This is a genomic window from Streptomyces maremycinicus (assembly GCF_001184025.1).
Taxonomy (GTDB): Bacteria; Actinomycetota; Actinomycetes; order Streptomycetales; family Streptomycetaceae; genus Streptomyces; species Streptomyces maremycinicus.
The window spans coordinates 1-57,535 of record NZ_BBYG01000028.1 but is presented as its reverse complement, the minus strand read 5'-3'; the positions used below and the strand labels follow the sequence as shown (position 1 = coordinate 57,535).

Annotated in this window: 47 protein-coding genes, 1 tRNA gene and 1 pseudogene (1 of these 49 cut by a window edge); 31 read left to right on the top strand and 18 right to left on the bottom strand. The window is 71.4% G+C overall.

The genetic code is table 11. The features are described 5' to 3' along the window. The 3 genes in view from AOQ37_RS37170 to AOQ37_RS37160 are tightly spaced (each overlapping or abutting the next) and all read left to right on the top strand, a layout consistent with a single transcriptional unit that may run on beyond the window. Window positions 1–186, top strand: the end of a protein-coding gene (locus AOQ37_RS37170; protein ID WP_062651461.1) for a SigE family RNA polymerase sigma factor. It extends 330 nt beyond the left edge of the window; only the last 186 of its 516 coding nucleotides appear in the window; the start codon falls outside the window, past its left edge; its stop codon occupies window positions 184–186. After that, entirely contained in the window at window positions 176–904 is a 729-nt protein-coding gene (locus tag AOQ37_RS37165; RefSeq protein WP_062651459.1) for a hypothetical protein, read from the top strand. Before AOQ37_RS37170 ends, AOQ37_RS37165 begins: the two co-directional genes overlap by 11 nt. Beyond that, a complete protein-coding gene (locus AOQ37_RS37160; RefSeq protein WP_159401433.1) occupies window positions 901–1,347 on the top strand; it encodes a hypothetical protein in 447 nt (148 codons plus the stop codon). Before AOQ37_RS37165 ends, AOQ37_RS37160 begins: the two co-directional genes overlap by 4 nt. Before the next feature lie 34 nt (window positions 1,348–1,381). Here the strand turns inward: AOQ37_RS37160 and kilB are convergent, their stop codons facing one another. Next, a complete protein-coding gene (gene kilB, locus AOQ37_RS37155) occupies window positions 1,382–1,846 on the bottom strand; it encodes a plasmid transfer protein KilB (protein ID WP_062651455.1) in 465 nt (154 codons plus the stop codon). Between the two features lie 362 nt (window positions 1,847–2,208). On the opposite strand from kilB, the gene AOQ37_RS37150 reads away from it, so the two are divergent. Beyond that, complete coding sequence (locus AOQ37_RS37150; RefSeq protein WP_062651453.1) at window positions 2,209–2,712, top strand: hypothetical protein; 504 nt, start codon at window positions 2,209–2,211, stop codon at window positions 2,710–2,712. A 113-nt stretch (window positions 2,713–2,825) separates the two neighbouring features. On the opposite strand, the gene AOQ37_RS37145 is transcribed toward AOQ37_RS37150, so the two are convergent. The 3 genes from AOQ37_RS37145 to AOQ37_RS37135 form a co-directional block, all read right to left on the bottom strand. Then, a tRNA-Pro gene (locus tag AOQ37_RS37145) sits at window positions 2,826–2,899 on the bottom strand. Between the two features lie 42 nt (window positions 2,900–2,941). Next, window positions 2,942–3,727 carry a Pr6Pr family membrane protein gene (locus tag AOQ37_RS37140; RefSeq protein WP_062651451.1) on the bottom strand — a complete coding sequence of 262 codons (786 nt, stop codon included), beginning with the start codon at window positions 3,725–3,727 and terminating at the stop codon, window positions 2,942–2,944. A 445-nt stretch (window positions 3,728–4,172) separates the two neighbouring features. Continuing rightward, window positions 4,173–5,099: a metallophosphoesterase gene (locus AOQ37_RS37135; protein ID WP_062651449.1), complete on the bottom strand. Its 927-nt coding sequence runs from the start codon at window positions 5,097–5,099 to the stop codon at window positions 4,173–4,175. Between the two features lie 94 nt (window positions 5,100–5,193). Between AOQ37_RS37135 and AOQ37_RS37130 the strand changes: the two genes are divergently transcribed. Then, entirely contained in the window at window positions 5,194–5,658 is a 465-nt protein-coding gene (locus tag AOQ37_RS37130; protein ID WP_062651447.1) for a GatB/YqeY domain-containing protein, read from the top strand. A gap of 530 nt (window positions 5,659–6,188) precedes the next feature. Here AOQ37_RS37130 and AOQ37_RS37125 read toward each other — a convergent pair. Continuing rightward, a complete protein-coding gene (locus AOQ37_RS37125; RefSeq protein ID WP_062651444.1) occupies window positions 6,189–8,468 on the bottom strand; it encodes a transglycosylase domain-containing protein in 2,280 nt (759 codons plus the stop codon). A gap of 406 nt (window positions 8,469–8,874) precedes the next feature. Between AOQ37_RS37125 and wblA the strand changes: the two genes are divergently transcribed. After that, window positions 8,875–9,213: a transcriptional regulator WblA gene (gene wblA, locus AOQ37_RS37120; protein WP_062651442.1), complete on the top strand. Its 339-nt coding sequence runs from the start codon at window positions 8,875–8,877 to the stop codon at window positions 9,211–9,213. Between the two features lie 14 nt (window positions 9,214–9,227). Here the strand turns inward: wblA and bagB are convergent, their stop codons facing one another. Beyond that, complete coding sequence (gene bagB, locus AOQ37_RS37115) at window positions 9,228–10,670, bottom strand: ATPase BagB (RefSeq protein WP_062651440.1); 1,443 nt, start codon at window positions 10,668–10,670, stop codon at window positions 9,228–9,230. Next, window positions 10,667–11,644, bottom strand: a complete 978-nt coding sequence (gene bagA, locus AOQ37_RS37110; protein ID WP_062651438.1) for an ATPase BagA — start codon at window positions 11,642–11,644, stop codon at window positions 10,667–10,669. Before bagA ends, bagB begins: the two co-directional genes overlap by 4 nt. A 120-nt stretch (window positions 11,645–11,764) precedes the next feature. Here bagA and sp36 point away from each other — a divergent pair, with 120 nt between their 5' ends. The 4 genes from sp36 (at window position 11,765) to AOQ37_RS37095 (ending at window position 14,581) form a co-directional block, all read left to right on the top strand. Next, window positions 11,765–11,923 (top strand): Sp36 family protein, encoded by a 159-nt coding sequence (sp36, locus tag AOQ37_RS40205; protein ID WP_020129281.1) that lies wholly within the window; start codon window positions 11,765–11,767, stop codon window positions 11,921–11,923. Next, entirely contained in the window at window positions 11,920–12,384 is a 465-nt protein-coding gene (locus tag AOQ37_RS37105; RefSeq protein ID WP_062651436.1) for a RidA family protein, read from the top strand. The genes sp36 and AOQ37_RS37105 overlap by 4 nt, the downstream gene beginning before the upstream one ends. Window positions 12,385–12,588: 204 nt before the next feature. Beyond that, window positions 12,589–13,536: an NUDIX hydrolase gene (locus AOQ37_RS37100; protein WP_062651434.1), complete on the top strand. Its 948-nt coding sequence runs from the start codon at window positions 12,589–12,591 to the stop codon at window positions 13,534–13,536. 193 nt (window positions 13,537–13,729) lie between these two features. Further along, window positions 13,730–14,581: an MBL fold metallo-hydrolase gene (locus tag AOQ37_RS37095; RefSeq protein WP_062651432.1), complete on the top strand. Its 852-nt coding sequence runs from the start codon at window positions 13,730–13,732 to the stop codon at window positions 14,579–14,581. Here the strand turns inward: AOQ37_RS37095 and AOQ37_RS37090 are convergent. Together AOQ37_RS37090 and AOQ37_RS37085 are read right to left on the bottom strand one after the other, a co-directional pair. After that, the gene (locus tag AOQ37_RS37090; protein ID WP_062651429.1) at window positions 14,578–15,435 is read right to left on the bottom strand and encodes a nucleotidyltransferase domain-containing protein; all 858 of its coding nucleotides are present in this window, start codon (window positions 15,433–15,435) and stop codon (window positions 14,578–14,580) included. The genes AOQ37_RS37095 and AOQ37_RS37090 overlap by 4 nt on opposite strands. A gap of 199 nt (window positions 15,436–15,634) precedes the next feature. Continuing rightward, the gene (locus AOQ37_RS37085) at window positions 15,635–16,309 is read right to left on the bottom strand and encodes a Crp/Fnr family transcriptional regulator (RefSeq protein ID WP_020129286.1); all 675 of its coding nucleotides are present in this window, start codon (window positions 16,307–16,309) and stop codon (window positions 15,635–15,637) included. Window positions 16,310–16,515: 206 nt separating this feature from the next. Here AOQ37_RS37085 and nth point away from each other — a divergent pair, with 206 nt between their 5' ends. The 3 genes from nth (at window position 16,516) to AOQ37_RS37070 (ending at window position 19,834) form a co-directional block, all read left to right on the top strand. Beyond that, window positions 16,516–17,547, top strand: coding sequence for an endonuclease III (nth, locus tag AOQ37_RS37080; protein ID WP_374701575.1), 1,032 nt, complete (start codon window positions 16,516–16,518; stop codon window positions 17,545–17,547). Between the two features lie 271 nt (window positions 17,548–17,818). After that, entirely contained in the window at window positions 17,819–18,514 is a 696-nt protein-coding gene (locus tag AOQ37_RS37075) for an NUDIX hydrolase (RefSeq protein WP_062651427.1), read from the top strand. Between the two features lie 120 nt (window positions 18,515–18,634). Then, window positions 18,635–19,834, top strand: coding sequence for a MarP family serine protease (locus AOQ37_RS37070; RefSeq protein ID WP_062651424.1), 1,200 nt, complete (start codon window positions 18,635–18,637; stop codon window positions 19,832–19,834). A gap of 127 nt (window positions 19,835–19,961) precedes the next feature. Here the strand turns inward: AOQ37_RS37070 and AOQ37_RS41645 are convergent, their stop codons facing one another. The 6 genes from AOQ37_RS41645 to AOQ37_RS37045 form a co-directional block, all read right to left on the bottom strand. Then, window positions 19,962–20,144: a hypothetical protein gene (locus tag AOQ37_RS41645; RefSeq protein ID WP_078890568.1), complete on the bottom strand. Its 183-nt coding sequence runs from the start codon at window positions 20,142–20,144 to the stop codon at window positions 19,962–19,964. A 137-nt stretch (window positions 20,145–20,281) separates the two neighbouring features. Next, window positions 20,282–21,232, bottom strand: a complete 951-nt coding sequence (locus tag AOQ37_RS37065) for an alpha/beta fold hydrolase (RefSeq protein ID WP_062651423.1) — start codon at window positions 21,230–21,232, stop codon at window positions 20,282–20,284. Further along, the gene (locus AOQ37_RS37060; protein WP_062651422.1) at window positions 21,229–21,717 is read right to left on the bottom strand and encodes a phage holin family protein; all 489 of its coding nucleotides are present in this window, start codon (window positions 21,715–21,717) and stop codon (window positions 21,229–21,231) included. The genes AOQ37_RS37065 and AOQ37_RS37060 overlap by 4 nt, the downstream gene beginning before the upstream one ends. A gap of 98 nt (window positions 21,718–21,815) precedes the next feature. Beyond that, complete coding sequence (gene nhaA, locus AOQ37_RS37055; protein WP_234437138.1) at window positions 21,816–23,312, bottom strand: Na+/H+ antiporter NhaA; 1,497 nt, start codon at window positions 23,310–23,312, stop codon at window positions 21,816–21,818. Between the two features lie 146 nt (window positions 23,313–23,458). Then, window positions 23,459–25,417, bottom strand: coding sequence for an acetate--CoA ligase (acs, locus tag AOQ37_RS37050; protein ID WP_062651420.1), 1,959 nt, complete (start codon window positions 25,415–25,417; stop codon window positions 23,459–23,461). Between the two features lie 379 nt (window positions 25,418–25,796). Next, on the bottom strand, window positions 25,797–28,574 hold the full coding sequence (locus tag AOQ37_RS37045; protein ID WP_062651418.1) for a bifunctional SulP family inorganic anion transporter/carbonic anhydrase: 2,778 nt from the start codon (window positions 28,572–28,574) through the stop codon (window positions 25,797–25,799). A 337-nt stretch (window positions 28,575–28,911) separates the two neighbouring features. Here AOQ37_RS37045 and AOQ37_RS37040 point away from each other — a divergent pair, with 337 nt between their 5' ends. Further along, the gene (locus AOQ37_RS37040; RefSeq protein ID WP_062651416.1) at window positions 28,912–30,189 is read left to right on the top strand and encodes a polysaccharide deacetylase family protein; all 1,278 of its coding nucleotides are present in this window, start codon (window positions 28,912–28,914) and stop codon (window positions 30,187–30,189) included. Between the two features lie 19 nt (window positions 30,190–30,208). Here the strand turns inward: AOQ37_RS37040 and AOQ37_RS37035 are convergent, their stop codons facing one another. After that, window positions 30,209–31,189, bottom strand: coding sequence for an ATP-binding protein (locus tag AOQ37_RS37035; RefSeq protein ID WP_062651414.1), 981 nt, complete (start codon window positions 31,187–31,189; stop codon window positions 30,209–30,211). Window positions 31,190–31,290: 101 nt separating this feature from the next. On the opposite strand from AOQ37_RS37035, the gene AOQ37_RS37030 reads away from it, so the two are divergent. Next, window positions 31,291–32,115, top strand: coding sequence for a Fic family protein (locus tag AOQ37_RS37030; RefSeq protein ID WP_062651412.1), 825 nt, complete (start codon window positions 31,291–31,293; stop codon window positions 32,113–32,115). Between the two features lie 496 nt (window positions 32,116–32,611). On the opposite strand, the gene AOQ37_RS37025 is transcribed toward AOQ37_RS37030, so the two are convergent. Then, on the bottom strand, window positions 32,612–33,445 hold the full coding sequence (locus AOQ37_RS37025; RefSeq protein WP_062651410.1) for an HAD family hydrolase: 834 nt from the start codon (window positions 33,443–33,445) through the stop codon (window positions 32,612–32,614). A 570-nt stretch (window positions 33,446–34,015) separates the two neighbouring features. Between AOQ37_RS37025 and ssd the strand changes: the two genes are divergently transcribed. From ssd to AOQ37_RS36990, 7 genes and pseudogenes are all read left to right on the top strand, one after another. Next, entirely contained in the window at window positions 34,016–35,128 is a 1,113-nt protein-coding gene (gene ssd, locus AOQ37_RS37020) for a septum site-determining protein Ssd (protein WP_199825148.1), read from the top strand. Then, window positions 35,125–36,333, top strand: a complete 1,209-nt coding sequence (locus AOQ37_RS37015; protein WP_062651409.1) for a TadA family conjugal transfer-associated ATPase — start codon at window positions 35,125–35,127, stop codon at window positions 36,331–36,333. Before ssd ends, AOQ37_RS37015 begins: the two co-directional genes overlap by 4 nt. After that, the gene (locus AOQ37_RS37010) at window positions 36,326–37,186 is read left to right on the top strand and encodes a type II secretion system F family protein (protein ID WP_062651407.1); all 861 of its coding nucleotides are present in this window, start codon (window positions 36,326–36,328) and stop codon (window positions 37,184–37,186) included. Before AOQ37_RS37015 ends, AOQ37_RS37010 begins: the two co-directional genes overlap by 8 nt. Window positions 37,187–37,225: 39 nt before the next feature. Next, entirely contained in the window at window positions 37,226–38,011 is a 786-nt protein-coding gene (locus tag AOQ37_RS37005) for a type II secretion system F family protein (protein ID WP_062651405.1), read from the top strand. Window positions 38,012–38,094: 83 nt separating this feature from the next. Beyond that, complete coding sequence (locus AOQ37_RS37000) at window positions 38,095–38,304, top strand: DUF4244 domain-containing protein (RefSeq protein WP_062651402.1); 210 nt, start codon at window positions 38,095–38,097, stop codon at window positions 38,302–38,304. A gap of 76 nt (window positions 38,305–38,380) precedes the next feature. Next, a pseudogene (locus AOQ37_RS36995) lies at window positions 38,381–38,701 on the top strand (TadE family type IV pilus minor pilin); the annotation flags it as partial. Window positions 38,702–39,084: 383 nt separating this feature from the next. Further along, on the top strand, window positions 39,085–39,444 hold the full coding sequence (locus AOQ37_RS36990) for an Rv3654c family TadE-like protein (RefSeq protein WP_062651470.1): 360 nt from the start codon (window positions 39,085–39,087) through the stop codon (window positions 39,442–39,444). 305 nt (window positions 39,445–39,749) lie between these two features. Here the strand turns inward: AOQ37_RS36990 and sftH are convergent, their stop codons facing one another. Next, on the bottom strand, window positions 39,750–42,347 hold the full coding sequence (gene sftH / locus AOQ37_RS36985) for a DNA 3'-5' helicase SftH (RefSeq protein WP_234437137.1): 2,598 nt from the start codon (window positions 42,345–42,347) through the stop codon (window positions 39,750–39,752). Window positions 42,348–42,428: 81 nt separating this feature from the next. On the opposite strand from sftH, the gene bldG reads away from it, so the two are divergent. The 9 genes from bldG to AOQ37_RS36940 form a co-directional block, all read left to right on the top strand. After that, on the top strand, window positions 42,429–42,770 hold the full coding sequence (gene bldG, locus AOQ37_RS36980; RefSeq protein ID WP_009189842.1) for an anti-sigma factor antagonist BldG: 342 nt from the start codon (window positions 42,429–42,431) through the stop codon (window positions 42,768–42,770). Window positions 42,771–42,880: 110 nt separating this feature from the next. Beyond that, on the top strand, window positions 42,881–43,315 hold the full coding sequence (locus tag AOQ37_RS36975) for an ATP-binding protein (protein WP_062651400.1): 435 nt from the start codon (window positions 42,881–42,883) through the stop codon (window positions 43,313–43,315). A 350-nt stretch (window positions 43,316–43,665) separates the two neighbouring features. Beyond that, on the top strand, window positions 43,666–46,071 hold the full coding sequence (locus tag AOQ37_RS36970; protein WP_062651398.1) for a sodium-translocating pyrophosphatase: 2,406 nt from the start codon (window positions 43,666–43,668) through the stop codon (window positions 46,069–46,071). 194 nt (window positions 46,072–46,265) lie between these two features. Next, window positions 46,266–46,868: a hypothetical protein gene (locus AOQ37_RS36965; RefSeq protein WP_062651396.1), complete on the top strand. Its 603-nt coding sequence runs from the start codon at window positions 46,266–46,268 to the stop codon at window positions 46,866–46,868. 56 nt (window positions 46,869–46,924) lie between these two features. Beyond that, window positions 46,925–48,466, top strand: coding sequence for a DUF7059 domain-containing protein (locus AOQ37_RS36960; protein ID WP_374701574.1), 1,542 nt, complete (start codon window positions 46,925–46,927; stop codon window positions 48,464–48,466). Window positions 48,467–49,000: 534 nt separating this feature from the next. Beyond that, the gene (locus AOQ37_RS36955; protein ID WP_062651393.1) at window positions 49,001–49,198 is read left to right on the top strand and encodes a hypothetical protein; all 198 of its coding nucleotides are present in this window, start codon (window positions 49,001–49,003) and stop codon (window positions 49,196–49,198) included. A gap of 328 nt (window positions 49,199–49,526) precedes the next feature. Then, window positions 49,527–52,358: a type I DNA topoisomerase gene (gene topA, locus AOQ37_RS36950; RefSeq protein ID WP_062651391.1), complete on the top strand. Its 2,832-nt coding sequence runs from the start codon at window positions 49,527–49,529 to the stop codon at window positions 52,356–52,358. Window positions 52,359–52,569: 211 nt separating this feature from the next. Beyond that, window positions 52,570–55,869, top strand: a complete 3,300-nt coding sequence (gene tmk, locus AOQ37_RS36945) for a dTMP kinase (protein ID WP_062651389.1) — start codon at window positions 52,570–52,572, stop codon at window positions 55,867–55,869. A 472-nt stretch (window positions 55,870–56,341) separates the two neighbouring features. Then, a partial coding sequence (locus AOQ37_RS36940) for a DNA polymerase III subunit delta' (protein WP_062651386.1) occupies window positions 56,342–57,535 on the top strand: 1,194 nt, incomplete at its 3' end.

Below are 57,535 nucleotides of genomic sequence, written 5' to 3'. Positions count from 1 at the left end.
CAGCGGATGGCGATCGTCCTGCACCATTTGTGCGACCTGAGTGTGGAGCAGGTAGCCTCCGAGACCGGCGCGCCGGTGGGGACGGTCAAGGCGCGGCTCTCCCGGGGCCGGGCGGAGCTGGCGAAGCGACTTGCGGGGGACGAGGCCGACGGGCCGGTCCGGAAGGAGAGCCGCCGTGTCCGATGAACTGTCCGCCGCGCTGCGGGAGTTGGCCGCCGGCCGGGCGACCGCTCCGATCGTCGGAGGCCCCGCCACCCGTGCCCGGGCGGTACGCCGCAGGCGCCGTCGCCGGGCCGCCGCGACCCTGGGCGCGGGCACCGCGGCCCTCGCGCTGCTGGGCGCCGCCCTGACCCTGCGCCTCGGCGAGGACCCGGCACCGTCGTCCGGGCGCCGCACCCCCGCCGCCGCGGCGCCCTCGGCCTCCGCCCCGGCACCGGTGGCCACCGCCACCCCCACCCCGATGGCCCTCTCCGGCACGCTCGACCTGCCCGCGCGTGCCCTCACGTTCGCCGGCCGGGTGATGCCGATCCTGTCGACCTTCGACCTCTCGGCCCCAGACCTGGCGTCCGGGTCCACGGGCGCGACCCTGATGACGGTGGTCGCGAAGCCGGTCCGGCTGGAACTGGCCGCCGACGTGCCCCCCAAGGGCCGCACCGTGGTCAACGTCGCCCACGCGGTCGAGCTGCGCGACGGGAAGGGCAGCCGGCTCTACGTCGGCACCTTCGCCACGAGCATCAAGGCCCGCGGGTACTACGACGCCAGAGGCGGCGTGATCGCCCTCGGCACCGCGGAGGCCCGGTGGTTCCACAACCGGGTCCACCCCGGCGACAGCATCGCGGTGACGACCGGCATACAACCCGCGGCCCCCGAGGCCTCGCAGACGCGCGGGGACCAGAGCCGATGAGCCGGTACGGCATGCGCTCGTCGCCCTGGCCCGCCGAACTGCTCCGCGGACTGCGGCCGTTGCACCGGGCGCTGTTGCTGTTGTCCCTGTGCGTCCTGGCAGTTCCCCTGTGGTTCGCCGCGCGGAACACCTACCGCTTCGTCGACGGACACCGGGCGACGACGGAAGGCTACGTGCACTGCGAGTGGGCCGGCCCGTGCCACGGCGCCTGGCGCCTGCCCGACGGCCGACGCGGCAGCGGCGAGATCAGCGGCCTCGGCTTCGCCGCCGACGAGGAACTCCTGACGGGAATCCCCCTGTTCGCAGGCCGCACCTGGGCCGTGGCCGACCGCTCCGACCTGCTCATCAGCGCATCCTGGCAATACACCATCACCGCCCTCGGCACCCCCCTCACCCTGAGAACCGCCCGGAACAACTCCCGCAACAACGCCTCACGCCAGTGATCGAGGGGTCCTGAGCGACCTCTCCGCCAGCACGTCAGAGGTGCTGTTTCGCCGAGCCGACGAGTCGGCTGATGTCGTCACGGGTCCGTGCTCTCAGCTCGTCCAGTTCGGCCCTGCTGTCCACCTTGGGCAGCGCCGTGACCGCCGTGAGCACGTCTTCCGCGGTCTGGCTCAGACCCCCGTCATCGGTCAGCATCTGCACCCGGAACAGGGCCTCCTGGGCGCTGGAGCGCAGGTCGTAGGCGCGGATACGCACCGCGTCGGGGTCCTCCGGTGGCGACTGCTCATGCTCGCAGAACCACAGATGCACCAGACAGCGCCGGTAGTTGATCAACGCGCCGGCGTAGCTGGAGTAGGCGTCGAGCCGCTCCTGCCGAAGCTTCTCGCGACGCGTGAGCTGATGACTCCTGTCGACGGTGCGCTGCTGGAACGCCAGGGTGATCCCCGCCCCGAGCAGCGTCCCGAGAACGGCTATGGCGCTGGCGATGATGGACTCCACCCCCCAAGCTGATCACGCCTCCCGGCCACGGGTGCGCCACTGCCACAACTCCGCATGCCAGGGCGGGGTTCGGAGGGACGTAGATCAACGCCATCATGAGCCGGTCAGGCTTGACCCTCTGGTCGGGGTGCCGCTGCTGGGCGAGGCCGAGCTGACATATTCGTTGGCGGAACGGGAACAGAGGACCCAGTCGCGACGTGCCCCGTTCATCGGGGTCGGCGGCTGACGGTGCGTCCGGTCGGTAGACGTTCGCCGTGACGGGGTTCACCTGATGTCGTGTGTCTCGGCCCACCGCAAATGCCCGGCAGGCAGAACGATCACCCTGGCAGGATGCCGCCATGGGGAACACACATGCTTGGCCCGTGCTGCGGACCACGGACCTCACCGAGGCGCTGACGCTCGCGGAGAGGTTGCTGTCGGTCGCGTCCTGGTACGACCCGGACGGCTGCTACCTGGATGCCTGGGCGCATGATGACGATCAACTGCGGCGTCTGACGGAGGCCGCGCCGGAAGCGGCAGTCGATTGGTACGGGGAAGCCGGTGATGACGGGCGCGCGAGTGTGAGCCGGCCCGCCACGACCCTTTCGCAGGCACGAGAGGCTTTGCGATCCTGGACGGTCGTCACCAGGTGCTACATCCTGTGGCACAACATGACGTGGCCGGCAGTGCCGGAGCTGGGGCTGGACGAGGAGTACAAGTACGCCGAGTTGCAGGTCGCGTCCAACAGCCACACGATTCACTGCGAGGAATGGGCGCCCGAGCACACCGTCTTCATCCATGCACGACCCGGGCATGACGAGCGTGCCGCATGGCTGGCGGCCCAGGTCGACGCCGAAGTCGTCGGCCCCCCTGAGTTCGGCTGGTAGCCCACCGGGCACCTGCGACCACCGCGACAACCGGCCCAGGAGGGCGAAGCACGCAGCAACGCCAGAGGGCCCCTACCGATTCGGTAAGGGCCCTCTGATCTGCTATTCAGCTGTCGGGGTGGCGGGATTTGAACCCACGACCTCTTCGTCCCGAACGAAGCGCGCTGCCAAGCTGCGCTACACCCCGATGTCGCTGCTTGTCCTGCTTGTCGCGGCGACGTCGTTTACTTTAGCCCACCGGTGGCCCGAGACGAAATCCGGTTTTGGCGCGGTGGCTGATCGGGTTCGGGCGGGCGTGGTCGAGGGCCACGAGGAGGACCGCGAGGGCGTAGAAGGCGAGGCCGAGGAGGAGGGCGTTGGCGAGGGCGTGCTTGTAGCCGTGGGCCTCCACGTCGAAGAAGGGGTAGAGGTAGCGGCCCGGGGTGCCGGCGGGGATCAGCTGGGCGCGGGCGAGGCAGAAGGCCAGGTAGGACACGGGGTAGATCATCCAGGTGGCGGCCCGGCGCAGGCGCATGCGGCCCGGGGGTGTGAGCAGCAGCCAGTCCAGGACGGCGGCTGCCGGCGTCACCGTGTGGATGAGGGTTCCGGCGACCATGTGCCAGCCCGTGGGGGCGGTCGTCGTGCTGGTCACCGAGAAGGGGACGGCCGTGTCCGTCAGGAGCAGGTGGTAGACCAGGCCGGTGATCGTGACGTAGAGGAGCGCGGCGCCCGTCAGGGCGGCGGGGAGGGGGCGGCGGGCCGTCCACGCGCGGCGGGCGGACAGCAGCGTGACCAGGGCCAACAGGATGTTGCTCTGGATCGCGAAGTGACTCAGGACCCGCAAGGGGCTGCCGAGCAGGAAGGCGAGCGTCACGCCCGCGATCGCCGTGCCGGCCAGGAGCAGGCGAAGGACGGCGGCCAATGGACGGCGTGCGGGGGTCACCACCGCGGAGGCGGGGACGGAGGAGAGCAGGAGCGCGTGGGTCCGCGGGATCGCGGGCAGATCCGGGATGTCCCTGGGTATCGGCGCGGTCATACCCTCAAGCTAGGCAAACGTGATGGAAGGGGCGATATGGGTGGGCCGTTCGAGGGAACCGTCACCGCCCGGCGGCCCCCTCCGTCAGTGTCCCGGCTTCCGTGACGGTCACCATCCCGTCACCTTCACGGCCGACGAGACCGCCGCCCCTCCGTCACCGGTGTGCCTCCGTGACAGTCGCCCCTCCGTCACCGGTGTGCCTCCGTGACAGCCATCCCTCCGACACCGGTGTGCCTCCGTGACAGCCGCCCCTCCGTCACCGGTGTGCCTCCGTGACAGCCGCCCCTCCGTCACCAGTGTGCCTCCGTGACAGCCGCCCCTCCGACACTGTCGGGGCATCCGTCACGGCTGCCTCTCCTTCACCGGCGCCGCGCCTCCGTCATCATTGGCGCCCCTCCGCCACCGCCACCGCCACCGGCGCCCGCGCCCCGCCTCGCTCCTCGTCCTACTCCTTCTCGACCAGCGTCAGCAAAGTGACCTCCGGCGGGCACGCGAACCGCACCGGTGTGTAGCGGCTCGTTCCGCATCCCGCGGAGACGTGCAGGTAGGACGTGTGCCCCTCCGCCGTATGCGTGGACAGGCCCTTCACGCGTCCCGTGTCCAGGTCGCAGTTGGTGACGAGGGCGCCGTAGAAGGGGATGCAGAGCTGGCCGCCGTGGGTGTGGCCGGCCAGGATCAGGGGGTAGGCGTCAGCCGTGTAGGAGTCCAGGACCCGCAGGTACGGCGCGTGCACGACGCCCATCGAGAAGTCGGAGTCCGCCGACGGGCCACCGGCCACCTGGGCGTAGCGGTCGCGCTTGATGTGCGGGTCGTCCACGCCGGTCAGCTCGATCGACGCACCCTCGACCTTCAGCACGCCCCGGGTGTTCGTCAGGTTCAGCCAGCCCGCCGCGTCGAAGTTGTCGCGCAGGTCCTCCCACGGGTTGTGGACCACGTTGACGGCGGGGGCGTTGCCGTTCAGGCCGTGGCGTCCCTGGGCCTTCTCGAAGAGGTAGCGGGCGGGGTTGCGCAGCGTGGGGCCGTAGTAGTCGTTGGAGCCGAAGACGTACGCGCCCGGGAACTCCATCAGCGGGCCGAGGGCGTCCAGCACCTCGGGCACGGCCTCCGGGTCGGACAGGTTGTCGCCGGTGTTGATCACGAAGTCCGGGCGCAGGCCGGCCAGGGAACGCAGCCAGCGCTGCTTCTTGCGCTGCCCGCCGACCATGTGGATGTCGGAGACCTGAAGCACGCGTAGGGGTCGCATCCCGGCGGGGAGGACGGGGACCGTCACCCGTCGCAGGCGGAAGGAACGGGCTTCGAAGCCCGCCGCGTACACCAGGCCGGCGGCGCCGGCCGCCGCAATGGACAGAGGTACTCCGTATCGCGCGTGCATACGTCCATCGTGTCAGACGCCGCCAACGGCCTTTGCCCCGCCGCCCCTTAAATGGGCGGGCGTACGGCTGCCGACACCTGCGACAATCAAACCCATGACCACGCTCAAGTCGAAGCTTCAGGAAGACCTCAACGCCGCGATCAAGGAGCGCGACGAGCTCCGCTCCTCGACGCTCCGGCTCACGCTGACCGCGATCACCAAGGAGGAGGTCGCGGGCAAGGAGAAGCGCGAGCTCTCCGACGACGAGGTTCTCAAGGTGATCACCAAGGAGGCGAAGAAGCGCCGTGAGGCCGCGGACGCCTTCGCCCAGGGTGGTCGGGCCGAGTCGGCCGAGCGGGAGAAGGCGGAGGGCGAACTGCTCGCCACCTACCTGCCCAAGCAGCTCAGCGAAGAGGAGCTGAACGACATCGTCGCCCAGGCCGTCGCGGAGGCGAGGGCGGCCGGTGCCGAGGGGCCGCGGGCGATGGGCGCCGTCATGAAGATCGTGAACCCGAAGGTGGCCGGCCTGGCCGAGGGCGGCCGCGTCGCCGCGGTCGTCAAGAAGCTCCTCGCGGGCTGACCCCGGCCACGGGCTCGCCCCCCCCCGGAGGGTCGGAAGCCAAAGCCCAAGCCGAAGCCGAAGCCGAAGCCGAAGCCAAAGCCAAAGCCGGTGCTGGCGTCGGAGTCGGCGGTCGGCGGTCGGCGTCGGCTTCCGCCGAGTGCCAGACCGGCCCCCGCAGAGTCACCGGCCCTCGCAGAGTCACCGGTCCCGCCGAGCCGCCTCTCCGTTCCGCGCTGGAACCACCGGCACGACCGAGTGTCACCGGCCCCACCGAGTGCCATCCGCTCTGCCGGGAACGACCGGCCCCACCGAGTGCCATCCGCTCCGCCGGGAACAACCGGCCCCACCGCACCACCTGCCCACCCAGCACCACGGGCACCACGGGCACCACGGGCCACACGGGCCACACCGGCATCACCGGCCGCACCGCCCCGCACGACGAACGGCCCCCGCCTCTCCCTACGAGAGGCGGGGGCCGTTCGTCGTGTTCCCGGTCAGTCGGGCGCACCCGGCGCCCGGGGCGCCGTCAACCCGTGCCGGACGTCGTCTCAGCCGCGTCCGCCGTTGCCGTTCCCGTTGCTCTGGCCCTGGAAGAAGGTGCCTCCGTCGTTGCCGCCGGTCGAGTTGCCGCCGTTCGTCGTGCCGTTGGTGAGCAGGCCGGTGAGGAAGCCGTCGTCGTCCCCGTTGCCGCCGTTGTTGCCGTTGTCGTCCCCGTTGTCACCGTCGTCGTTCTCGTTGCCGCGGTCCTTGTCGGGCGGGTTCGGGATGTCGACGAGGTTGAAGGGCGGGGCTTCCTTGCCCTCGAGCGCGCCGGTCATGGCGTCGCGCCAGATCGGGCCCGGGGTGTCACCGCCGTAGACCTGGGAGTGGTAGACGCCACCGATCGTGATGTTGGTCATCTCGACCTTCTGGGTGGCGCTGCCGACCCAGACGGCGCCCGCGAGGTTCGGGGTGTAGCCGACGAACCAGGCGTTCTTGCGGGAGTCCGTCGTACCCGTCTTACCGGCGTTGGCGCGGCCGGACAGACCCGCCTGCTGGCCGGTGCCGGAGTCGGTCACCCCGCTGAGCAGCGTGTTGACGGTGTCCGCGGTCTTCTCGCTCATGGCGCGCGAGCAGGTCGACTTCGGCACCTCCAGCGACTTCTTCGTGCCGCCCACGGTCTGGGTGATCGACTCGATCGCGACCGGGGTGCAGTACATGCCCCGGCTGGCGAAGGCCGCGTACGCGCTCGCCATCGTCAAGGGGGAGAGGCCGGTGGAGCCGAGGGTCATCGACGAGGGCACCTCGGGGACCTTGTCGCCGTTGCCCTGGACGACGCCCAGCTTGTCGGTCATCTTCACCACGGGGCACATGCCGATGTCGGCGAGCATCTGCACGAAGTAGGTGTTGACCGAGAGCTCCATGGCCTTCTTCAGCTGGTACGGGCCCTTCTCGGACTCGCTCTCGTTCTCCAGCTTGTCGTTGCCCTCGTTGGTCCACGGCTTGCTGCTGCACGTCTGGACCGTGTCCGGGTACGGCATCTCGTACGGCGCCGGGTAGCTCTGGTTGGCCGGGCGGCCCTCCTCCAGCGCGGCCGCGGCCACGAACGGCTTGAAGGTCGAGCCGGTCGGGAAGCCGTAGTTGGAGCCGCCCATGGAGGCGTTGACGGAGTAGTTGTACTCGGTCTCGTTCTTGCCGTAGCCGTACGGCTTCGACTGGCCCATGCCGAGGATCTTGCCGGTGCCGGGCTCGACGAGCGTGGCGGCCGCGGCGACCTTGTCCGACTTGTAGACGTGGTCCTTGAGCGAGTCCTGCACGGACTTCTGGGCCTGCGGTTCGAGCGTCGTCCGGATCGTCAGGCCGCCCTGGTTCCAGACCTTCGCCCGCTCCTCCTTGGTCTTGCCGAAGACCGGATCGCTGAGGAAGACGCGCTCCACGTACTTGCAGAAGAAGCTGGCGCCCTTGACGGCGGTGATGCAGCCGTTCTTCGGCTGGGTGACCTTCAGGCCCAGCGGGGCGGCCTGCGCCTCGGCGGCCTCGGCCTCGGTGATGTCGCCGACCTCGGCCATGCGCTTCAGTACGACGTTACGACGGTTGGTGGCCGTGACGTCGTCCTTGACCGGGTCGTAGACGGACGGGGACTGGACGATGCCGGCCAGCAGCGCCGCCTGGGGGAGGGTGAGGTCCTTGGCGTGGGTGGAGAAGTAGCGCTGGGCGGCCGCCTCGACGCCGTAGGCCTGCTCGCCGAAGAACGTGATGTTCAGGTAGTTCTCGAGGATCTTCTTCTTGCCGAGCTCCTCCTCCACCTGGATCGCGTACTTCAGCTCCTTGATCTTGCGGCCGATGGTCTGCTGGGTGGCCTGCGCGACCTTCGTCGGGTCGTCGCCCGCCTCTTCCACGAAGACGTTCTTCACGTACTGCTGGGTGAGCGTCGAGGCGCCCTCGGAGACCCCGCTGCTCTGCACGTTCTTGTTGAGCGCGCGCAGCATGCCCTTCAGGTCGACCGCGCCGTGCTCGTAGAAGCGCGAGTCCTCGATCGCGACGATCGCCTTCTGCATGTACGGCGAGATGTTCTTGAGGTCGACCACCGTGCGGTCCCGCGAGTAGACCGTGGCGATCTGGCCGCCTTCGGCGTCGAGGATCGTGGTGCGCTGGCTCAGCGGGGGCGTCTTGAGGTTGGCCGGGAGTTCGTCGAACGACTCCACCGACCCCTTGGCGGCGAGGCCCAGCGCGCCGAACGCGGGCAGGGCGATACCGGCCAGCACGGCTCCCGCGAGCACACTGACACCGAGGAACTTGGCGGCCTGCTGCGTTGGCGACAGACCACCGCCCGAGCGCTTCTTTGGCATGAGGGCAGCCTACGTTCTCATTCGCCGGACACGCGTCAATGCCTTGGCCTAAGCTGCTCTCAACTGTCACAGCAGCAGGGCTACGTATCAATACGTCCGACGACCCCGAATCGTTCCGGAGGTTCCCCGACTTTCTGGTGGGGGCGTGTCCGAATCCGCCGTGTGTGTCACCCGGCGTCCGTTGTGACTCAAGTGAACTGTCCCGGTTGCCGGGAAAGTCGCATATGTCGCGGGCTCACTCCCCCGGGTGATCTGCCGCTTACGCATAGTCCGTTCGGGCCATTCAAGATTGGGCCCGAAGGGGGTGTTGCGCTGTGCCCACCTTCCGTAACGTCCTCAACTGGCGGCGGTGAATATGCCGCTGCCGCCGTGGGGGAGCCTCGATTCGGGAGAGGACGGCGCCGGTATGGGCTGGGTAACCGACTGGAGTGCGCAGGCCGCCTGCCGCACTACCGATCCGGATGAACTGTTCGTTCAGGGAGCAGCGCAGAACAGGGCCAAGGCGGTGTGCACCGGATGTCCGGTACGCACCGAGTGCCTGGCTGACGCGCTCGACAACCGTGTCGAGTTCGGTGTGTGGGGAGGCATGACCGAGCGCGAGCGCCGCGCACTGCTGCGCAGGCGTCCGACTGTGACCTCCTGGCGCCGCCTCCTGGAGACGGCGCGTTCGGAGTACGAGCGTGGGGCCGGCATCCTGCCGCTCGACGACGACCAGATCTACGAGAACTACGCGGCGGTGGGCTGAGGACAACCCTCGGCTCAGACGTCGGCAGCCTCGGGCAGCTCCGGCTGGTTGGCCGCGAGCCGGTTCCCGATGTCCCGCAGTCCCGTGAGGTCGTGCACATCGCCGGGCAGCGCGGCCACTTCGGACACCGCCACCTCGGGGTGCAGCGCGGTGAAGCGGTCCCGCGTGCGCTGCTCGCGGGAGAGCAGGTGCATGCGTTCCGCGTGCAGCCTGAGCAGGCCTGCGGTGAGGTCGTCCACGGCCCGGTCCGCGTCCGCGCCTGAATGCGCTCCGGAGTGTGCTCCGGTGGTCGCGTCGGTGCTCGCTGTCCGGTCCGTGTCGTTGGCCGTGGGCCGGTTCGCGCCGGTGGGGGCGTCGCGCTCCGGATCGGTTGCGGAGGATTCTGAACTGCCGTACGTGTCGGGAGAGTTACGAAGACCAGCTTTCCCGCCGTCCTGATCCACAATGCGGGGCTCTTCAAGATTTTCCGCGGCGCGTGCAGGGACGAGGTCGAGGTTCTCCGCAGCGGCGAGCGCCCGCTCGGCGGACAGCTGGGCGGCGCCGCTGCCGTGCACGCGGTTCAGCACCAGACCGGCCAGCGGCATGTCCTCGGCGGCCAGCCGCTCAACGAAGTACGCGGCCTCCCGCAGCGCGTCCCGCTCGGGAGCCGCCACCACCAGGAACGCCGTGCCGGGCGCCTGGAGCAGCTTGTACGTGGCGTCCGCGCGGGTGCGGAAGCCGCCGAACATCGAGTCCATCGCGGCGACGAACGTCTGCACGTCCTTCAGCAGCTGCCCGCCGAGCAGCTTGCCGAGCGCGCCGGTCATCATCGACATCCCGACGTTCAGGAACTTCATCCCCGCGCGGCCGCCGACCTTGGCCGGCGCGAGCAGGACGCGGATCAGCTTGCCGTCCAGGAACGACCCGAGCCGCTTCGGCGCGTCCAGGAAGTCCAGGGCCGAGCGCGACGGCGGGGTGTCGACGACGATCAGGTCCCACTCGTCCCGCGCGCGCAGCTGCCCCAGCTTCTCCATCGCCATGTACTCCTGCGTGCCCGCGAAGCCCGCCGAGAGCGACTGGTAGAACGGGTTGCCCAGGATCGCGGCCGCCCGGTCGCCGTCCGCGTGCGCCTCGACGATCTCGTCGAAGGTGCGCTTCATGTCGAGCATCATGGCGTGCAGTTCGCCGTCACCCTCGACGCCCTTGACGCGGCGCGGGGTGTTGTCCAGCGAGTCGATGCCCATGGACTGGGCGAGCCGGCGGGCCGGGTCGATGGTGAGGACGACCACCTTGCGGCCCCGCTCGGCCGCCCGGAGGCCCAGGGCCGCCGCCGTGGTCGTCTTGCCGACGCCGCCCGAGCCGCAGCACACCACGATGCGGGTCGCGGGGTCGTCGAGCAGCGGATCGAGGTCCAGTACCGGCGCGGGGGAGAGACGGCGCCGGGCGCTTCCCTGGTCGTGGGCCTGGTCCGGACTCATGCGATCCCCTGCTTCCGCAGTTCGTTGGCGAGCTGGTACAGGCCCGCGAGGTCCATGCCCTCGGCGAGCAACGGCAGTTCGTGCAGGGGCAGGTCGAGCTCGCCGAGGACCGCGCGCTGCTCGTGCTCCAGCGCGTACCGCTCGGCGTACTCCTCGGCCTGCTGAAGGAGCGGGTCCACCAGCCGCTCGGCGTGGCCCCCGCGCCGCGCTCCGCCGAGCCCGGCGGCGGACAGCGACCGGGCGACGGAAGAACGACTCACGGTCCGGACGAGTTCCAGCCCGCCCTCGTCCAGCACCTCGGGCCGCACCATGTTGACGATGACCCGTCCCACCGGCAGCTTCGCCGCCCGCAGCTCGGCGATGCCGTCGGCGGTCTCCTGGACCGGCATCTCCTCGAGCAGCGTCACCAGGTGCACGGCCGTCTCCGGCGACTTCAGCACCCGCATCACGGCCTGTGCCTGATTGTGTATCGGGCCGATCCTGGCCAGCCCGGCGACCTCGTCGTTGACGTTGAGGAAGCGGGTGACGCGTCCCGTGGGCGGGGCGTCCATGACGACGTAGTCGTACACGAACCGCCCGTTCTTGTCCTTGCGCCGTACCGCCTCGCACGCCTTGCCGGTGAGGAGCACGTCCCGCAGCCCGGGCGCGATGGTGGTGGCGAAGTCGATGGCGCCGAGCTTCTTCAGGGCCCTTCCGGCGCCTCCCAGTTTGTAGAACATCTGGAGGTAGTCCAGAAGGGCCAGTTCGGGATCGATGGCCAGTGCGTACACCTCACCGCCCCCCGAGGCGACGGCGATCTTGCGTTCCTCATAGGGCAACGCCTGTGTCTCGAAGAGCTGTGCGATGCCCTGCCGGCCCTCCACCTCGACGAGAAGCGTCCGCTTCCCTGCCGTGGCGAGGGCAAGCGCGAGGGCCGCGGCGACCGTCGTCTTGCCGGTCCCGCCCTTACCGCTGACGACCTGGAGCCTGCTCACGTCTTCGAGCGTAACCATTCGGCGCCCGAGGCAATCGGCAGGCTGTGGACAAGGGGGGCCTATATCGGCCACATGGCCTGTGGAACGGGGCCTCGGGCGACAGCGGATACAGTCGGCCCCATGACCAAGTGGGAATACGCAACCGTGCCGCTGCTCGTCCACGCAACGAAGCAGATTCTGGACACCTGGGGCGAGGACGGCTGGGAGCTCGTCCAGGTCGTGCCCGGGCCGAACAACCCGGAGCAGCTCGTCGCCTACCTGAAGCGGGCCAAGGCGTGAGCGCGGTCGAGACGAGGCTGGCCGAGCTGGGTCTGACCCTGCCGGCGGTCGTACCGCCCCTCGCGGCCTACCAGCCGGCCGTGCAGTCCGGCCCGTACGTGTACACGGCCGGCCAGCTGCCCATGGTGGACGGCAAGCTGCCGATCACCGGCAAGGTCGGCGCCGAGGTCACCCCCGCGGAGGCCAAGGAGCTGGCCCGCACCTGCGCGCTGAACGCCCTGGCCGCCGTCAAGTCGGTCGCTGGCGACCTGGACCGCATCGCGCGCGTGGTGAAGGTCGTCGGGTTCGTCGCGTCGGCCTCGGACTTCACCGGCCAGCCCGCCGTCCTCAACGGCGCGAGCGAACTGCTGGGCGAGGTCCTCGGCGACAAGGGCGTGCACGCGCGCAGCGCGGTGGGCGTCGCGGTGCTGCCGCTGGACGCGCCCGTGGAGGTCGAGATCCAGGTGGAACTCGTCCCGTAGTCGGTTCCGTCCCGTAGGCGCCCTCGCCCTGTGGGCGGCTTCGCCTCTGAGGGCGCCTACGCCCCCGTGGGCGCCTTCCGGACGCCCTCCGCCCTCCCGGATGCCACGCCGGCATCCCGGAGGCGGCCCCTCGGGCGCCCTCGTCGGCGCTCTGACCTCGGGGGCCTCTCGAACATTCGCGCACCACGGGATAGCCTCGCGCCCATGGCGAATGGGCAGTGGTTCCCCCAGGACTGGCCGGAACGCATCCGCGCGCTCGCGGACGGCACCCTCACCCCGGTCGTCCCGAAGCGCGCGGCCACCGTCATGCTCCTGAAGGACACCGACGGCGGCCCTGCCGTCCACATGCTGCGCAGACGCGCCTCCATGGCCTTCGCCGCCGGCGCGTACGCCTATCCGGGCGGCGGCGTCGACCCGCGCGACGACGACCATCACGTCCGCTGGGCGGGCCCCACGCGCGCGTGGTGGGCCGAACGGCTCGGCGTCGACGGGACGGCGGCCCAGGCGATCGTCTGCGCGGCCGTGCGCGAGACCTACGAGGAGGCCGGCGTCCTGCTCGCGGGGCCGACGCCCGATTCCGTCGTCGGCGACACCACGGGCGCCGACTGGGAGGCCGACCGGGCCGCGGTGGCCGCCCGTGAACTGTCCTTCGCCGAGTTCCTCGACCGCCGCGGGCTCGTCCTGCGCTCCGACCTCCTCGGTGCCTGGACGCGCTGGATCACCCCGGAGTTCGAGTCCCGTCGCTACGACACCTGGTTCTTCGTGGCCGCGCTCCCCGAGGGCCAGCGCACCCGCAACGCCTCCACCGAGGCCGACCGCACGGTGTGGATCCGCCCGGCGGACGCGGCGGCCTCCTACGACAAGGGCGAGCTGCTGATGATGCCGCCCACCATCGCGACCCTGCGCCGGCTCGTGCCGTACGCCACGGCCGCCGAGGCGCTGGCCGCGGCCCCCGAGCGCGACCTGACGCCCGTCCTGGCGAAGGCCCGCCTGGAAGGGGACGAGGTCGTGCTGTCGTGGCCGGGACACGACGAGTTCACCAAGCACATCCCGGCCGAGGCGACGGGCGGGACCGGCGCGACCGACGCGACGGGCGTGGTCGCCCCGACTCCGACCGGCGTGACCGACCCGACGAGCGGGGGCTCCGCATGACGGACACGGCCCTGCGAGGGCGGGCGGACGCGAGCGGTCTTCGAAGCTGCCGGCCGGGCGGCGCAGGACGGGTCCATCACGGGCCCCTGAGCCCGCCGGAACCGGCCGGGGCGCCCGGGGTGCCCGGGCGCGCCGTGTACGCCGTCGGCCGCCCAGGTGACGTTTCGCCCAGCCCAGTGGAAGGCACCTTCGCATGACCGACGCAGCCGCTCTCCCCGGCCAGCCGCGAGGCGGGGTCCTCTCCGGCCCGGCCACCCCGCGCGCGGTCAACGTCCTAGCGCCGAACGCGTCGGCGATGACCCTGGACGGCACGAACACCTGGATCGTCTCCGAGCCCGACTCCGGGCTGGCGGTCGTGATCGACCCCGGCCCGCTGGACGACGGCCATCTGCGCGCGGTCGTCGACACCGCCGAGCGGGCCGGCAAGCGCGTCGCCCTGACGCTTCTCACGCACGGCCACCCCGACCACGCCGAGGGCGCCGCCCGCTTCGCCGGGCTGACCGGGACGAAGGTGCGCGCCCTGGACCCGGCGCTGCGGCTGGGGGAGGAAGGCCTGGCCGCCGGGAACGTGATCACGGTGGGAGGCCTGGAGCTGCGGGTCGTCCCGACGCCCGGCCACACCGCCGACTCCCTCTGCTTCCACCTCCCGGCCGACCAGGCCGTGCTGACCGGCGACACCGTCCTCGGCCGGGGCACGACGGTCGTCGCCCATCCCGACGGCCGTCTGGGCGACTACCTGGACTCCCTGCGGCGGCTCAGGTCCCTCACGGTCGACGACGGCGTCCGGACGGTCCTCCCGGGCCACGGACCGGTCCTGGAGGACGCACAGGGCGTCGTGGAGTTCTACCTCGCCCACCGGGCCCACCGCCTCGCCCAGGTCGAGACCGCCGTCGAGGACGGCTACCGCACCCCCGCCGAGGTCGTCGCCCATGTGTACGCCGACGTCGACCGCTCCCTGTGGCCGGCGGCGGAGCTGTCCGTACGCGCGCAGCTCGAATACCTGAGGGAGCACGGGCTCATCCAGGGTCCCGCCCAGGGCTCCTAGAAATCCTGGGGCCGTTCGGCCTTCACGCCGTGCACGCGCGCGTACTCCTCGGCGAGCCAGGGGCCGAGATCGTCGACGTAGGACGCGAGGACGGCACGGTCGCCGCTCGGCCCGCACCCGCTCGGCCCGCACCCGCTCGGCTCGTACCCGAGGACGGCCGCCGCCCGAAGCTGTTCCGCGCGCCGCGGGTAGTAGGCGCCGAAGACCTCCGCCATCTCGTACAGGTCGCTGGTCCAGCCGTTCCAGCGGGGCATGACGAGCGTGAACGCGGTGCGCACGAGGTGGCGGGACATGAACCGGACGAGGGGCCGCAGGGCCTCCGGGGAGTCGCCGGCCGAGGCGATGCGGTCGCGCCAGCGCGGCAGGACCAGGGCGAGGTCGCCGTTGGTCTCCCGCGCGAGCAGGGAGTCCGGGCGGTAGCGGGGGAGGTGCGCGGCGAGGTCCTCCCCGAGCAGCGGCGTGCACAGACACGCCAGGAACCACCCCAGGTCGTGGCGCTCCAGGTCGCTCAGCACGCGCGCGTGGCCGACCAGCAGCGTCCCACCGCCGTCGATCTGCGGGAACTCCCTGTCGAGGGCCGCGTCGAGCGCCCGGCCGTCGGCCCGGTCCGCGTCGGTCGGTTCCTCACGCAGGACGACCAGGAGGTCCAGATCGCTGCGGCCCTCACGCGCGGTGCCGCGCGGAATCGACCCGTAGAGGTACGCGCTGTGCAGCCGGGCTCCGAAGACTCCAGGGATCCGCTCCCGAGCCGCCACGACGACCGGCCGGAAGGCATCCGTCACGCGCGCGAGGGAGCCTTCGCGCGCGATGTGCCCCAGGGGATCGAGACCTCGGGAAGGGATCGTTTCCGCCATGGGGCCACTGTGCTGCCTCGACCGCGGTCCTGCGGACCATGTTTCGGGCGCGGCGCGGGCACTGGAGCGGGGGGCGGGGGGGGGGCGACAGCGGGCCGCCGGGGCCGCGACCCACGGCGAACGGCACGCCCTCGACCCGAGCCCACTCACGAGCGCCGACACGGCCGCCCACGGAGGGTGGGGCGGCCGGGGCAGGCGGCTAGCGCGACCGCTTGGCCAGTCGCTCCACGTCCAGCAGGATGACCGCCCGCGCCTCCAGGCGCAGCCACCCGCGCTGGGCGAAGTCCGCCAGCGCCTTGTTCACGGTCTCCCGCGACGCGCCGACGAGCTGGGCCAGCTCCTCCTGCGTCAGGTCGTGGACGACGTGGATGCCCTCTTCGGACTGCACGCCGAAGCGGCGCGAGAGGTCCAGCAGGGCGCGGGCCACGCGGCCGGGGACGTCCGAGAAGACCAGGTCGGACATGGCGTCGTTGGTCTTGCGGAGGCGCCGGGCGACGGCGCGCAGCAGCGCGGTGGCCACCTCGGGCCGGGCGTTCAGCCAGGGCTGGAGGTCGCCGTGGCCGAGGCCGAGGAGCTTGACCTCGGTGAGGGCGGTGGCGGTCGCCGTGCGCGGGCCCGGGTCGAAGAGCGACAGCTCTCCGATGAGCTCGCTGGGACCCACCACGGCCAGCATGTTCTCCCGGCCGTCCGGGGAGGTGCGGTGGAGCTTGACCTTGCCCTCGGTGACGACATAGAGCCGGTCGCCCGGGTCGCCCTCGTGGAACAGGGAGTCGCCACGGGCCAGGGTCACCTCGCTCATGGAGGCGCGCAGTTCCGCGGCCTGCTCGTCGTCGAGTGCCGCGAAGAGCGGGTTGCGCCGCAGAACGTCGTCCACGAGTTCTCTCCTTGTCGACCTGCTCAGGGGAGCTTGCTCCCCTGCTTACCAGGGGACCGTGTTCCCCGTTTTGCTGGACGGTCCAAACAGTGTGATCTGTCACAAGGATGCCGCACACGTGTCCCGAGGTAAGCGGCAGGGGTCCAATTGGGGGCCGATCTTCAGGGTCCGGGGCGGATGTCGGTGCCGGGCTTTAGGCTGGCCGAGTGTCCAAATCGCCGGTGAGAGCACAGGCCAAGGGGGCTGGACGGGTGGTTGTACGTCGTGTTTCCGCTGTGGGCGAACAGGGCCCCGGTGGTGGTAGGAAAGCGGCAAAGGTGACGAACGAGATGCCTGCGAAGAAAGCGGCCGACAGCGCGAAAGCGGCCGTCAAGAAGACCGCGGCCAGAGGGAAGGGTGCCGCGGGCGAGGACGCCGGGAAAAAGGACGCCGTGAGCAGGCGTGCCGGTGCTGCCCCGGGGAAGCCCGAGTCCCACACGGCGCTCGTGCGCCGTGCCCGCCGCGTCAACCGCGAGCTCGCCGAGATCTACCCCTACGCCCACCCCGAGCTGGACTTCGAGAACCCGTTCCAGCTGGTGGTCGCGACGGTCCTGTCCGCCCAGACCACCGACCTCCGGGTGAACCAGACGACACCCGCGCTCTTCGCCAAGTACCCCACCCCCGAGGATCTGGCCGCCGCCGACCCGGAGGAGGTCGAGGAGATCCTCCGCCCCACCGGCTTCTTCCGGGCCAAGACCAAGTCCGTGATGGGCCTGTCCAAGGCCCTGGTGGAGGAGTTCGGCGGGGAGGTCCCCGGCCGGCTCGAGGACCTGGTCAAGCTGCCCGGCGTCGGCCGCAAGACGGCCTTCGTGGTGCTGGGCAACGCGTTCGGCCGACCCGGGATCACCGTGGACACGCACTTCCAGCGGCTCGTACGACGCTGGCGGTGGACCGAGGCGACCGAGCCCGACAAGATCGAGGCGGCGGTCGGCGCGCTCTTTCCCAAGAGCGACTGGACGATGCTGTCGCACCACGTGATCTTCCACGGCCGCCGTATCTGCCACGCCCGCAAGCCGGCCTGCGGCGCCTGCCCCATCGCCCCGCTCTGCCCGGCGTACGGCGAGGGCGAGACGGACCCGGAGAAGGCGAAGAAGCTCCTGAAGTACGAGAAGGGCGGCTTCCCGGGCCAGCGCCTGAACCCGCCCCAGTCCTACCTGGACGCGGGCGGCAGGCCGGCCCCGCCGCTGGGGGCCGGATGAGGGAAGGACCGACGGCGGCACGGACCGACTCGGGACAGGTGACCGGCGCGGGGCGGTCCGCCGCCGTACGAGCGCCGGCGCCGAGTCCGTCGCACCCGACCCGCACGGCAGATGTGACGTGCACGGCGCGCGTGACCCGCACGGCACACACGTCCCGCACGGCGCGCGTGACCCGCGGGACACACATCACGCGCACTATCGGGGGACGGCCCGCGGAACGATCTGTCGGTGCCCGGGCGTTGGACAGGGCAGAACGGGGGGTGGTGCGGCGATGACACGCGCGAGCAACACGCAGGGCGGTGCGGTGACGCTCAGCAAAGAGGGCCTGCCCGCCTGGCTGGACCCGGTGGTGCGCGCGGTGGAGACCGTCCAGCCGCTCCAGCTCAGCCGCTTCCTGCCGCCGGAGAACGGCGCGGGGCGCCAGTCGGCCGTCCTGATCCTGTTCGGTGAGGGCGAGCGCGGCCCCGAACTGCTGCTCATGGAGCGCGCCAGCTCCCTGCGCTCCCACGCCGGCCAGCCCTCGTTCCCGGGCGGCGCCCTCGACCCGGAGGACGGCGATCCGCACGGTGACGGCCCGCTCCGGGCCGCCCTGCGCGAGGCCGAGGAGGAGACCGGGCTCGATCCGGCCGGCGTCCAGCTCTTCGGTGTGCTGCCCAAGCTGTACATCCCGGTCAGCGGCTTCGTCGTCACCCCGGTCCTGGGCTGGTGGCGTGAGCCGAGCCCGGTCGGTGTCGTCGATCCGGCGGAGACGGCCCGCGTCTTCACCGTCCCCGTGGCGGATCTCACGAACGCGGAGAACCGTGCCATGACCGTGCACCCCAGTGGTCACCGCGGCCCGGCATTTCTGGTCGAATCCGCCCTTGTATGGGGTTTCACCGCCGGTGTGATCGACCGACTGCTGCACTTCGCGGGCTGGGAGCACCCCTGGGACCGGGAGAAGCAGGTCCCGCTCGACTGGCGGTCATGACAGGGTGTCCACCGTGCTGTGTCCGCAAGGGGGAAGCTGTGCCCCATCGCCGCTTCGCGGCGGGTCGGACCCCCGGCCGACCTGTGGTGACCGCGAATTCATGAGGCGAGGCGCGAAGCGGTGAACGTGCTGGACATCCTGTTGTTGGTCGCGGCCGTCTGGTTCGCGGTGGTCGGCTACCGCCAGGGCTTCGTCGTCGGCATCCTGTCGGTGATCGGTTTCCTGGGGGGCGGCCTCGTCGCTGTCTATCTGCTGCCCGTGATCTGGGACGCGCTGACCGACAACGCCGAGGTGAGCACCACGGCCGCCGTCGTCGCGGTGATCGTCGTGATCGTCTGCGCCTCGATCGGCCAGGCCCTGACCACCCATCTCGGCAACAAGCTGCGCCGCTTCATCACCTGGTCCCCGGCCCGCGCGCTGGACGCGACCGGTGGGGCGCTGGTCAACGTCGTGGCGATGCTGCTGGTGGCGTGGCTGATCGGTTCCGCCCTGGCCGGCACCACCCTGCCCACGCTGGGCAAGGAGGTGCGGAGCTCCAAGGTGCTGCACGGGGTGTCCGACGCGCTGCCCGACCAGGCCGACACCTGGTTCGCCGATTTCTCCACCGTTCTCGCGCAGAACGGCTTCCCGCAGGTCTTCAGCCCGTTCTCCAACGAGCCGATCACCGATGTCCAGCCGCCCGACCCGGCCCTGGCGAACAGCGCGGTGGCCAAGCGCGCGCAGCGCTCCATCGTCAAGGTCATGGGCACCGCGGAGAGTTGCGGCAAGGTCCTGGAAGGCACCGGCTTCGTCTTCGGCGAACGCCGTGTCATGACCAACGCGCACGTAGTGGGCGGCGTCGACGAACCCACCGTCCAGATAGGCGGCGAGGGCCGCAAGTACGACGCCACGGTCGTCCTGTACGACTGGAAGCGCGACATCGCCGTCCTGGACGTACCGGATCTCGACGCGCCCGTGCTGGAGTTCACCACCAAGGACGCGGTGAGCAGTGACGGCGCGATCGTCGCCGGCTTCCCGGAGAACGGCTCGTACGACGTACGTGCCGCGCGCGTGCGGGGGCGCATCAAGGCCAACGGCCCGGACATCTACCACCGCACCACCGTGCGCCGCGACGTGTACTCGCTGTTCACGACGGTCCGTCAGGGCAACTCCGGAGGACCGCTGCTGACCCCCGACGGCAAGGTGTACGGCGTGGTCTTCGCGAAGTCCCTAGACGACGCCGAGACCGGCTACGCCCTGACCGCGGACGAGATCCAGCAGGACATCGCCCAGGGGCGTACCGCGGGCCAGCAGGTGGACAGCGACAGCTGCGCCCTGTGAGAAGCCCTGTGCGGAGGACCGGGGTGAAAGCCCCGGGAGAAGTCCGGGGAGAAGTCCGGGGAGAAGTCCAGGAGATGATCCTGCGGAGGGGCCCCGTGGAGGGGCCCCTTCGAGTTCTTCGCCGGTGTCAGCCTCGAGGGTGACGCAGGCGGACCGAGACCCAGCGGGCCCGGCGGCGCAGGATGCGCGGAATGCCCACTCGGAGGTCGGAGCCCGGCAGTTGCGGGTCGGCACCTCGTTGGTGGGGGCTCAGCCCACTGGCCGAGCGGCGGTTGCGTGCTGCATCACTGTAGTCGTGCGTCCAGCCCATACACCGACGTCTGCCCCTGCCCCAAGGTCGATAACCGCGCTCGGAGCGGCCAATTGGCCTATGCGCCGGGCATTTGGCTGTTCGTCGTACAGACGTTCAGAACCGGGTGCCGGGCGCGACCGATCGGCGCCGATCTGTCACCGATCAGGCTCGGGATCCTTCAGCCAATTGACCAGTTCGGTGGAGAACGCGACCGGGTCCTCCTCGTGCGGGAAGTGGCCGAGCCCGTCGAACAGTCGCCAGCGGTACGGCGCTTCGACGTACTCCCCGGAACCGGCCGCGCTGCGGGTGCGCATCACCGGATCGAGGGAACCGTGCAGATGCAGGGTGGGCACCCGCACGGGCCGCTTCATGCGCCGGTAGAACTGGACGCCGTCCGGCCGGGCCATCGAGCGCACCAGCCAGCGGTACGGCTCGACGGCACAGTGCGCGGTGGAGGGGATGCACATGGCGCGCCGGTAGGTCTCCACCGCCTCGTCCTCGGGCAGCCGTGGCCCGGACCAGTCCCGGATCAGCCGGCCCACCAGCTCGCCGTCGTCGGCGGTGAGCTGCCGCTCGGGGATCCACGGCCGCTGGAACCCCCAGATGTGGGAGCTCGCGGTCGTCTGCCGGACGTCGGCGAGCATCGCCGAGCGCCAGCGCCGGGGGTGCGGCATCGAGGCGACGGCGAGCCTGCGGACGAGCTTGGGGCGCATCACGGCCGCCGTCCACGCCAGGTAGCCGCCCAGGTCGTGGCCTACCAGCGCGGCGTCCGGCTCGCCCAGGGAGCGGATCACGCCGGTGATGTCGAGGGCGAGGTTGGCCGGGTCGTAGCCGCGCGGCGTGCGGTCGCTGCCGCCCACGCCGCGCAGGTCCATCGCGACGGCCCGGAAGCCCGCGTCGGCCAGCGCGACCAGCTGGTGCCGCCACGTCCACCAGAACTGCGGGAAACCGTGGACGAGCATGACCAGCGGACCGTCGCCGAGCTCGGCGATGTGGAAGCGGGCACCGTTCGCGGCGACCTCGCGGTGGGTGACCTTGACGCCGCAGACGGCGTCCGGCCGTACGACCGAAGCGGGCTGGGCCGAAGGAGTGGCGGGGTCCGTCATGACGACGAGCGTGCCACAGCCTCGATGGCCTCCGGGACCCGGTCCTGCGGCAGCTCGGGCCGCGGGTGCGGCTTGGCGTTCTGGAGAACGCCCGCCGACGCCTTCATCGAGGCGGCGACCTTCTGCGGGCCCTTGCCCTTCTGCGCCTTCTTCGCGAAGACCACGCCGATCAGGACGAGGACGAGCGCGACGAGCACGTTCGCCGCGAAGGAGAGCAGGAAGCAGATCGCGAGGTTCCAGTCGCTCCAGGTCCGAATGCCGTACGCCAGGGCGAAGTTGAGCATCGGAAGGGAGAACAGCAGGACCGCGCCGGCCACCGAGAACGCCCCACCGCTCGTCGCTCCCCGTTTGACGTCCTGCTTCAGCTGCGCCTTCGCCAGCGCGATCTCGTCGTGCACCAGCGCAGACAATTCGGTCGTCGCCGAGGCGAACAGCTGGCCGATGCTGCGTTCGGCGCCGACCGGGCTGCCGTCGGGTGCGCTCATCGCGTTCTCCCTCTTCTGCTGCTGTGCTGCTTCTGGCTTCTTTTGTACCGTCCCGTCAGATCATGCCGGACGGTCGCCCTCCTCGCCTGCCCCGCCCTTCACTTCGGCAGGCCCGTGGCGCGTGTCGGTCCCTCCCCGGCGTCCCCGAGAGAGTCCCCGGGAGACTGCTCGCGGCCGTTCCCGCGGGCGATCTCCTCGGCTCGGCGGCGGTGCTCGGCGGCCTTGCCGTCGTAGATCTCCGCCATCCGCAGGTGATAGGCCGGGTCGTCCTCCTCGTACACGTCCGGGATGCCGTCGAGGTCGTCGTCGCGCTCCTCGGCCTCCCAGATCCGGCGGTACTCGGCGTTGCGCAGCTTCAGCAGGACCGTCGCGAGGGTCGCCGCGATCAGTGAGCCCAGCAGGACGGCGGCCTTGACCTCGTCGGTCAGGGTCGGGTCGCCCTCGAAGGCGAGTTCCCCGATCAGCAGCGAGACGGTGAACCCGATGCCGGCGAGCGCCGCCACGGCGAAGACGTCCGCCCAGGCGAGGTCCTCGCTCAGCGAGGCGCGGGTGAAGCGGGCGGTCAGCCATGTCCCGCCGAAGATCCCGATCGTCTTGCCGACGACGAGACCGAGGACGACGCCGAGCGTCTCCGGCTTGCCGAAGACATCCGCGATCGCGTCGCCCGAGATGGACACACCGGCGCTGAACAGGGCGAACAGCGGCACCGCGAGGCCCGCGGACAGGGGCCGGACGAGGTGCTCGATCCGCTCGCCGGGGGACTGCCGCTCGCCCTCGCGCGTCGTGCAGCGCAGCATCAGGCCCATCGCGACGCCGGCGATCGTGGCGTGGACGCCGCTGTTGTACATCAGCGCCCAGATGACGACCGCGAGGGGGACGTAGAGGTACCAGCCGCGTACCCCCTTGCGCAGCAGCAGCCAGAACACGGCGAGGCCGACGAACGCGCCGCCCAGCGCCACGAAGTCGATGGTGCTCGTGAAGAAGACCGCGATGATCAGGATCGCGAACAGGTCGTCGACGACGGCGAGGGTGAGCAGGAAGGCGCGCAGCGCGCTGGGCAGGGAGGTGCCGATGACGGCGAGCACGGCGAGCGCGAACGCGATGTCGGTGGCGGTGGGCACCGCCCAACCGTCCAGCGAGCCGCCGCCGGTGAGGTTGGTGAGCGTGTAGACGAGCGCGGGTACGGCCATTCCGCTCAGCGCGGCCGCCACGGGGAGCGCGGCGGCCCTGGGATCCTTGAGGTCACCGGCCACGAGTTCGCGCTTGAGTTCGATCCCGGCGACGAAGAAGAACACCGCGAGCAGACCGTCGGCCGCCCAGTGCGCGACGGAGAGGTCCAGGCCGAGGGCTTCGGGACCGAAGTGGAAGTGGCTGACGCTCTCGTAGCTGTCGTGCAGCCCCGGTGCGTTCGCCCAGACCAGCGCGGCGACGGCGGCGACGAGGAGCAGCACACCGCCGACGGTCTCGGTGCGCAGTGCCTCCGCGACGAAGTTCCGCTCGGGGAGCGACAGGCGTCCGAGAACCTTGCGCGAGGTGGAGTTGCGGGGCGCGGACACGGTGGAGGGCCTCCGGTCGGTGGGCAGCACTGAGGACATGCCGACCAGACTTCCCGGCGCACCTTTTTGTTTACTTTACCTAAAGTACGCCAGGAGGAGTCCGGTGATCCCCACGGTAGGCGTGAAAGGGGCGCTCGGCGCGGTTGCCGCCGGACGCCCCTTCCATGTCCTGCTCGGAGAGCCGCTCAGTCCTCGCTGGGTGCGGCCGGGAGCTTCGCCTGGATGAGATCCATGACCGTGGAGTCGGTCAGCGTGGTGACGTCACCGAGCTGACGGTTCTCCGCGACGTCCCGCAGCAGCCGGCGCATGATCTTGCCGGAACGGGTCTTCGGCAGCTCCGCGACCGGCATGATCCGCTTCGGCTTGGCGATCGGGCCGAGCGTGGCACCGACATGGTTGCGCAGGTCGGCGACCAGCCGCTCGTCCTCGGCGTTCGCCGTGCCCCGCAGGATGACGAAGGCGACGATGGCCTGCCCGGTCGTCTCGTCCGCCGCGCCGACGACGGCCGCCTCGGCGACGGCCGGATGGGACACGAGCGCCGACTCGACCTCCGTGGTGGAGATGTTGTGGCCCGACACGAGCATCACGTCGTCGACCCGCCCGAGGAGCCAGATGTCGCCGTCGTCGTCCTTCTTCGCCCCGTCGCCGGCGAAGTACCTGCCCTCGAAGCGGGCCCAGTACGTGTCGAGGAACCGCTGGTCGTCGCCCCAGATCGTGCGCAGCATCGACGGCCACGGCTCGGTGAGCACCAGGTAGCCACCGCCGCCGTCGGGCACCTCGTTGGCCTCGTCGTCGACGACCGTGGCGGAGATGCCGGGCAGCGGACGCTGTGCCGAGCCGGGCTTGGTCTCGGTGACGCCCGGCAGCGGCGAGATCATCATCGCGCCGGTCTCGGTCTGCCACCAGGTGTCGACGATGGGCGTCCGGTCGCCGCCGATGTGCTTGCGGTACCAGACCCAGGCCTCGGGGTTGATCGGCTCACCGACCGAGCCGAGCACCCGCAGGCTGCTGAGATCGAACTTCGCGGGGATGTCGTCGCCCCACTTCATGAACGTGCGGATGGCGGTCGGCGCCGTGTACAGGATCGTCACCCCGTACTTCTGCACGATCTCCCAGAAGCGGCCCTGGTGCGGGGTGTCGGGCGTGCCCTCGTACATGACCTGCGTCGCGCCGTTCGCCAGCGGCCCGTAGACGATGTACGAGTGCCCGGTGACCCAGCCGACGTCGGCCGTGCACCAGTAGACGTCGGTCTCCGGCTTGAGGTCGAAGACCGCGTGGTGCGTGTACGCCGTCTGCGTCAGATAGCCGCCGGACGTGTGCAGGATGCCCTTCGGCTTACCCGTGGTGCCGGAGGTGTAGAGGATGAACAGCGGGTGCTCGGCCGCGAACGCCTCGGGCGTGTGCTCGGCCGACTGACGCTCGACGATCTCGTGCCACCACACGTCCCGCCCGTCGTTCCAGGCGACGTCCTGGCCCGTGCGCCGGACGACGAGGACATGCTCGACGTTGCCGGCGCGGTCGGCCGCGTCGTCGACGGCCGGCTTCAGCGCGGACGGCTTGCCGCGCCGGTAGCCACCGTCGGACGTGATGACGACCTTGGCGTCCGCGTCCTGGATCCGGGTGGCCAGCGCGTCCGCCGAGAAGCCGCCGAAGACGACCGAGTGCGCGGCGCCGATCCGGGCGCAGGCGAGCATCGCGATCGCCGTCTCGGGGATCATGGGCATGTAGACGGCGACCCGGTCGCCCTTCTGGACCCCGAGCTCCAACAGGGCGTTGGCGGCCTTCGACACCTCGTCCTTGAGTTCGGCGTAGGTGATGGCGCGGCTGTCGCCCGGCTCGCCCTCGAAGTGGATGGCGACCCGGTTGCCGTTCCCGGCCTCCACGTGGCGGTCGACGCAGTTGTAGGCGACGTTGAGCTCGCCGTCCTTGAACCACTTGGCGAACGGCGGGTTCGACCAGTCCAGCGTCTCGGTCGGCTCCTTGGACCAGGTCAGCCGGCGGGCCTGCTCGGCCCAGAAGCCGAGCCTGTCAGCCTTGGCCTGCTCGTACGCCTCCGCCGTGACGTTGGCGTCTGCCGCCAGATCGGCGGGCGGCGCGAACCTGCGCTCTTCCTTGAGCAGGTTGGCCAAGGATTCGTTGCTCACGACATCTCCCTCTCGAAGGGTGTCCGTGTCCGTTGTGTCCCAGGCCACAGCTCATCAGACCCAGGGGGCCGGTGACAAGGGCCGACCGAAAATTGGTTTAGACCTGTAGAGCGCCGCACTTCAGCCCTCTTCCCGGTGGCCGGAGGTCGTCCCCGTCCCCCGGATCGGCCCGCCCGGCCCGCCCGGGCGGACCGACCCGACCGATGCGACCGGCCCAGGGCTCATCCGTACCCACGGACACGGGCCGGACGTAGTTCAGCCGGTGTAACGCCTTTCACATCCCGGCGTGCCGTGCAGCGCCTTGCCGTGCAGCGCCGTACCGCACAGCGCCGCCCGCCTCGCCGCGAGAGGTCGGGGAGGCGGGCGGCATCGCGTCGGTTCAGGCCGGCAGGTCCGCCGCCCCCACGTGGCCGAACAACTCGCCGCCGCCCGCGGCCTCCTCGGTGAGCAGGTACGTCTGCGCCTCACCCACGTGGAAGTACAGCCCGTGCAGCTCCAGCGCCCCGCTCCGCAGGGAGCGGGCCACCGACTCGTGGGCCCGCAGGTGCTCCAACTGCTGGACCACGTTCGTCAGGCAGAGCTGCTCGACCGCGTCCACCGGCGCCCGCCCGGCCAGCCGGGCGCTGGGTCGGCCGTCGTCGGCCATCCGCTCCAGACTCGGCACACCGTGCCGCAGCCACCGCCGCAGCGGGGTCCGGGTGCCCCCCGGTTCGGCGGCGAGCAGTGCCTGCATGGCGCCGCACCCGGAGTGCCCGCACACCGTGATGGACCGCACCTTCAGCACATCCACCGCGTACTCGATCGCGGCCGCCACCGAGTCGTCCCCGCTCTCCTCGCCGGGGGGCGGCACGAGGTTGCCGACATTGCGCACCACGAACAGGTCGCCCGGACCACTGGAGGTGATCATCGAGGTGACCAGTCGGGAATCGGCGCAGGTGAGGAAGAGCTGGGTGGGCCGCTGTCCCTCCCGGGCCAGCCGGGCCAGCTCACCCCGCACCAGCGGTGCGGTGTTGCGCTGGAAGGCGCTGATCCCACGCACCAGCTGATGCCCGCTCGTCTCGACGAACTCCTCCGGCTCACCTGCCTGCTCTCGTGCCTGTTCTGGTGCCTGTTCTGGCCGACCCGGCAGGCCCGGCGGTGTGGGCTGCGGCGACTGTCCCGGCTGTGTCGACTGCCCAGGCTCGCTTGGCTTCGCTGACTCCGTGAAGTGGGTCCTCCCCTTTCTCCTCTTCCCCTCCCTCCTCTCGGCTGCTCCGGTCGGCCCTGCCGCTTTCGCGGTCTGTGCTGCTCCGGTCACCTCTGAGGGGCGGGCCGTCAGTGCTGTCGGTGTCGGTGTGGACGTCGGTGTGGGCGTCGCCTGTGGCGTTCGCGGCGTCCCGGTCGCGTCTCTCGGGACCTCGCACTGGTGGTTGCGCCATGGTGTCCAGGGGCGACAGCGGCAGTCGGCGATAGGGGTCTCGCCGGCGCGCGTGGGGCCGAGGACCGTGGGAACCGTCGGGTTGCCTTCTCCGGTGCCGGTGCCGAGGCCGTCGGTGCCGGTACCGCTGAGGGAGCCGGCGGCTGCCTCGGCGTACAGCTCCACGTCGGATCCGGTGTCGAGGGCCCTGCCGGAGCGGCGGCCGGTCAGCTCGACGGAGCCGCCCTGGGCGGTGTGGGTCTTCTGCCAGTCCTGTAGGGCCTCGTACGCCGCGTGGTCCATGAAGGAGCCGTCCAACTCGACGACAGCGTGCGTGGCTCGGGGTACGTGATGCAGGACGCGGCTCAGCCGCGGCACTGCGAGGAACGTCAACTGCCCTCTCACGTGTACGTGATGGACTCCTTCCTTCTCGTGGTGCGTGATGCGGGTGCGGGCGAGGCGGTGCAGGGCGACGGCGACGGCCACGGCGATACCGATCGTCACGCCCTCCAGGACGCCGAGGCACACCACGCCGAGGGTGGTGACGGCGTACACCAGCACCTCACGGTGGCGGGTCACCGTGCGAATGTGGTGCAGGGACACCATCTGGATGCCGACGGCCATCACCAGGGCGGCAAGTGAGGCGAGCGGGATGAGATCCAGGATCGGGACCATCAGCAGCGCGGCGACTACTACGAGAACGCCGTGCAGCATCGTGGAGTTCCGGCTCACGGCACCGGCTTGGACGTTTGCCGAACTTCGCACGGCGACGCCGGCCACCGGCAGCCCGCCGAGTGTTCCGGAGACGATGTTGGCCGCGCCCTGGCCCAGCAGCTCGCGGTCCAGGTCGGAGCGGCCGACCCGGGTGGAGCGGGCGTTGAGCAGGTCCGGCCGCGAGGCGATCAGCTTGTCCACGGCGACCGCGCCGAGCAGTGACTGCACGCTGCACACCAGGGTCGTGGTGAGGACGGCGGCCATGAGTCCGAGCACCGGACCCTCGGGCAGTCCCACCAGCGCGTGACTGCTCCAGGACGGCAGGTCCACCTTGGGCAGGGTGAGGCCCACCAGCGCGGCGATGGCGGTGGCGCCGGTGACGGCGACGAGCGCGGCAGGCACCTTCCGTGCCAGGCGGCCCACCCGGCCGGGGATGCGCGGCCAGAGCAGCAGCAGGGTCAGGGTCAGCGCGCTCACGGCCACGGACGCCGGTTGCAGTGCGGCCAACTGGGCGGGCAGGGCGCGGAGATTGTCGAGGACCGAACTCTGCGGGGTGCCGCCGAGGACGATGTGCAGTTGGGCGACGGCGATGGTGACACCGATGCCGGCGAGCATGCCGTGCACGATGGCGGGGCTGACGGCGAGAGCGGTACGCGCCACGCGCAGACAGCCGAGACCCAGCTGGGCGAGTCCGGCGAGCACGGTGATGGCGCAGGTCGTCCGCCAGCCGTAGCGCTGGATGAGGTCGGCGGTGACCACGGTCAGGCCGGCCGCGGGACCGCTGACCTGGAGCGGCGCCCCGCCGAGCCAGCCGACGACGATCCCGCCCACGGCGGCGGCGACAAGACCGGCCTGGAGGGGCGCGCCGGTGGCGAGGGCGATGCCGAGGGACAGGGGCAGGGCGATCAGGAAGACCGCGATCGAGGCGGACACGTCGGCGTCCGCGATGCGGAAGCGGCGGTGCGGGGCCGGTGGGGGGCTGTGCGGTGGGTGGGTGCGCTCGGTGTGCGTCGAGTGGGCTGTTCGGGTGGGGGCGCAGGCGGACATGGTTCCCGTCTCCTCCGGGGCAGCGCGGTCGCGGAATGTGTGGTCCCCCGGTCGGAGCCGGGGGCGGTCGCGGCCGTGGGTCACGGCGTGCAGCGGCGGGATGAAAATCAACGCTCGGTAAATAGATCGTAATGCAGAGTAAAGGCCAAGCATGGATTTTTGCGGCAAATGGGGCAGGTAATCACCCGCGAGTGTGAAGTGTCCCTTTTGTCGGCTTGTCGTACTAATTCCTTCTCGGCTCCGTGCGACCTTGACGGCGCTGCCGGCTCGTCCCGGCGCGTCCCCAGAGAACGCCCTCGTCGGCGTTGGCCGAGAGAAGGAAGAAGGTGGGCGGAAGATGGCCGCCACCCAGAGGATCGCCGCGGGCGCAGTCGTCGCCGCGGCTGTCGCCGCATCGCTCGCCGGTTGCGCGTCGGGAACCGGCTCCCATGAAGCGGGGGAAGGAGTGCCGGGCCCGCAGAAGGCCAAGCCGGTGCCGGCCCCCAAGAGTGTCGTGCGCCTGATCGGCGACGGCTCCACCGCGTACACCGGAGCGCAGCCCCACCTGCCCCGCCCCGAGCGACTCGCGCCGGGTCAGAAACCGCCGCAGTTCGTGGTCTTCTCCTGGGACGGTGCCGGCGAGGACAGCCAGAAGCTGTTCTCCCACTTCCGCCAGGTGTCCAAGGCCAACCACGCGACGATGACGTACTTCCTCAGCGGCGTGTACATGCTGCCGGAGCAGAAGGCCGACCTGTACCGGCCGCCGCAGCACTCGCCGGGCCGGTCCGACATCGGCTTCAACGACGAGCAGGGCATCGCCGACACCGTGAAGCAGCTGCGTCTGGCGTGGCTGGAGGGCAACGAGATCGGCACCCACTTCAACGGCCACTTCTGCGGCAAGAACGGTGGCGTCGGTGAGTGGTCGGTCGAGGAGTGGAAGGACGAGATCGACCAGGCCAAGCAGTTCGTGCGGACCTGGAAGACCAACACCGGGATGAAGGACGCGGCGCCTCTGCCCTTCGACTACGACAAGGAGCTCATCGGCGCCCGCACCCCCTGCCTCGAGGGCCAGAAGAACTTCATGAAGGCCGCCCGCGAGCTGGGCTTCCGCTATGACACCAGCGGCGTCAACAACCAGGTGTGGCCCGGCAAGAAGCAGGGCCTGTGGGACCTGTCGATGCAGCTCGTACCCTTCCCCGGCCACTCCTACGAGCAGCTGACCATGGACTACAACTTCATGGTCAACCAGTCCGGCACCTCCAGCCAGGGTGACCCCGCCAAACACGAGTTCTGGGGCCACCAGATGCGGGACGGCCTGCTCAAGGGCTTCGACCGGGCCTACTACGGCAACCGCGCGCCGCTCATCATCGGCAACCACTTCGAGTCCTGGAACGGCGGCACCTACATGCGCGCCGTCGAGGAGGTCGTCGAGAACGTGTGCAACAAGCCGGACGTGCGCTGTGTGTCCTTCCGGCAACTCGCCGACTGGCTGGACGCCCAGGACCCGACGGCCCTGGCCAAGCTGCGCACGCTGGAGGTCGGCGAGTCCCCTAAGCCCGGTTGGGCGTCCTTCCTGTCCGCCGGCCCCGCCCCGGCCCCGAAGGGTGTGCCCGGGGCTCCGGCCGTGAAGCAGTAGGCGCCGCGCGCGAGCACCGTCACACGGAGGCCGTGAGGCTTTCGCCGAGGACGAATCCGGGGTCGACCTGCGCCGCCAGGTCGATCCCGGTCCGTGCATTGCCCCAGGACTCGGCGTTCTTCAGGTGGAAGTGCACCATCTGCCGTGTGTAGCGCTCCCAGTCGCGCGTTTCGTACGCGGAGTCGACGGTCGTGCGGAGCAGGCGCAGGGCCTGGCGGTTGGCGTCCTCCAGAAGCTCGAACCGGGGCGGCCGGCCCTTCTCCATGGCGCGCACCCAGTCCGAGTGGCCGACCGTCACGAGCAGGTCGTCCCCGACCTCGGCGCGCAGGAAGTCGACGTCGTCCTGGCCCTGCACCTTGTTGCCGACGACCTTCAGCTCGACACCGAAGTCGCGGGCGTACTCCTTGTACTGGCGATAGACGGAGACCCCCTTCCGGGTCGGCTCGGCGACGAGGAACGTGATGTCGAAGCGGGTGAACATGCCGGAGGCGAAGGAGTCCGAGCCCGCGGTCATGTCGACCACGACATACTCGTCACGGCCGTCCACCAGGTGGTTCAGGCACAGCTCCACCGCTCCCGTCTTGGAGTGGTAGCAGGAGACCCCCAGGTCGGCGTCCGTGAAAGGGCCCGTGACCATCAAACGGACGGCGCCGCCGTCGAGTTCCACCGGCCGGGCGCAGGCGTCGTACACCGGATTGTTCTCACGCACCCGCAGCAACCGGGAGCCCTCGCCGGGCGGGGTCGTCTTGATCATCGTCTCGGTGGAGCCGACGCGGGGGTTCGAGCCGCGCAGGTAGTCCTTGATCAGTGGCAGCCGGTCGCCCATGGCGGGCAGTCCGGCGGCCTCGGTCTCGTCGAGGCCGAGAGCGGGCCCCAGGTGCTGGTTGATGTCCGCGTCGACGGCGATCACGGGGCCGCCGTCGGCGACGAGGTGGCGGATGAACAGGGAGGACAGGGTGGTCTTGCCGCTGCCACCCTTCCCGACGAAAGCAATTTTCATGTTCACCAAGGGTAGTGCGGTGATAGCTGTGCGTGGCAGGCGTGCGTGAAGAAGACCACTCCTTCGTGGGGTCCGCGCGCCGGTTGCGTAGTGTCGTACTCATGAGTACGACAGGCGCGTCCGCCGATCCGCTCGCGGCCCTGGGCTCCCTGCCCGGTGTGGCCGATTCCGTGGAGACCATGCGCAAGGCCGTGGACCGGGTCTACGGGCACCGTGTCATGCGTCGCCGCAGCACCGAGATCACCTCCGAGGCCGCACTGCGCGGCGCCCGCGGCTCGGCGGCCCTGTCCGGCGCGGACTGGGCGCTGGAAGAGGTGCGCCGGCGCACCGACTTCAGCGCCGACGACGAGTCGCGCGTCATGGGTGCGGCGCTGCGGCTGTCCGCCGAGGCGGGCCAGTTGCTGTCGATCTGGCGGCAGTCGCCGCTGCGGGTGCTGGCGCGGCTGCACCTGGTCGCGGCGGCGATCGGCGACGACGAGGTCGGGCGTCCTCGGCAGGCCGGTGAGGCGGTGGACGAGCCGCTGATCGAGCTGCCGCTGCCGACCGCCGCCGAGGTGGCCGGACGTCTCGAGGGGCTGTCCGAGCTGATCATCGCGGGCGGGTCCGCGCCCGCCCTGGTGACCGCCTCCGTCGTCCATGGCGAGCTGCTGGCCCTGCGCCCGTTCACGTCCCACAACGGCCTGGTCGCGCGGGCCGCCGAGCGCATCGTCCTGATCGGCAGCGGTCTCGACCCCAAGTCGGTCTGTCCGGCCGAGGTGGGGCACGCCGAGCTGGGGCGGGCGGCCTATCTGGCGGCCCTGGACGGCTATGTCTCCGGCACTCCGGGCGGCATGGCGGCATGGATCGCGCACTGCGGCAGGGCGGTCGAGCTGGGCGCCCGTGAGTCGACGGCGGTGTGCGAGGCGCTTCAGCGCGGTGCGGCCTGAGCCGCACGCGCGCGTGAGCCACGCATACCCGGGTCTCACGTGCGCGTGAGACCCGGGTATGCGTGGCCCGGCCGCATGAGGCCTGGGCACGGGTGAGGCCCCGTCGCGGGGGCCTCACAAAGGGTTGCGGCGGTACGAGTCCTCGTACCGCCGCTGGCATGCTCACCCGGTTACCAAGCGTCCTCGAAATATTGCCCATCAGGCCGGGAGCTTTGCCCGTGACCTGGTGCGGCTGGCCCGTAATCGACGGGTCGACGTCGCGTGGGTGCCCAGTGGTCATGCGCGGTCCGTGGGGCCAAATGCGTTATTAAGGTGATCCTCTCGGATGTCCTTGGTCTCGCGGGCCGTTAAGTCCTTTGTACTCCTGGACCCGGACAAGCGGAAGTGCTGGCATCAGTTCTTTGCTTTTGCGCCCAAACGGGTTTCAAACGGGCGTCAGTGAGTGGTGGCAGGGCGCTCCGCGGGGGCGACCCGCCACCACTGACCGGCTGTCCTTTCAGACGGTCGCCGTCCGGCGCCGGTTCGCGTACCAGACGAGGCCCGCGGTGGCCGCCGCCGCCCCTATGGCCGCGGCCGCGACGAGCGCGGGGCGCGGCGGTACGGAGAACGAGGGGAGCCGCTGCTTGAGGCGGACCGGCCGGTGGAAGTCGAGGATCGGCCACCCGCGTGCCACGGCCTCGCGCCGCAGGGCCCGGTCGGGGTTCACGGCGTGCGGGTGCCCGACCGACTTCAGCATCGGCAGGTCGGTCGCCGAGTCGCTGTAGGCGTAGCAGCGCGAGAGGTCATACCCCTCGGACTCGGCCAGCTCCTTGATCGCCTCCGCCTTCGTCGGGCCGTAGGCGTAGTACTCCACCTCGCCCGTGAAGCAGCCGTCCTCGCCCACGACCATGCGGGTGGCGACCACGCGGTCCGCGCCGAGCAGTTCGCCGATCGGCTCGACCACCTCGGCGCCCGACGTGGACACGATCACCACATCGCGGCCGGCCGTGTGGTGCTCCTCGATCAGGGAGGCCGCCTCGTCGTAGATCAGCGGGTCGATCAGGTCGTGAAGGGTCTCGGCCACGATCTCCTTCACCTGTTGGACGTTCCATCCGCGCACGAGGGCGGACAGATACTCGCGGGTCCGCTCCATCTGGTCGTGGTCCATACCGCCCACGAGGAAGACGAACTGGGCGTACGCGGTCCGCAGTGCCGCCCTGCGGTTGATCAGACCGCCTTGGTAGAAGGACTTGCTGAAGGTGAGCGTGCTGGACTTCGCAATGACCGTCTTGTCCAGGTCAAAGAAGGCCGCGGTGCGGGGCAAGGAGTGGTTTTCCACAGCCATGAGCATAGGGGCAGCCCATTCGGCGTAAGGTGGGCGCGTGGGTTTGCCTGAGAAGGCTCTCGGGTACACCATGGAAGTCACGGATCGTTCGCGACCGTGCTAACGCGGTCCGGCTCCTCCCCCCCCGAGTCGGCCGTGAAGGCGACCCCCGCTCTCCCCCCCGGCGGGGGTCGTCGCATGTCCGGATGCGTTTTTCAGTTCTGCACGCGGCCGCCGGGCCGCATCGAGGCGGCTGCGGCCGCCTCTTTCGTTTGCCCGCGACCGTCACTGAGCGTAGCCGTCGGACTCCTCTGCGGAAGTCGTACAGCAGATGGTGCGGGGCTCACCGGTATGGGTGAGGACGATATTCACAACGCCTCACTCGTCCACAGTTTTCCACCAAGATCCACACGATTTCCCGGTTCACCGCACCGTGATTCCCACGCGTCCGCTCCGGGCCGGCATCACATGGCCGGTTCCGTTTGCCGGGGGCGTTCGGCCGGATTCTGTCGGCCGTTCATATGGAGACCGGCTGCCGGTTCTTCACACGTTCGGGAATCGCGGGGCCGCCGACTGCGCGCCCCGCAGTGAAGGGGGATGGAAATCGTGACCGGAGCCGTCACACACGACCCGCCACCCACCACCGGGGGCGGACCGGACAAGCCGCTGATCGTCACCGAGGACGCCATGCTCCTCGACGATCTGCTGCGCCTGTGCGCCGCCGCGGGCGCCACACCTGAGGTGCACCACTCGGTGCCGGAACGCCGGGGCAGCTGGGAGTCAGCGCCGCTCGTCCTGGTCGGCGACGACGCGGCACGCCGTGTCCGCGGGGCCGCCCGCCGCCGCGGAGTGGTCCTCGTCGGCCGCGACCAGGACGATCCCGGGGTGTGGCAGCGCGCCGTGGAGATCGGCGCCGACCACGTCCTGATGCTGCCGGACGGCGAACAGTGGCTGGTCGACCGCATCGCCGACGTCGCCGAAGGCGTCGGACGGCCCGCCCTGACCGTCGGCGTCATCGGCGGACGCGGCGGCGCCGGAGCGTCCACGCTCGCGTGCGCCCTCGCCGTCACCTCCGCACGGGAAGGGCTGCGCACCCTCCTGGTCGACGCCGACCCTCTGGGCGGCGGACTCGACGTCCTCCTCGGTGGTGAGAGCACGGAGGGCCTGCGCTGGCCCGCGTTCGCCGCCTCGCGCGGGAGGGTCGGCGGCAGCGCCCTGGAGGAGTCGCTGCCCAGGCTGCACTCGCTGCGGGTGCTCAGCTGGGACCGGGGCGACTGCGTGACCATCGCGCCCTCGGCCGTACGCGCGGTACTGGCGGCGGCCCGGCGCCGGGGCGGCACGGTCGTCGTCGACCTCCCGCGCCGCATCGACGACGGCGTCGCCGAGATCCTCGCCCAACTCGACCTCGGGCTGCTCGTCGTCCCCGCCGAACTGCGCGCCGTCGCGGCGGGCCGACGCGTGGCCTCCGCCGTCGGCATGGTGCTGCGCGACCTGCGGGTGGCGGTGCGGGGCCCCTTCGGGCCCGGACTCGACGACAGCGAAGTGGCCCGGCTGCTCGGACTGCCGCTGGTCGGCGAGGTGCCCGTCGAGTCGGGGCTGCTGCGCCCGGACGGCGGCAAGGCACCGCCCGGCGCGACCGCGCGCGGACCGCTGGCCCGCTTCTGCAAGACGTTCTGGGAGCGCGCGCTCACCGAGGCGGGTGGCTCATGAGCTCCCCGGCCGGCCTCGAACCGGTGAAAGGAACCGGAACGCTGCTCGACGGCGTACGGCAGTGGCTCGCCGACAGCGGTGCCGAACCGACCCCCGCGCGCGTGGCGCAGGCACTGCGCGAACAGGGGCGGGTCCTCGGGGACGCGGAGGTCCTCGGCGCGGCCGAGCATCTGCGGTCCGAGCTGATCGGCAGCGGGCCCCTGGAGCCGCTGCTCACCGACCCCAGGGTGACCGACGTGCTGGTGTCGGCCCCGGACCGGGTCTGGGTCGACCGGGGCGGCGGCCTGGAGCTGACGGGCGTCTCCTTCCCGGACGCGATGGCCGTACGGCGCCTCGCGCAGCGGCTGGCCGCCGTGGCCGGGCGGCGCCTGGACGACGCCCGGCCCTGGGCCGACGCACGGCTCCCCGACGGGACGCGGCTGCACGCGGTGCTGCCCCCGGTCGCCGTCGGCTGCACGTGCCTGTCGCTGCGCGTCGTACGGCCTCGTGCGTTCACGCTCGACGAGCTGGTGGCCGCGGGCACGGTCCCGCCGGGCGGCGACAAGGTGCTGCGGGACCTGATGCGGGCACGACTGTCCTTCCTGGTCAGCGGCGGCACCGGCAGCGGGAAGACGACCCTGCTGAGCGCGCTCCTGGGCCTGGTGGGGCCGAGGGAGCGGATCGTGCTCGCCGAGGACTCCGCGGAGCTGCGGCCCGATCATCCGCACGTCGTCCGGCTGGAGACCCGACCCGCCAACCAGGAGGGAGCGGGGCTCGTCACGCTCGAGGACCTGGTGCGGCAGGCCCTGCGGATGCGGCCCGACCGGCTGGTCGTGGGGGAGGTGCGCGGGCCGGAGGTCGTCCATCTGCTGGCCGCGCTCAACACGGGTCATGAGGGCGGTTGCGGGACCGTCCACGCGAATGCCGCGGCGGACGTCCCCGCGCGGCTCGAGGCGCTCGGTACGGCGGCCGGTCTCGACCGGACCGCGCTGCACAGCCAGTTGGCGGCGGCCCTGTCGGTGGTCCTGCACCTCGTACGCGACCCGGCCGGGCGGCGGCGGATCGCCGAGGTGCACGTGCTGGAGCGGGATCCCTCCGGGCTGGTGCGGACCGTGCCGGCATTGCGCCGGCGGGCGGACGCCTTCGTCCACGAGCGGGGATGGGAGCGGCTGCGGGAGCTGCTGCGGGGCGAGGAGAACGAAGGGGCGGGCGGGTGTGATGGGTGAGGTGCCGATGGCCGCGGCCGTGGCCTGCGCCGGAGCGGCCGCCTGGCTGATGGGCGGACCGTACTCAGGGGCCAGGCGGGCGCAGTTGCTCCTGGCCGGGGGCGGTGTGGTCGGCAGCGGGCCCCCGCCCTGGCGGCAGCTCACCGGCGAGCTGCGCAGGCTCCGTGGGCGCTGGCGGCCCGAATGGTGGGCACCGGTCGCCGGACTGGTCCTGGCGGTGCTGGGCGGTTCGGTGCTGCCGGTCGTCGCGGGGGCGGCCGGGGTACCCCTGCTGCGCCGGGCGCGGCGGGCCGCCGAGATCCGGCGGGCGGGGGAGCGCCGAGGGGACGCGGTGATCGCGCTGTGCGCGGCGCTGGCCGGCGAGGTGCTCAGCGGCCGGCAGCCCGGGGAGGCGTTGCGGCGGGCCGCACAGGACTCCGGAGGGCTCGGCGCGGCGCAGCCCGCGGTGTTGGCGGCGGCGCGGTTCGGCGGGGACGTGCCCAGGGCTCTCGCGGCCGCCGCCCGGCAACCGGGTGCCGAGGGGCTGCTGGGACTCGCCGCGTGCTGGCGGGTGGCCGTGGACCAGGGCGCGGGTCTCGCCGCCGGACTCGACCGGCTGGAGGCTGCGTTGCGCGCGGAGCGCGATCAACGTGCCGATCTTCGAGCCCAGTTGGCCGGGCCGCGCGCCACCGTGGTGATGCTCGCCGGCCTGCCGGTCCTGGGCCTCCTGCTGGGAGCTGCACTCGGAGCGGACCCGCTGCACGTCCTGCTGCACACCGGCGCGGGCCTGGGCTGCCTGCTGGTCGGCGGGGTGCTGGAGGGAGCGGGGATGTGGTGGGCGCTGCGGATCGTCCGCCACGCCGAAGCGAAGTGAGGTGACGAGAGGGAGGCGGGTGACGTGGACGGAGGAGAGATGAGCGCGGAAGTTGTCCACAGGTTGGGGGCGACCGTGGGGATCGTGACGGCCCTCTGGTGGCTGACGCGATGGTGGGAGGCGACGCGGCGCCGGCGCAGGGCACGGCGGCGCCTGGGCGAACTGCTCGCCACGGGGGCGGTGGCCGTCCGGGGGACCGGGTTGCGGAAGGCCGTACGGCGGTGGCTTCCCGACGTGGTGGTGGTCGGTGCCGGATGGGTGGTGATCGGCGGCGTCGCCGGTCTCCTCCTGGGGCTGATCGCTGCCATGGGGCTGGGGCGTTGGCGCCGTCGGCAACAGGCGGCGGGCGGGGTGAGCGAGGCCGACGCCCGGCTTGCCGCACGCCAACTCCCGCTCGCCGCGGATCTGCTGGCCGCCTGCATCACGGCCGGTGCCGGACCGGTGATCGCGGCGCAGGCGGTGGGCGAGGCCCTCGGCGGTCCGGTGGGGGAAGGGCTGGCACGTGGCGCCGCCGAAGTGCGGCTGGGCGGCGAACCGGCCGTCGCCTGGCGGAGGTTGGCATCGACGCCGGGCGCGGCCGCCCTGGCCCGCCTGCTGGAACGGGCCGACGTGTCGGGACTGCCCGCGGCCGGACCGGTCGCCCGGCTGGCCGCCGACACCCGAGCCGAGTGGACGCGCGCCGCGACCGCACGGGCCCGGCGGGCGGCGGTCATGGTCACCGTGCCGGTGGGGCTCTGCTTCCTGCCCGCCTTCATCGCGGTCGGTGTGCTGCCCATCGTCATCGGGCTCGCGGGCGGGGTGCTGGGCGGAGGTGGTGGTCGATGACGGCGAGAACGACGTGAACGGTCGAACGTGCAGCAGCCGAACCACGACAGAAGTCAATGCGACAAAACCTCAAGGGAGTTGAGATGTACAAGGCGGTACGGGCGCGGCTGAGCGCCCTGGTGTGCAGGGTGCGTGCGGCGCGCGGTGACGCGGGCATGGTGACGTCCGAGTACGCGATGGGGATCGTGGCGGCCGTGGGCTTCGCGGTGCTCCTCTACCAGGTGGTGACGAGCGACGTGGTCGCGGCGCAACTGCAAGCCGTGGTGAAACGGGCGCTCAGTGCGGGGGCGTGAGCGCGGACGGGGCCCCCGGCGCGCGTTCCGGTGGGTGCGCCGGGAGCGCCGGGTGTGCCGTGGGGACCGTGGGTTCGTGACGGCGGAGTCGGCCGTGGTGCTGCCGGTGCTGGTGGCGTTCACGACGGCGCTGGTGTGGGGGCTGCTGGTCATGGCGGCTCAGATCCAGTGCGTGGACGCGGCCAGGACCGGCGCCCGCGCGGCGGCCCGGCAGGATCCGGCCGGCGCGGTGCTCGCGGTGACCCGGGCGACCGCTCCGCGCGGGGCGGAGGTGACCGTCAGCAGGGAGGGCGACCAGGTCCGCGTCGTGGTCGTCGCCAGGCCACCGGTGCTGCGCGGCTTGCCCTTCGAGATCCGGGAGGAGGCGGTGGCGGCTGCGGAGGAAGCGGTGACGGCGGCGGAGGAAGCCGTGGGGCCCGAGAAACCCCTGGGGCCGGAGGAACCGGTGGGGTCTGAGGGGCCTGTGGGCACGGGGGTACCGGCCGAGGGGACGGGGGCTTCAGCGGCAGTGGAGAAGGCGGCGGAGAGGGGCGCAAGGGCGGCTGGGGAGGCCCGGGACACGCGGGGTGACATCCGAGTCCCCTCAGGGGACGTACGGGCTCCGGACGGTGCCCGAGGCGCGTCACAAGACGCAGTCGCGCCAGACGGCCCTCAAGGCGTGGCAGCGGGTGCTCGTGAGTCAGGGGAGGGCCGGGGAGCTTCAGGAGGCACTCCACGGGCGCGGGGAGGCGTCTCGTGAGCGGCACGGGGCGTGGCGGGCGTGGCGTGTGGGATCGGGTCCTGCGCGGACGCCTCAGGGAGACGGACCAGGGTTCCGCCACCGTCTGGGGTGTGGGTGCGATCGCCGTGCTGTGCGTGGTGTTCGGCATCGTGCTCGCCCTGGGACAGGCCGTGGCGGCCCGGCACCGTGCCGCGGGCGGTGCCGACCTCGCGGCGCTCGCGGCCGCCGACCACTGGGCGGACGGCGTCACCCGGGCCTGCGAACGGGCGGACCGGGTGGCCCGGGCGCAGGGCGCGCGACTGGTGCGGTGCGTGGTCGTCGACGGGATCTCGGACGTGACGGCGGCATCGGGACGGGGGCTGTTCGCCACGGAGATCAGGGCTCGGGCGGGACCCGCGGACGCGGTGCCGCCTCAATAGCCTCGCTGAGGGCTGAGGGCTGAGGGCTGAGGGCTGAGGGCTGAGGGCTGAGGGCTGAGGGCTGAGGGCTGAGGGCTGAGGGCTGAGGGCTGGGGGCTGGCGGCCCGACCGGTTCCGGAGCTGGTGCCTGTGCTGGGTCTGGGGCTGGCCTTGATGCTCGGGGGGCCTGGGCTTGGGCATTGCTTTGAGGCTCGGGGGGCCCGGGCTTGGTCCTTGCCTTGAGGCCCGGGGGGCCTGGGCCTGGGATTGAGCTTGGGCCTGCTGAGGCTGCCGCAGCCCGCCCACGCCGGCTCCCTCCCCAACCCCTACTGCGGCCGCTCCCCCTGAGTCTTCGCCCCCTGGGTCTGCGCCCCCTGAGCCTCCGCCCCCTGAACCTTCTCCTCGGAACCCTTGCCGTCAGGACCTATGCCGTCAGGACCTATGCCGTCGGGACCCCCGTCCTCGGGGTGCTTCTCCTCGGGTGCCTCGCGCAGCAGTTCCGTGAGCAGCCTGATGGCTCCCCTCTTGTGCAGGGGGTCGTTGCCGTTGCCGCACTTGGGTGACTGGATGCAGGACGGGCAGCCCGCCTCGCACTCGCAGGAGGCGATGGCCTGGCGGGTGGCCGTCAGCCAGGAGCGCGCCGTGTGGAAGGCCCGTTCCGCGAAGCCCGCGCCGCCGGGATGGCCGTCGTAGACGAAGACCGTCGGCAACAGGGTGTCGGGGTGGAGGGGGACCGAGACGCCGCCGATGTCCCAGCGGTCGCAGGTCGCGAAGAGGGGCAGCATGCCGATCGAGGCGTGTTCGGCGGCGTGCAGGGCCCCGCCGAGGATCTCCGGGTTGATCCGGGCCGCGTCCAGTTGGTCCTCGGTGACGGTCCACCACACGGCACGGGTGCGCAGCGTACGAGGAGGGAGGTCGAGCTTCGACTCGCCCAGGACTTCACCGGTGATGACCCGGCGACGCAGGAAGGAGACGACCTGGTTGGTGACTTCTACGGAGCCGTAGCACAACCGGCCCTGGCCCCAGGGGATCTCGACGTCCGTCTCCAGGACGGAGATCGACGTCGTGTCCCGGGCCACCGTCGAGTAAGGGGGGTCGGCCTCCTGGACCAGGGCGACGGAGTCCTCCAGGTCCAGGGAACGCACGAGATACGTGCGGCCCTGATGGAGGTGGACGGCGCCCTCGTGGACGGTGGTGTGGGAGGAGCCCGCGTCGACCGTGCCGAGCAGTCGGCCGGTGCCGGCCTCGACCACCTGGACGGGGCGGCCGCCCTCGCCGCGGATGTCCGCGAGGTCGGCGGCCCGTTCCCGGCGGGTCCAGTGCCAGGCCTTGGTCCGGCGACGCAGCAGCTTCGCGGCCTCCAGTTGCGGCAGCAGGCCCTCGGCCTCGGGGCCGAAGAGGGCCAGATCCTCGTCGGTCAGCGGGAGTTCCGCGGCGGCCGCGCACAGGTGCGGGGCCAGGACGTAGGGGTTGTCGGGGTCGAGGACCGTCGATTCCACCGGACGGTCGAACAGCGCCTCCGGGTGATGGACCAGGAAGGTGTCCAGCGGGTCGTCGCGGGCGACGAGCACCGCCAGCGCGCCCTGCCCGGACCGGCCCGCGCGGCCGGCCTGCTGCCACAGGGAGGCGCGTGTGCCCGGGTAGCCGGCGATCAGGACGGCGTCGAGTCCGGAGACGTCGATGCCGAGCTCCAGGGCGGTGGTCGCGGCGAGGCCGAGGAGTTCGCCCGAGTGCAGGGCCTGCTCCAGGGCGCGCCGTTCCTCGGGGAGGTATCCGCCGCGGTAGGCCGCGACACGCCGGGCCAGTGAGCGGTCGACCTCGGCGAGGCGCTCCTGGGCGATCACCGCGATCAGCTCGGCGCCCCGCCGGGAGCGGACGAAGGCGACGGTGCGCACGCCCTGGACGGCGAGGTCGGTGAGCAGGTCGGCGGTCTCGGCGGTGGCGGTACGCCGGACGGGTGCGCCCTTCTCGCCCATCATCTCGGTGAGCGGGGGCTCCCACAGGGCGAACACCAGTTCACCCCGGGGCGAGGCGTCGTCGGCGACCTCGACGACCGGGAGGCCGGTGAGGCGCCCGGCGGCCACCGCGGGTTCGGCGGCCGTCGCGGAGGCCAGCAGGAAGACCGGGGAGGCGCCGTAGCGGGCGCACAGGCGGCGCAGCCGGCGCAGCACGTGGGCGACGTGGGAGCCGAACACCCCGCGGTAGGTGTGGCACTCGTCGATGACGACGTACTTCAGGGACTTCAGGAAGGAGGACCAGCGGGGGTGGGACGGGAGGATGCCCCGGTGCAGCATGTCCGGGTTGGTGAGGACGTAGTTGGCGTACTGGCGGATCCACTCCCGCTCCTCGAACGGGGTGTCGCCGTCGTACACGGCCGGCCGGACCGCGTTGCCGAGGGGTTGTGAAAGTTCCTTCACGGAGCGGCACTGGTCCGCTGCCAGAGCCTTGGTGGGGGCCAGGTAGAGCGTGGTGGCCCCGCGGCCGTTCGGGGCTTCGGAGCCCTCCAGGAGGGCCGTGAGGACCGGTACGAGGTAGGCCAGGGACTTGCCGGACGCGGTGCCCGTGGCGACGACCACGGACTCGCCGTCGAGGGCGTGCTCGGCGGCCCGGGCCTGGTGGGCCCAGGGGTGTTCGATGCCGCAGGCCTGCACGGCCGCGATGACCTCGGGGCGAATCCGGTCCGGCCAGACGGCATGGCGGCCCGCGCGCGGGGGCAAGTGCTCCGTATGAGTGATGCGCGAGGCCCGGCTCGGTCCCGGGGCGAGCCGGTCCAGGATCGTGTCCGGGGACAGGCGGGGCACGGCCTCGGGCGAGGGTCGATCGGATCGGTGATTCTTGGCCATCGGCACCGAGTGTGTCACTGGCGTGACGGACAATGGGGCCAAGGCGTCGTGCACGCCTGCCGGTAAGTGATTGAATGCCATGGCGGCTGGCGTACCGTCCCGGGGACTCCTGCCCAGGTGTTCCGAGGGGCGACCGCTCGATAGCAAGGTGCTGGAGGATCCGTGGACCTGTCTCTGTCGACCCGTACCGTCGGCGATCGTACGGTCGTCGAGGTCGGTGGCGAAATCGACGTATATACCGCGCCCAAGTTGCGCGAGCAGCTGGTCGAGCTGGTGAACGACGGGAATTTCCACCTCGTCGTGGACATGGAGGGCGTGGACTTCCTCGACTCCACCGGGCTCGGCGTGCTGGTCGGCGGACTGAAGCGGGTGCGTGCCCATGAGGGCTCGCTCCGCCTGGTCTGCAACCAGGAGCGTATTTTGAAGATCTTCCGCATTACCGGTCTGACCAAGGTGTTCCCGATCCACACCTCGGTCGACGAAGCGGTCGCTGCCACTGACTGACCATCCCGTCCCGGGCCCGCGCGGCCCGGCACGGCTGGTCGAACAAAGAGGGGGTCCGGGCTCGGTGGCCCGGCCCCCCGACAGCACGCCCGTAGTTCCGAGGGGGACGCATGGCCACCGTTGAACTCCGCTTCAGCGCGCTGCCCGAGCACGTCAGGACCGCCCGACTGGTGGCGGCAGCGGTGGCGCGCAGGGCCGGAGTGGACGAGGCCGTCCTCGACGAGGTCAGGCTCGCGGTCGGCGAGGCCTGCACCCGTGCCGTCGGACTGCACCAGAGCGGTGGCATCACCGCGCCGGTGAAGGTGTCGCTGATCGAGGAGGAGAAACAGTTCTCCATCGAGGTCGGCGACGAGGCGCCGCGCTCGGCACCCGGTGACCGGGCGCCCGGTTCGGCCACGGACGCGGACGTGGAGACCGAGGAGGACGAGATGGGCCTGGCGGTCATCAGCGGCCTCGTCGACGACGTCGAGGTCTCCGCGGGCGAGCACGGCGGGCTGATCCGCATGACCTGGCCGACCACGCCGGTGACCGCGACACTGTCCTGACCGGGCGGCGCACTGCGCTCACCCGGAGATTCATTCACCCGAAGGGCCCTACCTCGTAGGGCCCTTCGGCATGTGCGGAGGTCGGCGACCGCGCTTACAGTGGTTCCGTGAAATGAATCTTGGAATCTGAATCTTGGATTCTCGGTGAAGTGAATCTTGGCGTAGTGAATCTTGTCGCGAATATCGTGAATCAATTCACGAGCCACAATGCCTTGAAGGCATTACCGAGCGAGATCGTGCGGGTTTTGCGTGCGAAGGCGAATTCCGCTTGCCGCACACTGTTTTGATCAGGTTCCGGTACCTACAATCCGTCCACATCTTGAGCTCAGCCCAAGCGTCAAGGAGGACGAATGGCGGGGCTTTCTACCCCTCATCGGTTGGACCAGTCCACAACCTTCGCAGCCGCAGTGCTGACCGACGGCAACCGCCTGCTCGTGGTGGTCATCGCGGTCGTGGCGCTGGCCGCGCTCGTGGTTGCGGGCGTGCTACTGCGCCAGGTGCTCGCGGCCGGCGAAGGCACCGACAGCATGAAGAAGATCGCCGCGGCGGTCCAGGAAGGCGCCAACGCGTATCTGTCCCGTCAGCTGCGCACACTCGGCGTATTCGCCGTCGTCGTGTTCTTCCTGCTCTTCTTGCTGCCCGCGGACGACTGGAAACAGCGTGCCGGACGATCGATCTTCTTCCTGATCGGTGCCGGGTTCTCGGCGATCACCGGCTATATCGGGATGTGGCTGGCGGTGCGCAGTAATGTGCGCGTCGCCGCGGCCGCCCGGGAAGCGACTCCGGCGGAAGGCGAACCGGAAAAGGATCTCACCGCCGTCTCGCACAAGGCAATGAAGATCGCATTTCGCACGGGCGGCGTGGTCGGCATGTTCACGGTGGGGCTCGGTCTGCTCGGCGCCTCCTGTGTGGTGCTGGTCTACGCGGCCGACGCGCCGAAGGTGCTGGAGGGATTCGGACTCGGCGCGGCCCTCATCGCCATGTTCATGAGGGTGGGCGGCGGCATCTTCACCAAGGCCGCCGACGTCGGCGCCGACCTGGTCGGCAAGGTCGAGCAGGGCATTCCGGAGGACGATCCGCGCAATGCCGCGACCATCGCCGACAACGTGGGCGACAACGTCGGCGACTGCGCGGGCATGGCGGCCGACCTGTTCGAGTCGTACGCCGTGACCCTGGTCGCCGCGCTGATCCTCGGCAAGGCGGCCTTCGGCGACGCCGGGCTCGCCTTCCCGCTGCTCGTTCCCGCCATCGGTGTGCTCACGGCCATGATCGGCATCTTCGCGGTCGCCCCGCGGCGCACCGACCGCAGCGGCATGACCGCGATCAACCGGGGCTTCTTCATCTCCGCGGTGATCTCGCTCGTGCTGGTCGCGGTGGCCGTGTTCCTCTATCTCCCCGGCAAGTACGCCGATCTCGACGGCGTCACCGACGCGGCGATCCAGGGCAAGAACGGCGACCCGCGTGTGCTCGCACTCGTCGCGGTGGCGATCGGCATCCTCCTGGCCGCGGTCATCCAGCAGTTGACGGGCTACTTCACCGAGACCAGCCGCCGACCGGTGCGCGACATCGGCAAGTCGTCGCTGACGGGCCCCGCCACCGTCGTCCTCGCCGGTATCTCCGTCGGCCTCGAATCGGCCGTCTACACCGCCTTGTTGATCGGCCTGGGGGTCTACGGGGCGTTCCTGCTCGGCGGTACGTCGATCATGCTGGCGCTGTTCGCGGTGGCGTTGGCCGGCACCGGGCTGCTCACCACGGTCGGCGTGATCGTCGCCATGGACACCTTCGGCCCGGTCTCCGACAACGCGCAGGGCATCGCCGAGATGTCCGGTGACGTCCAGGGTGCGGGCGCGCAGGTGCTCACCAACCTGGACGCCGTCGGCAACACGACGAAGGCCATCACCAAGGGCATCGCCATCGCCACCGCCGTGCTGGCGGCGTCGGCGCTCTTCGGGTCGTACCGGGACGCCATCACGACGGGTGCGCAGGACGTCGGGGAGAAACTCTCCGGGGCGGGCGCGCCGATGAGTCTGATGATGGACATCTCGCAGCCCAACAACCTCGTCGGGCTCATCGCGGGCGCGGCGGTCGTCTTCCTCTTCTCGGGGCTGGCGATCAACGCGGTGTCGCGGTCGGCGGGTTCCGTGGTGTTCGAGGTGCGGCGGCAGTTCCGCGAGCACCCCGGGATCATGGACTACAGCGAGGAGCCGGAGTACGGCAAGGTCGTGGACATCTGTACCCGGGACGCCCTGCGCGAGCTGGCGACGCCCGGACTGCTCGCGGTGCTGGCGCCCATCTTCATCGGGTTCACCCTCGGGGTCGGCGCGCTGGGAGCGTTCCTCGCGGGCGCGATCGGCACCGGCACGCTGATGGCCGTCTTCCTCGCCAACTCCGGCGGCGCGTGGGACAACGCCAAGAAGCTCGTCGAGGACGGTCACCACGGCGGCAAGGGCAGCGAGGCCCATGCGGCCACGGTGATCGGGGACACGGTCGGCGACCCGTTCAAGGACACCGCGGGTCCCGCGATCAACCCGCTGCTGAAGGTCATGAACCTGGTGGCGCTGCTCATCGCGCCGGCCGTGATCAAGTTCAGCTACGGCGAGGACAAGAGCATCGGCGTACGGATCCTGATCGCGGTCCTGGCACTCGCGGTGGTCGTGGCCGCGGTGTACATCTCCAAGCGGCGCGGGATCGCCGTGGGTGACGAGGACAATGCCGGTTCTTCGTCCAAGTCCGCCGATCCGGCGGTGATTTCGTAGGCCGGCCCACCGGTGCCCAGTTCAAAGGGCGGGCGGGTGACGCGCGTTGTCGCGTCGCCCGCCCGTTGTGGTGGGTATGTGTCGGAGCCGTGAGCCTTCTCTCTCCTGGTGCAAATGGCTGCAATAACCTGCATAGCGGACATTCATTCTGGGGTTCTCGCCCGGTTGCCGTGTATGTTCCGGGGCCGAGAGCCATGGAAGGGACCAACCCGGTGAACAAGAAGCTCGCGGCCGTGCTGTCCGGCGGTGCGGTACTGGTACTGGCGCTGACCGGATGCAGCAGTGACGACGACGGCAACAAGGAGCTCGACGCCTGGGCCAAGCAGGTCTGCGACGCGCTGCCTGCCCAGGACGCGAAGGTCGACGCGGCCAACGCCGCGATCAAGCAGGCCGCCACGGACAACAACGCTCCGGCGAACGTCCAGAAGACCGACTCGCAGGCCTTCCAGGACATGTCCGACGCCTACGGCGCGCTCGCCCAGGCCGTCCAGAAGGCCGGGACACCGCCCGGCGTCGACGACGGCGCGAAGAAGCAGAAGGACGCCGTCTCGGCGCTCACCAGCCTCTCGACCTCCTACGCGGGCCTGAAGAAGCAGGTCGACGCGCTGGACACCAAGGACCAGGCGAAGTTCGCCGACGGCCTCCAGGACATCGCCACCGACCTCGGTGAACTCAGCAAGAGCGGCAACACCGCGCTGAAGAACCTCGAGCAGGGTGACGTCAAGAGCGCCATGGCCGACCAGCCCAGCTGCCAGAAGGTGGCCTCCTCCGCCTCGGCCCGCGCGACCACCAGCTGAGGCCGCGCGGCCGCGAACGCCCCGGGGGCACGCGCCCCCGGTGGTGACGGGAGACAATGGGGGGCGTGAGTAACGCCACCCTCTCCCCTCTGCCCTCCGTCGACCGCCCCGAGGTGGCCGTCGCGCTGCGCGAGGCGCTGCTCGCGGCCTCCTTCACCGCGGACGGTCTCCTCGAGCTGCTCGGCGCGCCCGCCTACGCGGCCCTGGCCCGCAGCGAGACCGTGCCCGCGCTGCGCGCGACCCGCGGGGACACGCCGCTGGAGACGCTCGTCCGCCTCTTCCTGCTCCAGCAGCCCGTGCCGCACGCGCGCGTGGCGGAGTTCCTGCCCGTCCACGCGTGCGTGGAGAGCGGCTGGCTGGTCCTCACGGGGGAGGACGAGGTCGCCGCGACCGTGGACGTACGGCCGTACGGCGGGCCGGACGGTGAGGACTGGTTCATCATCTCCGACCTCGGGTGCGCGGTCGGTGGCGCGGGCGGCAGCGGCAGCGAGGGCCGTCAGGCGGACACGGCTGTCGTCCTGGGCGTCGGCGGCGCGTCGACGACCCTCGCCGGTATCACCGTGCGCACGCCCGTCTCCGCCGCCCTCGACCTCGGCACCGGCTCCGGCATCCAGGCGCTGCACGCCGCCCAGCACGCGACGCGCGTGACGGCGACCGACCTCAACCCGCGCGCGCTGCACATCACCGCGCTCACGCTCGCGCTGTCCGGGGCTCCGGCGGCCGACCTGCGCGAGGGCTCGCTGTTCGAGCCGGTCCGCGACGACGAGACCTACGACCTGATCGTGTCCAATCCGCCGTTCGTGATCTCGCCGGGCGCCCGGCTGACCTACCGGGACGGCGGGATGAGCGGGGACGATCTGTGCCGCTCGCTCGTTCAAGGGGCGGGGGAGCGACTGAGCGAGGGCGGGTTCGCGCAGTTCCTCGCCAACTGGCAGCACGTGGAAGGGGAGAACTGGCAGGACCGGCTCCGGTCATGGGTGCCGCGCGGATGCGACGCGTGGATCGTGCAGCGCGAGGTGCAGGACGTCACGCAGTACGCCGAGCTCTGGCTGCGGGACGCCGGTGATCACCGGGGTGACCAGACCGCGTACCAGGCGCACTACGACACCTGGCTGGACGAGTTCGAGGCACGCAAGGTGAAGGCCGTCGGCTTCGGCTGGATCACGCTGCGCAGTACGACGGCCGCGGAGCCCGTGATCACGGTGGAGGAGTGGCCGCACCCCGTGGAACAGCCCTTGGGTGACGCGGTCCTCGCGCACTTCGAACGGCTGGACTACCTGCGCGCCCATGACGACGCGGCGCTGCTCGCCGGGCGCTTCCGGCTGGTCACGGAGGTCGTCCAGGAGCAGGTCGGGCTGCCCGGCGCCGAGGACCCGGAGCACGTCGTGCTGCGCCAGCACCGCGGCATGCGCCGGGCCACCAAGGTGGACACGGTCGGCGCGGGCTTCGCCGGCGTGTGCGACGGTTCGCTGAGCGCCGGCCGCATTCTCGACGCCATCGCCCAACTGGTCGGTGAGGATCCGGTGTTGCTGCGGGACCGCACTCCGGCCCAGATCCGCCTGCTGGTGGAGCAGGGTTTCCTCGAACCGGCGGAGTGATCCGACGCGGGTTCCCGGCCCTCATCGGTCGGTCCGGCCCGAACAGGCCGAGCCGGCCCGATCGGGCGGGCCCGGAACCCGCTCTCCCCGCTCTCCCGGTTTTCTGTCCTCACCGCGCCGATTCGCCAGGATCGTATGCAGTGTGAGCCGATCGACAATGCCGACGGCGAGGGCCATGGCGACGGCGGCCACGGCGAGGGCGGCACGACGACGGCGAGGACGGCGACGGCAGCGACGGCGGCCACGTCGGCGAAGTCGGCAGCGTCGGCGAAGTCGGCCGGAAAGTCCCCCACCCCGGCCCGGTGTGCCCGAGCGCACCTCACGGCCGCCCGTGGCGGGCCCCGAAGGCTCGCCGATCGCGCCCCACCCGCGCCTGCCCGTGTCCCGCCCGCGCCCCGGCCGCCCGCCCGCCGGGCCCCGCGCCCCCACCCGTAGCCCCGGCGTTCACCTGGGGTTCGCCGGGGCGCCGCCCGCGCGTGACAGCCTCCCGTGGCCGGGTCAGGCGCGGGCCGAGCGAAAAGGGGCGGGGCGATCATGGAGAGCGGGCCGACGATCTTCACAGGGACGGTGTTCGCCCTGTTCGGGGGCGCACTGCTGATGTGGACCGCGATCCGGGTGCGGCACCGTGAACCCGTGGCCCACGGTGTGAGCCCCGTCGCATCGGCGGCCCTGGCGACCCTGGCCTCCGTCGCCGCGCTGGCCGTCGGGATGTGGTGCTTCACCCGGCTCTGAAGCCGCCTGCGGGACCAGTGGCGGGACAGGCCACGAGGCCGACGCCGAGGCCGCCTTCGCGCATCTCGCCGGGCCCCCGTCCGCACTGCGGGGACGGGGACCCGCCGATAAAGGGGAAGACGCGTTCCGGTCGTACGGAAAAGGGCCGGTCGGTACTCCGGGCGGCAGGAATGGCGGTAGTCGGGTTACCGTTCGAGTGGCCGTTGCGGGCTTTTCCCGTTTGACACGGGGGCGGGATGTACCGTCACACTCCGCAGCGTCACCATGACCCGACCCCGGGAGCAAGGCCTGGGTGAGGCCCCAGCGTCGACCGGAGAGAAGAGCGAAGTTGTCCCCGACCAGCGAGACCGCGAAGGGCGGCCGCCGACTCGTGATCGTCGAGTCGCCTGCCAAGGCGAAGACGATCAAGGGTTACCTCGGCCCCGGCTACATCGTCGAGGCCAGCGTCGGGCACATCCGTGACCTTCCCAACGGCGCCGCGGAGGTGCCGGACCAGTACACGGGCGAGGTCCGCCGCCTCGGTGTGGACGTCGAACACGACTTCCAGCCGATCTATGTGGTCAACGCCGACAAGCGTGCGCAGGTCAAGAAGCTGAAGGACCTTCTCAAGGAGTCCGACGAGCTCTTCCTCGCCACCGATGAGGACCGCGAGGGCGAGGCGATCGCCTGGCACCTCCAGGAGGTCCTCAAGCCCAAGATCCCGGTCAAGCGGATGGTCTTCCACGAGATCACCAAGGACGCGATCCGGGCCGCCGTCGCCAACCCGCGCCAGCTCAACCAGAAGCTCGTCGACGCCCAGGAGACCCGCCGCATCCTCGACCGTCTCTACGGCTACGAGGTCTCGCCGGTCCTGTGGAAGAAGGTCATGCCGCGCCTGTCGGCCGGCCGTGTCCAGTCCGTCGCCACCCGTCTCGTCGTGGAGCGGGAACGCGAGCGCATCGCGTTTCGTTCCGCTGAGTACTGGGATCTGACCGGCACCTTCTCGACCGGCCGCGCCGGTGACCCGTCGGACCCGTCGTCGCTGGTCGCCCGCCTCCAGACCGTCGACGGCAGGCGGGTCGCGCAGGGCCGCGACTTCGACTCCCTGGGACAACTCAAGAGCGCGAACATCCTCCACCTCGACGAGGTGAACGCCCGCGCCCTGGCCGTCGCCCTGGAGAACACGCGGTTCGCCGTCCGGTCCGTCGAGTCGAAGCCCTACCGCCGCTCGCCGTACGCCCCGTTCCGTACGACGACGCTCCAGCAGGAGGCCAGCCGCAAGCTCGGTTTCGGCGCGAAGGCCACCATGCAGGTCGCGCAGAAGCTGTACGAGAACGGCTACATCACGTACATGCGTACGGACTCCACGACGCTGAGCGAGACGGCGATCACCGCCGCCCGCGCCCAGGTCACGCAGCTGTACGGCGCCGACTACCTGCCGCCCCAGCCGCGCACCTACGCCGGCAAGGTCAAGAACGCGCAGGAGGCGCACGAGGCGATCCGCCCCTCGGGTGATCGTTTCCGCACGCCCGCCGAGACCGGTCTGACCGGCGACCAGTTCAAGCTCTACGAGCTGATCTGGAAGCGGACCGTCGCCTCCCAGATGAAGGACGCGACCGGCAACAGCGTCACGGTGAAGATCGGTGGCACCGCGGCCGACGGCCGGGACGTCGAGTTCAGCGCCTCCGGCAAGACGATCACCTTCCACGGCTTCCTGAAGGCGTACGTCGAAGGCGCCGACGACCCGAACGCCGAGCTGGACGACCGTGAGCGCCGGCTGCCCCAGGTCAACGAGGGCGACCCGCTGAGCGCCGAGGAGATCACGGTCGACGGGCACGCCACCAAGCCCCCGGCCCGCTACACCGAGGCCAGCCTGGTCAAGGAGCTCGAAGAGCGCGAGATCGGCCGCCCGTCGACGTACGCGTCGATCATCGGCACGATCCTCGACCGCGGCTACGTCTTCAAGAAGGGCACGGCACTCGTGCCGTCCTTCCTGTCCTTCGCCGTGGTCAACCTCCTGGAGAAGCACTTCGGCCGCCTGGTCGACTACGACTTCACCGCCAGGATGGAGGACGACCTCGACCGCATCGCCCGCGGTGAGGCGCAGGCCGTGCCGTGGCTGAAGCGGTTCTACTTCGGTGAAGGCCCGGGCCACGGCGGCGCGGCCGACGCCGGCAACGGCGACGGGGACCACCTCGGAGGTCTCAAGGAGCTGGTGACCGACCTGGGCGCGATCGACGCGCGCGAGGTGTCGTCGTTCCCGGTGGGCAACGACATCGTGCTGCGGGTCGGGCGCTACGGCCCCTACATCGAGCGCGGGGAGAAGGACGCCGAGGGCCACCAGCGGGCGGACGTGCCCGAGGACCTGGCCCCCGACGAGCTGTCCGTCGAGCTCGCGGAGGAGCTGCTCGCCAAGCCGAGCGGCGACTTCGAGCTGGGCGCCGACCCCGAGAGCGGTCACCAGATCATCGCCAGGGACGGCCGCTACGGCCCGTACGTCACCGAGGTGCTCCCCGAGGGCACCCCGAAGACCGGCAAGAACGCCGTGAAGCCGCGGACGGCCTCACTGTTCAAGTCGATGTCCCTGGACACGGTGACGCTGGCGGACGCCCTCAAGCTGATGTCGCTGCCGCGGGTCGTCGGCGCCGACGCGGAGGGCGTGGAGATCACCGCGCAGAACGGCCGCTACGGCCCGTACCTCAAGAAGGGCACGGACTCGCGGTCGCTCCAGACCGAGGACCAGCTCTTCACGATCACCCTCGAAGAGGCGCTGGAGATCTACTCCCAGCCCAAGCAGCGTGGCCGGGCCGCCGCCAAGCCGCCGCTGAAGGAGCTGGGCACGGACCCGGTCAGCGAGAAGCCGGTCGTCGTCAAGGACGGTCGCTTCGGGCCGTACGTCACCGACGGGGAGACCAACGCGACGCTGCGCTCCGGTGACAGCGTCGAGGAGATCACCCCGGAGCGCGGCTACGAGCTGCTCGCCGAGAAGCGCGCCAAGACCCCGGCCAAGAAGACGGCCAAGAAGGCGCCCGCGAAGAAGGCGACGGCGAAGAAGGCGGCCCCGGCGAAGAAGACGGCCGCCAAGAAGACCGCCGCGAAGACCACCACGGCGAAGAAGACGACGACGAAGAAGACGGTCGCGAAGAAGGCGACGGCTTCCCCGGCCTCGTCGGAGGACTGATCCACGACGGACGGGGGGACCGGCGGCCCGGCTGTGCGTAAGGCGGTCGGGTCGGTCCGGCCGGTGGGACGCCCGGTCGACGGGCGAGCCCGGTCACCGTTCCTCCATGACGGTTCGCGAAACCTACGCCCCGGCATCACTTTGGTGTCGGGGCGGTCGCGCGCGTGGACGGGGGCGACAGGGTGTCAGTCGCGGCCGATAGGCTGAAAGCATGACGCGAGCCGAGCAGCCAACGGCCCACCACCCGGCAGCGGACGACGCCTTGGTGGCGGACTCCCGCGAGCGCGCTGTGCGCGCCCTGTTGCGGGAGCCGCAGCTCAAGCGGCTCTGGAGCGCACAGCTGGTGAGCGGGGTGGGAGACGCCCTCGCACTTCTGGTGTTCGTCCTCCTCGTCCTCCAGGCGGCCATCGTCGAGGGCTCCTTCGGGGGCGGCTACCGCGGTGTCGCCTTCGCGGTGGCGACCGTCTTCGCGGTGCGCATTCTGGCCACCCTCCTCTTCGGCGCCGTCCTCCTGGGCCCGCTGACCTCACTGACCTCGCCGGACGGCCCGCTCGACCGCCGCTGGACCATGGTCGGCGCGGACGGCGTGCGCGCCGCCCTGCTGATCGTCGCGCCGCTGTGGATCGACTGGACGCCGGACGACGCGCTGGCCCTGCTGCTCGTCACGGTGTTCGTGACCGGGGTGGCCGAGCGGTTCTGGACGGTCGCCCGCGAGAGCGCGTCCCCGGCCCTGCTCCCCGCCCCGCCGCTGGAGGGCGCGACCGTACGGCCGTTGCCGGACCACATGGACGCCCTGCGCCGCCTGTCGCTGCGCACGGGCTTCGTGACGATCCCGCTGGGCGCCGCCACCCTGGTCGTCGCGGCATTGTTCAACAATCTCCTGGGCGCCGGGATCGACTGGTTCGGACAGCACCAGGCGGCCCTCGCCTCGTACGTCGCCGGCGGACTGTTCGCCGGATCCCTGTCCATCGTGACCTTCCTCGAACTGCCCGCGGTGCGCACCCCGCGCGCGCGGTCGCCGCTCGAGGGGCTGCGCAGGCCCCGGGCCGCCACCGGCGTCGACGCGGGCCGCACCGGCGCGATCCCGCTGCTCGTCCTCGCCTGTGCCGCCGTCGCCGGCGCGATCGCGGCCGCTGTCGCCGTGGCCGTGCTGCACGCCAAGGACCTGGGCGGCGGCCCCGTCATGTACGGGCTGTTCGTGCTCGCGCTGACCGGCGGGGTCGTCGTCGGCGTCCGTACGGCGCCGAAGGTGCTGGCCGCACTGTCCCGGCGCCGACTGCTGGCCCTCGCCATCGCCTTCACCGGCGTGGCGCTGCTGGCCGCCGGGCTGGTCCCGGACGTCACCAGCGTGCTGCTGATCCTGGCCCTGGCCGGTGTCGGCGCGGGTGTCGCCGCCAACACCGGACACGCCCTGCTCGACCAGGAGACCGAGGAACACCGCCGCGCGCGGACGACGGAGCACCTGCACGCCGTCGTACGGGTCGTGGTGGCGCTGGGCGCGGTGATCGCCCCGCTGGTGGCCGCGCTCATCGGGCCGCACCGGCTGGAGAACGGCAAGTTCGTGTTCGCGCACGGTGGCGCGGCGTTCACGCTGATGCTGGTCGGCGCGCTTCTGCTGCCGGTGGCCGCGCTGGTGCTGGCCAAGGTCGACGACCGTTCCGGCGTACCGCTGCGCCAGGACCTGCGGGACGCGCTGCTCGGCGGCGACGACCCGGCGCCGGTACCGGCCGGGACCGGCTTCTTCATCGCCCTGGAGGGCGGCGACGGCGCCGGCAAGTCCACGCAGGCCGAGGCGCTCGCCGAGTGGATCAGGGCCAAGGGCCACGAGGTCGTCCTCACCCGCGAGCCGGGGGCCACACCCGTGGGCAAGCGGCTGCGTTCGATCCTGCTGGACGTCTCCAGCGCCGGGCTGTCGCACCGCGCGGAGGCGCTGCTGTACGCCGCGGACCGCGCGGAGCACGTCGACACCGTCGTCCGGCCCGCCCTGGAGCGCGGCGCGGTGGTCATCACCGACCGGTACATCGACTCGTCCGTGGCCTACCAGGGCGCGGGCCGTGACCTGTCCCCGACCGAGATCGCGCGGATCTCGCGCTGGGCGACGAACGGCCTGGTCCCGCATCTGACCGTTCTGCTGGACGTGTCGCCGGAAGCCGCCCGTGAGCGCTTCACGGAGGCGCCGGACCGGCTGGAGTCGGAGCCCGCGGAGTTCCACGCGCGCGTGCGCTCCGGTTTCCTCACCCTCGCCGCCGCCGACCCGGGCCGCTACCTGGTCGTCGACGCGGCCCAGGAGCCCGAGGCGGTCACGGCCGGTGTCCGGCACCGGCTCGACCAGCTGCTGCCCCTGTCCGAGGCCGAGATCAAGGCCCAGGAGGAGGCGCGCAGGAAGGCCGAGGAGGAGGCCCGCCGCAAGGCCGAGGAAGAGGCCGCCCGCAAGGCCGAGGAGGAGCGCCTGGAGCGCGAGCGCCAGGAGCAGCTCGCCAAGCTGCGCGCCGAGGAGGAGGAGCGCAAGCGGCGCGAGCTGGAGGAGGCGCAGCGGCGCGAGGCCGAACGGCAGGCCGAGGAGGCGCGGCTGCGCGCCGAGGAAGCGCGCAAGCGTGCCGAGGAGGAGCGCGTCCGGCTCCTCGCGGAGGAGAAGGCCCGCGCCGAGGAGGAGGCCCGCCGCAAGGCGGAGGAGGAGCGGCGGCGCCGGCAGGCCGAGGAGGAGGCGCGGCTGCGTGCCGAGGCCGAGGCCCGGCGCCTGGACAAGCAGCGGAAGGCCGAGGAGGCGCTGCTGCGGGCCGAGCAGGCCCGGCGTGCGGCCGAGCAGGCCGCTGCCGCGGCCCAGGTCGGTCCGAAGCCCGCGCGGCCCGCGGCGAGCGCGGCTCCGTCGGTCCCGCCGGAGGCCGCGACCGTGCCGACGCCGGTGGTGACCCCGACGAACGCGTCGGGCGGACCGGTGGACGAGACGGCGGTGCTGCCGCCGATCCGGATGGACAAGGAACCCGAGCAGTCCTCCCGGCCGTCCGGGAACACGTCCGCGAACGCGTCCGGCTCCGGGAAGCCCGCGGGCTCCGGGGGCGGGGCCGACACCGAGGTGACGGCCGAGCTGCCGCAGCCCTTGATCCCGCCGGGGGCCGCGGACGAGACGGCGGTACTGCCTCCGGTGCGCGCCGAGAGCCGCGAGGAGGAGACTGCCGTACTGCCTCCCGTCCGCGAGGGGAACGCCGCCGACGAGACGGCCGTGCTGCCTCCGGTGCGCGACCGGGACCCCTCGGACCGGGTGCCGCCGGGATACTTCCGTGACGAGCGGGGCGACGGTGGCGAGCGGGACGGGGCGAGGCCGGACGGCGCCGACGACCGCACGCGCGAGCTGCCGCAGGTCGACGAGGAGGGCACGCCCCGGCGGCCCCGTCCGGACTGGGCCGAGGAGACCCCGCTGGACGATCTGCCGACGCTGGCGGACGAACTGCTGGGCCCGCGCCGGGACGAGGACGGGAACGACGAGGGCCGCGGCCGGGGCCGACGCCGCTGAGCGGCGCGGGGCGCCGCCTGGCGCCCCGTGGTCTGCGGTCGACGGTCGGAGGTCGGTCGCTGACCGTCGGGTGTCCTTCGCCGGGCTTCGGTGACCGGGCGTCGGTGATCGGGCGTCGGTCACTTGCAGTGGCCGGTGGCCGGTGGCCGGTGGTCGTGGGCGTCGGAACTCGGACCCGGAGTTCGGACGTTGGACCTCGGACCCGGACCTCGAACGGCGGACGGCGGACCTCGGCGGGACGGTGGAATGCGCGCAGGCCGCGGAATTCGCGGAGTTCGCGGAGGCAGCAGGCCGTGGAGTGGGCCGGGGCCGCGGAGTTCGCGGAAGCCGGAGGCCGTGGAGTGGGCCGGGGCCGCGGAGGCCGCGAGCCGTGAGTCCGTCGGGCCGCGGAGTTCACCGTGGCTCGATTGTCAGTGGCTCCCCGCACAATGGAAGCCGCAACGCGAAACGTGACGAAAGGGCGGCGGGACGCATGACCGTGTGGGACGACCTCGTCGGGCAGGAGAAGGTGAGCGAGCAGCTCATCGCCGCCGCCAGGGACGCCGACGCGCTCGTCACCGCGGCAGGCGCGGCCGCCCCGCCGCCCGAGGCGTCGAGCATGACCCACGCCTGGCTGATCACCGGTCCGCCCGGCGCCGGTCGCGCCCAGGTGGCGCGGGCCTTCGCCGCCGCCCTCCAGTGCGTGAGCCCGGACCGGGCGCTCGGCGGCGTTCCCGGCTGCGGGTTCTGCGACGGCTGCCACACGGCGCTCGTCGGCACCCACGCCGACGTCAACACCGTCGCCGCGGTCGGCTCGCAGATCCTCGCCGAGGACATGCGCGACACGGTCCGCAAGTCGTACACCTCGCCGGCCACGGGCCGCTGGCAGATCATCCTCGTCGAGGACGCCGAGCGGCTGAACGAGAAGTCCGCCAACGCCGTCCTGAAGGCCGTCGAGGAGCCCGCCCCGCGGACGGTCTGGCTGCTCTGCGCGCCCTCCCTGGAGGATGTGCTGCCCACCATCCGTTCCCGGTGCCGGCACCTGAACCTGCGCACGCCGTCCGTGGACGCCGTCGCCGACATGCTCGTCCGGCGTGAGGGCATCGAGCCGGCCGTCGCCGCGGCCGCCGCCCGGGCCACGCAGGGGCACGTCGAGCGGGCCCGCAGGCTGGCCACCGACCCCGCCGCCCGCGAGCGCCGCGCGTCCGTGCTGAAGCTGCCCCTGCGGGTCGACGACGTCGGCGGCTGTCTCAGGGCGGCCCAGGAGCTGGTCGACGCGGCCTCCGAGGACGCCAAGCAGCTCGCGGAGGAGATGGACGGCAAGGAGACCGACGAGCTGAAGGCGGCGCTGGGCGCGGTGCAGGGCGGCCGGATGCCGCGCGGTACGGCGGGGGTGATGAAGGACCTGGAGGACAAGCAGAAGCGCCGCAGAACACGGACGCAGCGCGACAGCCTCGACCTCGCGCTCACCGACCTGACCGCCTTCTACCGTGACGTCCTGGCCCTCCAGCTCGGCTCCCGCGTCGCGATCGCCAACGTCGACGCCGAGGACGCCCTGGAGCGGATCGCCCGCGGCAGCAGCCCGGAGTCCACGCTCCGGCGTATCGACGCCATCGCCGGGTGCAGAGAGGCCCTCGACCGCAATGTGGCTCCGCTGCTGGCGGTGGAGGCGATGACGATGGCGCTG

Excerpts from the sequence above, each read along its gene's own strand:
- AOQ37_RS37160 (WP_159401433.1), top strand. The coding sequence starts at position 901 with ATGAGCCGGTACGGCATGCGCTCGTCGCCCTGGCCCGCCGAACTGCTC.
- AOQ37_RS37140 (WP_062651451.1), bottom strand. The coding sequence starts at position 3,727 with ATGACCGCGCCGATACCCAGGGACATCCCGGATCTGCCCGCGATCCCG.
- AOQ37_RS37135 (WP_062651449.1), bottom strand. The coding sequence starts at position 5,099 with ATGCACGCGCGATACGGAGTACCTCTGTCCATTGCGGCGGCCGGCGCC.
- AOQ37_RS37130 (WP_062651447.1), top strand. The coding sequence starts at position 5,194 with ATGACCACGCTCAAGTCGAAGCTTCAGGAAGACCTCAACGCCGCGATC.
- AOQ37_RS37125 (WP_062651444.1), bottom strand. The coding sequence starts at position 8,468 with ATGCCAAAGAAGCGCTCGGGCGGTGGTCTGTCGCCAACGCAGCAGGCC.
- wblA (WP_062651442.1), top strand. The coding sequence starts at position 8,875 with ATGGGCTGGGTAACCGACTGGAGTGCGCAGGCCGCCTGCCGCACTACC.
- bagB (WP_062651440.1), bottom strand. The coding sequence starts at position 10,670 with ATGAGTCCGGACCAGGCCCACGACCAGGGAAGCGCCCGGCGCCGTCTC.
- sp36 (WP_020129281.1), top strand. The coding sequence starts at position 11,765 with ATGACCAAGTGGGAATACGCAACCGTGCCGCTGCTCGTCCACGCAACG.
- AOQ37_RS37100 (WP_062651434.1), top strand. The coding sequence starts at position 12,589 with ATGGCGAATGGGCAGTGGTTCCCCCAGGACTGGCCGGAACGCATCCGC.
- AOQ37_RS37095 (WP_062651432.1), top strand. The coding sequence starts at position 13,730 with ATGACCGACGCAGCCGCTCTCCCCGGCCAGCCGCGAGGCGGGGTCCTC.
- AOQ37_RS37090 (WP_062651429.1), bottom strand. The coding sequence starts at position 15,435 with ATGGCGGAAACGATCCCTTCCCGAGGTCTCGATCCCCTGGGGCACATC.
- AOQ37_RS37075 (WP_062651427.1), top strand. The coding sequence starts at position 17,819 with ATGACACGCGCGAGCAACACGCAGGGCGGTGCGGTGACGCTCAGCAAA.
- AOQ37_RS41645 (WP_078890568.1), bottom strand. The coding sequence starts at position 20,144 with ATGGGCTGGACGCACGACTACAGTGATGCAGCACGCAACCGCCGCTCG.
- AOQ37_RS37065 (WP_062651423.1), bottom strand. The coding sequence starts at position 21,232 with ATGACGGACCCCGCCACTCCTTCGGCCCAGCCCGCTTCGGTCGTACGG.
- AOQ37_RS37060 (WP_062651422.1), bottom strand. The coding sequence starts at position 21,717 with ATGAGCGCACCCGACGGCAGCCCGGTCGGCGCCGAACGCAGCATCGGC.
- nhaA (WP_234437138.1), bottom strand. The coding sequence starts at position 23,312 with ATGTCCTCAGTGCTGCCCACCGACCGGAGGCCCTCCACCGTGTCCGCG.
- AOQ37_RS37045 (WP_062651418.1), bottom strand. The coding sequence starts at position 28,574 with ATGTCCGCCTGCGCCCCCACCCGAACAGCCCACTCGACGCACACCGAG.
- AOQ37_RS37040 (WP_062651416.1), top strand. The coding sequence starts at position 28,912 with ATGGCCGCCACCCAGAGGATCGCCGCGGGCGCAGTCGTCGCCGCGGCT.
- AOQ37_RS37035 (WP_062651414.1), bottom strand. The coding sequence starts at position 31,189 with ATGAAAATTGCTTTCGTCGGGAAGGGTGGCAGCGGCAAGACCACCCTG.
- AOQ37_RS37030 (WP_062651412.1), top strand. The coding sequence starts at position 31,291 with ATGAGTACGACAGGCGCGTCCGCCGATCCGCTCGCGGCCCTGGGCTCC.
- AOQ37_RS37025 (WP_062651410.1), bottom strand. The coding sequence starts at position 33,445 with ATGCTCATGGCTGTGGAAAACCACTCCTTGCCCCGCACCGCGGCCTTC.
- ssd (WP_199825148.1), top strand. The coding sequence starts at position 34,016 with ATGGAAATCGTGACCGGAGCCGTCACACACGACCCGCCACCCACCACC.
- AOQ37_RS37015 (WP_062651409.1), top strand. The coding sequence starts at position 35,125 with ATGAGCTCCCCGGCCGGCCTCGAACCGGTGAAAGGAACCGGAACGCTG.
- AOQ37_RS37010 (WP_062651407.1), top strand. The coding sequence starts at position 36,326 with ATGGGTGAGGTGCCGATGGCCGCGGCCGTGGCCTGCGCCGGAGCGGCC.
- AOQ37_RS37005 (WP_062651405.1), top strand. The coding sequence starts at position 37,226 with ATGAGCGCGGAAGTTGTCCACAGGTTGGGGGCGACCGTGGGGATCGTG.
- AOQ37_RS37000 (WP_062651402.1), top strand. The coding sequence starts at position 38,095 with ATGTACAAGGCGGTACGGGCGCGGCTGAGCGCCCTGGTGTGCAGGGTG.
- sftH (WP_234437137.1), bottom strand. The coding sequence starts at position 42,347 with ATGGCATTCAATCACTTACCGGCAGGCGTGCACGACGCCTTGGCCCCA.
- AOQ37_RS36975 (WP_062651400.1), top strand. The coding sequence starts at position 42,881 with ATGGCCACCGTTGAACTCCGCTTCAGCGCGCTGCCCGAGCACGTCAGG.
- AOQ37_RS36970 (WP_062651398.1), top strand. The coding sequence starts at position 43,666 with ATGGCGGGGCTTTCTACCCCTCATCGGTTGGACCAGTCCACAACCTTC.
- AOQ37_RS36965 (WP_062651396.1), top strand. The coding sequence starts at position 46,266 with ATGGAAGGGACCAACCCGGTGAACAAGAAGCTCGCGGCCGTGCTGTCC.
- AOQ37_RS36960 (WP_374701574.1), top strand. The coding sequence starts at position 46,925 with ATGGGGGGCGTGAGTAACGCCACCCTCTCCCCTCTGCCCTCCGTCGAC.
- AOQ37_RS36955 (WP_062651393.1), top strand. The coding sequence starts at position 49,001 with ATGGAGAGCGGGCCGACGATCTTCACAGGGACGGTGTTCGCCCTGTTC.
- tmk (WP_062651389.1), top strand. The coding sequence starts at position 52,570 with ATGACGCGAGCCGAGCAGCCAACGGCCCACCACCCGGCAGCGGACGAC.